Here is a 54,802-nt window from a genome sequence, read left to right as displayed (position 1 = left end):
TCAACGAGATGCGGCAGCGGGTCAAAGCATCTGTCGTCGTCTAGCTCGCTAACTAACGGTTCTCGGCGAGGCACTTCCACGGCGGAAGACGAAGCTGAAAGTGTTGTGGCAATCACGCGGAGTCTATAACATCCAGCGTGTCCAGTAAGCCGATGAAGTCGTGGGTCTGAGGTGGCACAAGAACGATGATCACCTAGATTTGTGACGGTCCACTTCTGGCGAGAGCGAAACAGTGACACGCACACGAGCAGGTGACCATCGCGATGGAAAGCACCGCTGAATTCCCGGAAGCCTTCCTCAATCGGCTGCTTAGCCGGCTTCAGTAAACCGCGAACTGGTGAAAACGGCCCATTAGTCGTGCAATCAACGTGTCGACGACGGTGAGACACTTAGTGGCCACTGGTGAGGCCTGCGTTACAAGAAAGAACGAATTCAGACCGTCGACAGCCTACAATTCCGTATCGAGGAGAATGCTGTCGGACGGCTCGTGGACGATGACTACTCGGTCACCTTCATTAGCATCGGTCGAGTGGTTTGCCGAGGCGGTATCGGCAACGGAGAACTCATCATCGGCGGCGTAGCTGGTTATGGACTCGAAGTTCTCAGCCCCATTACCCTCTACATTCACCGTGAGGTCACCCGCACGGATAGCGTCCCCACCGTTGTGTGAGATTGAGACGTTATTACTGTTGCCAACTTCCGCATCCAGCTGAGCCTGCGGTGCCTGGTTCAGGCTGTCACCGAGGCCGAGGACGAATGTTCCAATGACGGCGGCCAAGATGACCGTGATCGCGACCATCAGGATGACCCCGATGACCGGGCTCACACCACGATCGTCATCACTGAGTAATTCAGCTATACCCACCATTATTCCACCTCAACCGTTGTGTCGAGCAGAATGGATTGCGAGGGTTTGTGGATGATCGTCACCTCTACCTCACCGTTCATTGTGGGGGCACCGTTCGTACCACTTTCAAAGGTGGCACTATCTCCGACACCGAATTCATCCCCACTGAAAGTGCTATTGTCTGAAAGCGACAGGTCAGTTGTGCTATTCAGAGAAACACTCACATCGCTAACCGTCAATGCGTCACCACCATTGTGTGAAATCGTGAGATTACCGGAACTTGTTGAACTCGCATCCAACTGAGCCTGCGGCGCCTGCTGCAGGCTGTCTCCAAGTCCGAGTACGAACGTGCCGATCACTGCGGCCAGAATGACCGTGATCGCGACCATCAGGATGACGCCGATAACCGGGCTCACACCACGGTCCTCGTCGAGCATCGCTTTGATTTTCTGTTTCATGAGTATGTCCGACCGCCCACCGGTGCGAGTGTGGAAACCCGCCTAGCGAGGCTGTCTACTGTTAAACACGCGGCGGTGACTGATAAACTCTGGGCCTAAATTCCCAGATTTGGAACTCAGAGCAGGCTATGCCTCCCCGTCACTGTCCGGTAGTTATTGACTGGATGACCAGTAAGACCAACTGAACGATTGAATGGTTGACAGTTTAGTTGCCGGTCCAGCGCAGCAGCGCCAGCGTCCCCTCGTAGAGGACGATCATCGTCGCCGTCTACGGAGCGGCAGCGGCACTATCCCCTGACTCCGGATCGAGCGGGAGGTCGATGACGAGTTCGTCGAACGGGACGACCGGCCGCTTGCGCTGGCCTTCGTCCTCGAAACGGACGACCCCCAGTTGAGCGAGTCGAGTGAGTTCATCGTGGACGTTCTTCACGTCCCGCTCGACGATTCGCGCTGCCTCGTTGATACTCTCGGGCTCTGCACGCCGGACGCTCTCGATGAGGTCCAACACGCGGGGCGTGAACGTCTCCATGAGGTCATCGTAGCTGGTAAACGAGAGCGTGGGTGGGTCGTCGACCGAGCCACCCCGGTCGAGCGTCTCGATGCTGTCGGTCACGTCGTCCTCGAACGCCTCGGACGATTTGACTGTGACGACCAGCGTCGATTCCGCTCGAAGCTGTTCGCGCTCAAGTGGGTGCAGTGGCGGCGTGTTGTCGTTCATAGGTATCACCTCGTGTTGGGCTTATCTGACCTCGACCGTCGGTTTCGGAATCTCGTTCCAGAACCGATTCCAGAGTTCGACCATTCCGGGGAACTCGATTGTCTTGGGTTCTGGGTCAGGAGCCACGTGCAGTTCGTGCCCCTTCGTGTCCTCGTGGGAGTTGTCATAGCGCCGTATTGTCCCGTCGCCGAGCGTTCTGGGTGGGTCGGGATCCGTTGTGCCGTAGTGGAGTTTGTAGGCCCATCCACACGGGTACGCGTCGCGGTCGGTCCGTAGGCAGAACACCCGGACGAGGGTTCCATCCGGGTACTTCTCCCCCAGACTAACGCCGTCGAGGTCGTCGCCGATCGGCGTGGCCATCCTCGGCTATTGGTTTGTCAGCCAATGCCTTAACTCCATCCCCCAGTCCTAGCACGAACGTGCCGATTTAGTTGCCGGTCCAGCGCAGCAGCGCCAGCGTCCCCTCGTAGAGAACGATCATCGTCGCCGCGATGATGAACGGCGTCATCCCCGTCGGGTCGGGGTTGACGAGGAACGCGATGGTGAGAAAGCCACCCCAGAACAGGAGGCGCTTGTCTTCGAGCCACTCCCGGGTGACGATCCCCATCATGATCGCGAGCATGATGAACAGCGGGATCTGGAAGATCACCGCCATGTAGCTCATCAGGACGATGATCAGCGAGAACGTGCTCTCGAGCCCGTAGGCGACGGTGGCGACGTTCTCGTCGGTGTACACCGTGAAGTAGCTCATGATCGCCGGGATGATGACGAAGTGGGAGAACGCCATCCCGATCGTCCCGAGAATCAGGCTGGTCGGGATCGCGGAGATGTAGTACCGCCGCTCCCGGGGGTAGAGCCCGGGCCGCATGAACATGTACGTCTCGTAGACGAACACCGGCAGCGCCACGAGCAGCCCCGCCAGCGCGGTCACCTTGAGCTTGGTGAGCACCAGCTCCAGCGGGCCGTACACGCGCGGCCGCCGGCCTTCGATCTCCGGCGCGCCGGGGATCGCGTTGTTCCAGAGCGCGTCGATGATGTCCACCGCCGTGGGCACCTGTTCGAACAGCTGGCCCAGTCCCAAAAGCGTCAGCGCCACCGCGCCGCCGACGATGAACACCACCGACAGCCGCTTCATCATCTCCTCGATGTGGGCCGCAAGCGGCATCTCCTGGTCCGAGTCGGGACCCTCGCCGAGCAGCCCGTCGTCCGTGTCGAACCCGTCCCCGTCGTCCGGCTCGGACTCGTCGTCTACCGACGGCATCGTCGCGCCGCGCTCCTCGGGCCGCGTCGGCGTCTCGGTGATGTCGTAATCCTCGAAAACGTGTTCGGCCTCGAACTCGTCGTCGTCCTCGTCGTCTGCTTCGGCGTCGTCCGCTCCCGCGCCGTTCTCGTCCTCGCGCGTGTCGTTGTCGGGACCGAGCCCGTCGACGTTCGTGAACGCCGGCGCGTCGTCCTCTTCGTCCGGCTCGCTCACGTCGTCGTCGGCCGCGTCGTCCGTCGCGTCATCGTCCCCGTCGTGCGGTTCCGACTCGTCCGACTCCGTGTGATCGGAGTCGTCCTCCGGCTCGACGTCGGGGTCCGTTCGCTCCTCGTCGGAACCGGATGCTGACGAGTCGGACGGCTCCCGTCCCTCCTCGTCGTCCGGTTCCTCGGCCATATGGGTCGATATCCCTCACGCGGTCTTATAGGCCTTTCCGGATCGCCCGCCCGCGAGGTGGAAAGGTTGATAACGCCGAAGTGGCTCGTTCTCGCTATGTCCAGCGCGCTCGACGACGATACCCAGCGCGCCATCGCCGAGGGGCGGGAGACGGCGGGTGCGGTGCTCCGATCCGCACAGAAGGATCTCCAGAAAGTCTTCATCGTCTTCCTGATCGGGTTCTTGGGCGTGTTCATGGCGCTCCGGAGGGGCGTCTGGGAGTGGCTCAAAGGCGTCACGACCCAGCGCATGCCCGCGGAGCTCCAGTCGCAGTTCGACATCATCGCTCAGACGCCCTTCGACGTGATCCTGCTGCAGGCGAAGATTTCCCTCGTCGCAGGGATCATCGTCGCCGCCCCCGTCCTCGTCTACTTCTCCCGGGACGCCCTGCAGGAGCGGGGCCACTGGCCGGAGGTGCCCATCCCGCTGTGGAAGGCCGTCCCGATCGTCCTGCTCTCGGGGCTGCTGTTCATGGGCGGGATGGCGTACGGCTATCTCCTCTTCTTCCCGATCATGTTCAACTTCCTCGCCGGCAACGCGGTGTCGGCGGGCTTTGCCCCCTACTGGTCGATCGTTCTCTGGACCGAGTTCGTGCTGCTGCTGACGTTCTCGTTCGGGCTGGCGGCCCAGATGCCGCTTGCCATCACGGGGCTCTCCTACACCGGAATCGTCCCCTACGAGCAGTTCCGGGACAAGTGGCGCTACGCCGTCGTCGCGATCTTCGTCTTCGGCGCCGTGTTCTCGCCGCCGGACCCGTTCACCCAGATCATGTGGGCGGCCCCGCTACTCGTGCTGTACGGCTTCAGCCTCTATCTCGCGAAGTTCGCGGTGACGATGAAACGCGGCAGCGAGCGCCTCTCCGTCGGCGGCGTGCTCCGGCGCAACTGGAACGCGACCGCGGCGCTGCTGGTCGCCGGCGTCGCCGTCGCGTGGCTCTACGCGAACACCGGCGGCCGCGACGCCGCCAACGCCGCGCTCGAAGCGATCGGGAGCAGCTACCGCGCGCCCGCAGTCGACGGGCTCACGTCGCTCTCCGCGACCACGAACGTCGTGCTGGTCGGGCTCGCGATCGGCGTCGGCTTCGCCGTGATCGGCCTGCTGCTGTTCGCCTACCGCGAACTCGAAGAGACGGTCGAGCCCGATAGCGAGATGGGCGATCCGGCAGGGATCGACCTCGAGACCCTCGACGAGGACGGCGTCCGCGCGGCACCGATCCAGGCGTTCGAGTCGATGAGCGAGCCCGAAGCGCTCGAGGCCGCCCAGCACGCCATCGACGAGGGTGACCACGGGAAGGCACAGGCCATCCTCGACCGCCACGACGAGGCCCACGAGCCCGACCCCGACGCGCCCGAGCCCCCGACCCACGAGACCGACCCGCTGTTCACGCCGGTCGGCCCGATCGGCGCGATCCAGCGCGGCCGTGCGTGGGTCGACTGGGGCCAGCGCCTCCGCCAACAGGGGCAGCCCCTCACCGTGCTCGCAGTGGTGCTGTTCGGCCTCGCGTATGCCGTCCTCGGCTACCCTGGCGAGGTGAACGCGCTGCTCACGCAGGGCGGCTTCGAGTTTGCCGTCCCGGCATTGGGCTACTCGACGGTGGTTGCCGCGGGCATCGCCGCCGCGGGGGTGCTCGCGTTCGTCGCCGTCCTCGTCGGGGTCTACGTCCTGCTCGCGTGTTACTTCGCGGGCACCGACCCGACCGCGGTGAACGTCGGCCAGCTCTCGACTGCGGAGCTCGAACGCGCGCCGCCGGCGACGTTCACGGCGCTGGGCGAGCAGGAGGCGAACTTCTACGCCAACCGCGCGCTGGCGGCCGACGACGACGCCCGCGCACGCCTGATCCTCGACCGCTACGACGAAGCGACCACCGCGGCCGAGGAGGAAGCCGAGGAGGACGAGGCGGAGCCGGGAAGCGTGAGCGACCGCACCCAGCGCGCCGGCAGCACGTTCCTCGACGAGTTCGCCGAGGACACCGACGAAGACGATATCGGCGGCTACTACAAGGACATCCAGTTCATCCTCGGCTCGCTCACCTCGGGGCTGTTCTACATCGTCGGGACGTTCATGGCCGTGATGGCGGGCTCCTTTTTCTGGCTGTACACGGGCGGCATCCGCGACGTGTACGCCGACTTCCTCGCCCGCGTGCCGGGCGAGGTGCTCGAACCCGGCCAGACCGCCGCGGAGGCGTCGAAGGTGATCGCGCTCCACCCCGTCGAGGCGCTGGTGTTCGAAGTGAAGTTCTCGGCGCTGCTGGGCGTCGCCGCGGCGCTGCCGCTGATCGCCTACTTCGCGTGGCCCGCGCTGCGGGACCGCGGGTTCGTGCGCGGGCGCCGCGAGGTCATCTTCGGCTGGGCCGCGCTGCTGAGCACGGGACTGCTCGGCGGACTCGTGTTCGGCTACCTCGAAGTTGCACCGCGGGTGATCTCCTTCCTCGTCGAGGATGCACTCGCTGCGAACATGACGATCAGCTACCGGATTACCGACTTCTTCTGGCTGATCTTCTTCACCACCGCCGGGATCGGTATCCTCGCGGACGTGCCAGTGCTGATGGCGCTACTGAACACCGCGGGGATCCCCTACACCGCGATGCGAAACCGCTGGCGGGAGGTGATGATCGGGATGATGCTCGTCGCCGCGCTGCTGACGCCGGCGGACGCGCTCACGATGATCATGATCACGATCCCGCTGATGGCCGCCTACGGTATCGGCCTCGGGCTGCTGTACGTGCTCACCCTCGGCGGGCGGCGAAACCTCCGCAAACCCACGATCGGCGCCACGAGAAGCGACGATAGGTAGGGCGGGCCCGGGGCGGTGACCGACGAACGGTGCGCTTTTGCGTCCCCTCGGATACTCTCCCGGTATGACTCTGCGAACATCGGCAACACGGCGTGTCGTCGATCGACCGCGTGGACGGGAGGGGGACCGATGACGAAAGTCTCCGTCGAGATTCCCGACGAACTGCTCGAGGATCTGGACGAGCACGTCGGCGAGGGCGGGAAGTTCGTCAACCGCAGCGACGCGATCCGGGCGTCGATCCGGAAGACGCTCGACAGGCTCGACGAGATCGACCAGCGGCAGGGTCGGCTGGAGGAGGAAGAATGAGCGCCGACCGGCGCCCGCTCCCGGTCGATCGCCTGCTGCTGGTCGCGCTGTTCGTCACCGCGCTCGTCGTCGCCCAGCTCACCGCGGCGAAGCTGCTCTCCGTCCAGCTCCCGTTCTCGATCCCGGTCGCGGGCAGCGCGCTCGCGCTGCCGGGTGCAGCGCTCGCGTACGCCGTGACGTACTTCGCGTCGGACTGCTACGCCGAACTGTACGGGAAACAGGCCGCCCGCGAGCTGGTCAACGTCGCGTTCCTGATGAACTTCGTCGTGCTGGCGCTGGTCTGGAGCACGATCGTCGCCCCCGCCGCCGACCCCGAGTTCGCGAGCACGTTCGCCTCGGTGCTCGGCGCCTCGACGAACATCGTCGCCGGCAGCCTGCTGGCGTACGTCGTCAGTCAGAACTGGGACGTGCTCGTCTTCCACCGGCTGAAGGATCTCACCGACGGCGACAAGCTCTGGCTGCGCAACATCGGCTCGACTGCGAGCAGCCAGCTCATCGACACGGTGATCTTCGTCGGCGTCGCGTTCTGGGTGCTCCCGAACGCCGGGATCGGCACCGAACTGGGCCTGCCGCTGGTCAACAGCGGCCCCGTCCCGAGCGTCGCCGCGCTGATCGTCGGCCAGTACGTGCTGAAGCTCGCGATCGCGCTGATCGACACGCCCTTCGTTTACGTAGTCGTCGGCGCGGTCCGTCGCCGTGACGCGGGCGAGCGGCGACTGTTCGCGTCGTAGACTGTCGGTAGCTCTTTGTTCGGCCGTGCCGACGCCGGGGGTATGGACTGGGAGCGACTCCTGAACGGGCTGTTGACCGTCGCCGCCGTCGCCGCCGCGGCAGCCGCGCTCGGGGTCGTGTTCGTCGCCGGCCCGGTCGATCCCGCGGCGGTCGCGATGCTCGGCCTGTGTGCGGCCTTTTTCGGGGCCAGCGCGTTCGCCCGCGTCCGTGCCCACCCCGCCTACGGCGTCCTGAACGCCGGCTACGTCACCGTGCTGTTCGCGCTCTGGTATCTCGTCGTCGACGCCTCGCCCGGCCTCGACGCGGCAGTGGTCGACGCGATCGGCCTGTTTGCGGTCCTCGCCGCGGGCGGGCTAGTCGTGGAACTGTACAGCTATCGCCGTGATGTCGACTCTCGGCCGGAGTGACGACGACTGGATGGCTTTTTCTCGCCGGCGGCCCGAGTCGCGGGTGATGGACGAACAACGGGTCCAGACGGCGCTGTACGCCGCCGCGGCGGTACTGATCGTGTCCGTCGGCATCGCGTTCGTCGTCCGCCCGGGGGGCCCCGCCAGGTGGGCGTACGGGCTGGTCGTACTGGGGACGGCGTTTTTCGCCGCCAGCGCGGTCCCGCGGGTCCGGGACCACGACGCGTACAACGCCCTCGGCGCGGCGTTCGCGGCCGCAGTCTGTACGATCGCTTACGCCGGCAGCGGCACGCTGTTCGTCGGCATCCTCGCCGTGTTCAGCGCGGTCGGGACACTGGTCGAACTGTACAACTGGCGGGCGGGAACGACGTATCTCCGGCTGTAGCCGCCACGGTTTTCACCGGACCGCCCGTCGTCGCCGACGATGGACACCTCCGGTCGGTGGTGGTCGCTGTTCCACCTCGTGCTCGCCCTCCTCACCGGTGTGGGGTTCGTCTTCGGCGTCACCGGGGGTGACGACCCGCTGGTGCTCTACGCGCCGCTGGCGCTCGCGGCCGTCTTCTTCGGCGCGAGCGCCAGCCCGAGAGTTCGGTCCCACCCGGCCCATGTGCCCGTCGAGTTCGGCGTGCTCACCCTCTTGTTCGGGATGCAGGCGGTGAGCAACGACTCGCTGATCACTGCCGGGCTCGCGGCGCTGATGGCCGTCGGGACCCTCGTCGAGTTGTACAACTGGCGGACGGGCTCGACGCTGCTGCGGCTCGATTGAGCGGCCGGAACTCTCCGGCGCTCCCGCGAGCCGCCGCGGGGAGCACGTCGTGAGCCGCGGTCAGACCATCCTGCGGTGTCGCGGCGGTTCGGCCTCGCTGCCGACCGATCGCCCGCTACTCGACGCGCTCGGCGAACGCGAAGTTGGGTTTCACGTCGGTCACCGTGACCTCGATCTCCTCGCCCTCGTCGGCGCCGGCGACGAACACCGTGAACGAGTCGACCTTCGCGATGCCGTCGCCCTCCGTCCCGGTGTCGGTGATTTCGACCGTGAGCCGGTCGCCCGTCGCGACTGGCGCAGTGGTGAACCCCTTCGCGACCAGATACACCTCGCTGGAGGAGTCCCGCGAGGCGTCGGGGTCGACCCGTCGGACGTACTGGAACGACGCCTCGATGTCGGCTTCGAGGTCGTCCAGATCCTTCCCCTGGAACACCTTGGCGACGAAGTCGCCGCCGGGCTTCAGGAACTCCGTCGCGGTCTCGAAGGCGGTCCGGGCGAGGTGGACCGAGCGCGCGTGGTCGAGTTCGTACTCGCCGGTCATGTTCGGCGCCATGTCCGAGATCACCACGTCGGCCTCAGCGCCCCCGAGTTCGCGTCGGAGGTGGTCCCGCGTCTCTTCCTCGGTCATGTCGCCCGGGATCGTGCTCACCTGGTGGGTGTCGAGGTCGTCGATCCGCTGGAGGTCGACGCCGACGACTTTCCCTTGCGGGCCGACCTCCTCGGCGGCGACCTGCAGCCACCCGCCGGGGGCGGCGCCGAGGTCGACGACCGTGTCGCCGTCGTCGAACAGGTTCGCGGTCTCGTCGAGCTGCTGGAGCTTGTACGCCGAGCGGGCGCGGTACCCCTCCTGCTTGGCGCGGTTGTAGTAGTCGTCCTTTCCGGTCATCGTCGGCCACCCCGCCGAGAAACGGTGCGTGAACGCTTGTTCATACCGGTATCGACGCCGTCGACCCGGAAAGGGACATCGGATGGCGGTCGTTTCTTGTGTCGCCGACCAATTCGATCAGCGTGAACTCTTCGCTCAGAGGCAGAACATGAACGGGTACACCAGTGCGACTCGGTCGCCGTCGGCGAGCTTGGTCCCGAAGCCGTCGAGCAGTTCGTTGAACTTCCCGTTCACGAGCACGCGGGCGAACGCCCGGGTCCGCTCGCCCTCGGGGTTGCGCTCCCAGCGCCCCGGCGGCTCGCCCGGGTACTCCGCCCAGCCGCTGTGGGTCTCCTCGGCCTCGGTCTCGGCCAGCAGCATCTCCTCGCAGCCGTACGCCGCGAAGAAGGAATCGAGGAACGCCCCGAGCGTGTCGCCCTCGAACGTGAACTCGAACTCGTGGTCGCCGAGCTCCCGGCGGACGTGGCCGGTGGCTTTCACCTCGACAGTGGTCGTCGTCGCCTGTTCGGTTTCGACGGTGCTCATGTCGGAGAGTACAGTCGGCACCCGCATACGACTATAGCCGAACCTGTTCGGCCTCCCGCACTCAGTCGAGCACGGACTCCGGGAGGTACGCCGTCACCGTCCAGTTGGGGGCGTCGACCACCTGACTGATCTTGAGATCGACGGCCGCCGAGCAGAGCACGTAGGCGTCCGCCCGGGAGAGGCCGCGGCGCTCGTGGAGGTGGGCGATCATCCGCCGGACCGCCTCCTTCGTCGCGTCCATCAGGTCCGGCGCGATGCCGGTGGTGGCGTACATCGGCTCGTCCCGCCCGCTCGGGGTGAACGGGCCGGTAGTCTCGAACTCCGGCTGGGTTACGGACCGATCGGCGAGGTCGAACCGCGCGGTCACCGACATCGGTGCCTCGATGCCGGTGATGCAGACCTCGCCGTCACCCTGTGCGGCGTGGCAGTCACCCACGGAGAACAACGCGCCGGCGACCTCGACAGGGAGGTAGAGCGTCGAGCCGGCGGTGAGGTGTTTCACGTCCAGGTTACCGCCGACGTTCCGCGGGGGGATCGTGCTGGCCGGGGCCTCGACCGGGGCGACGCCGAGGTTTCCGGGAAACGGGGCGACGGGAACCGACACGGCCGGCGCGTCGTCGTCGCGGAAACGAGCGACCGGTGTGCCGTCGTCCGCCGCAGCGTCCAGATCCCACGCGCGGACGTGTGCCTCCGGGAACGACTCGGGCAGCAACCCTCCGCCGCTGTCGCCCGGCGGCACCGTGGTGACGCCCCATCCCTCGTGTTCGAACGCGAGCAGGTCGACCCGGAGCGTGTCGCCCGGCTCGGCGCCCGCGACCGCGACCGGGCCGGCGAGCGGATGGCCCTCGGCATCGACGGCGGCCACGTCCTCGGGCGTGGGCTCTCGCGGAAGCTGTCGGTCGTAAGCGTCCCGGCAGTCGAACTGGACGACCTCGCCAGGCTCGACGGTGATCGCCGGGTCGAGGTCGGGGTCCCACACGTAGTGGCGGTTGGCGGCCGTGTCGGCCAGTCGGTGGTCGGGGTCGGGCACGTCGTCGACGGCGAAGCGGCGGTCGGGCATACGGGGTATGGCGGCCGCCCCGGGATAACGGTGGCCCGAGCGCCTCCCGGACCGCCGATTGGTCAACGCTTTTCCCCCGTTCGCCCCAACGGTCGGACACATGAGCGACACCGACCTCGACTTCGTCCCGTTCGGCGAGAGCGGGCTCCAGACCAGCGAGATGCAGTTCGGGACGTGGCGGTTCGGCCGCGAGACCGAGGCGGGCAACCTCGAGATCGGCGAGGACCGGGCGAAGACGCTGCTCGACGCCTACGCCGACGCCGGGGGGCGCTACATCGACGCCGCCGACGTGTACGGCGGCGGGCAGGCCGAAGAGTGGATCGGCGACTGGCTGACCGAGCGCGACCGTGAGCGGTTCACGGTCGCCTCCAAGATCTACTGGCAGATCCGGGAGGGTGACCCCAACAGCCGCGGGACGAACCGGAAGAACCTCCGCCACCGAGTGGACGAGATCCTCGACCGGCTCGGGACGGAGTACGTCGACGTGCTCTACCTCCACCGCTGGGACGGCGAGACGCCGACCCGCGAGACGATGAAGACGCTGAACGGCCTCGTTGAGGAGGGGAAGGTCCACTACCTCGGCGCGTCGACGCTCTCGCCCAACGCGTGGCGGGTCGCGAAGGCCAACGAGATCGCCCGCGCGGAGGGCTGGGAGCCCTTTACCGTGCTCCAGCCACGCTACAACCTCGTCGACCGCGAGATCGAGGGGGACTACCTCCAGTTCGCCCGCGAGGAGGGGCTGGCGGTCTGTCCGTGGAGCCCGCTCGGACAGGGCTTTTTGACCGGGAAGTACGACCGCGAGGAGGGGCTGACCGGCGAGTCCCGCGCCGCCGAGTCGAGCCGATTCGAGAAAGCGTACCTCACGGAGACGAACTTCGACGTGCACGACGTGCTCGACGAGGTCGCCGACGAGGTGGGCGCGTCGCCGGCTCAGACCGCGCTAGCGTGGCTGATGCACCGCGACGGCGTGACCGCGCCGATCGTCGGCGCCCGGACGGTCGAGCAGTTGGAGGAGAACCTCGGCGCCGCGGCGATCGACCTGAGCGAGGAGCAGGTCGACCGACTGACCGAGGCGAAGGGCGGGCCGTACGCGAAGTTGTAGAAGTCGACGTAGTAACGGGCGCCCCTTCTCTTTGTGACTGGCGTAGTGGTTCTTGACGGGTCGAGAACACCGTGAAAGCCCCTCACCGCTCGACTCCCGGGACTCGTTGCGCTCCTCAGTCGCTCCGCTCCCTGCGGTCGCTCGTCCCTCGCGCCGGTCGCGCCCACAAGGGGCGTTCCTGCTTCGCGCCGACCGCGGTCGCGGTGCGGTGGCGGTGGACGCCTCGCCGGCGCCACGGTGGCGCCGGCGGGGGAGGGGTGGGGAATCGGTGCCGCGCCGGACCTCGTGTCCGGCGCAACAGTGCTGTTGGGTGGGACTGAAAGGGGCTGCCCGCTCGGGGAAGCACGGCGAAGTAAGCACTGGAACGACCGAAGGGAGTGAAGTCGTTCGAAAGGCGCTTCGCGCCTTTCGTGATGACGAGAGACGCCTCCGGCGTCTCTCGAACCACGCGCAGCGAGCCGCGCGACCCGAGCGGGTAGGGGCTTTCACAGTGTTGCTGTATCTCTTCCCCGTTCGATTTCGAACAGAGGCAAGCAGCTTCACGCTTCCCACAACCCAAACCCAACCACCGAATCCCGGAAACACTCCCACGGCACCGTACCCCTTATTCCTCCCCTCCACCCACCAATCAGCATGGTCGTAGACTTACGCTCCGACACCGTCACCAAACCCTCGGACGCGATGCGGGAGGCCGCCAAGAACGCCGACGTCGGCGACGACGTGTACCGCGACGATCCGAGCGTCAACGAGCTCGAGCGCCGCGCCGCCGAAATCCTCGGGAAGGAGGCCGGCCTGTTCGTCCCCAGCGGGACGATGGGCAACCAGGTCGCGATCCGAACCCACACCGACCGCGGGCAGGAGCTGCTCGCCGACGAGCACGCCCACGTCCTCAAGTGGGAACTCGGCGCGGTCGCCCAGCTGAGCAGCCTCCAGACGCGGCTGCTCGACTTCGGCGAGTCGGCCGTCCCGACGCCGGAGCAGGTGCGTGAGGGGCTCGTCGAGGAGGGGCTCCACGAGGCCGGCACGGGGCTGTTCTGTCTGGAGAACACCCACAACTACCGCGGCGGTGTCGCGATCTCGAAGGCCGAGATCGACGCCGCGGCCGAGGTCGCCCACGACCACGGCGTGCCCGTCCACTTAGACGGCGCGCGACTGTTCAACGCCGCCGAGTCGCTCGACACTGACGTCGCCGAACTGGCCGAGTCGGCCGACAGCGTGATGTTCTGCCTCTCGAAGGGGCTGGGCGCCCCCGTCGGCTCGATGCTCGTCGGCGAGGAGGAGTTCATCGACCGCGCGCGCCGGACCCGGAAGCTGTTCGGCGGCGGGATGCGGCAGGCCGGCATGATCGCCGCGCCCGGGCTGCTCGCACTGGAGAACCGCGGCCACCTCGCGGACGACCACCGGCGCGCCGAGCGCATCGCCGAGGGGCTGGGCGGGATCGACGGGATCGAGACGATCGAGCCCGACACCAACATCGTCGTCGCCGACGTGGCGGGGACGGGGCTGGACGCGGAGGCGTTCGTCGGGGAGATCGAACAGCACGGCGTGCTCGCGGTGGCGTTCGGCGAGACGACGGTGCGGTTTACCACGAACTGGGACGTGAGCGACGGCGATATCGAGGGAGCGATCGACTCGGTGCGGGCCGCGATGGCGGAACGCTGAGGCTGCCGGCCCGTTCCGACGGTCACCGGCGTTCCCAGTTTCTCGGAATCGTCGGGCCCGATTTTTGAGAGGGGGTACAACGATGAGGTAGAAGGACCATGTCCATCGCAACCCTCGAAGAAGACGTGTTCGGCGAAGCGCTAACGCCGCTCGAGCGTGTCGCTGCGGGGATTCCCGCCATACTCGCCGCGGCGGGTCACGTACTGCTGGTCGCCGTCGCCGCGCTGCTCGTGTTCGTGCTGGTGACGGCGCCCTGAGAGACGGCTCGACGCCCGTTTTTCGATCGAGTGGGACGACTCACGCGGTCTCGAACTCGAACCGTGCGCCGCCGTCCTCGCTCTCGGTGATCGACACCGACCAGCCGTGGGCCTCGGCGATGCTCTCGACGATCGGGAGGCCGAACCCCGTCCCCTCGTCGCTGGTGGTGACGCCCGTGTCGAACGGGTCGACGTCGTCGCCGATGCCGGGGCCGTCGTCGGCGACGAAAAAGCCCTCGCGGTCGGGCAGCGTGCCGACGGTGACCGTCGGCTCGGCGCCGGCGTGTTCGACCGCGTTTCGGTAGAGGTTCTCGAACAGCTCGATCAGCCGGTCGGGGTCGGCGTCCATCGTCCCGTCGGCGTCGACGGCCAGCGACGCCCCGTCGGTCGCGACGTGGTTCCACGCCTGCCGTGCGACGGCGTCGAGGTCGATCCGCTGGGTCTCGCCCACGTCCTGTCCCTCGCGGGCCAGCGTCAGCAGATCGGTGACGAGGTGATTCATCCGGTCGAGCGCGTCTTCGGCGTTGTCGAGTTTCCCGAGGTCGCCAGTCTCCCTGACGAGATCGAGATAGCCCGATGCGACGTTGAGGGGGTTGCGCAAGTCGTGGGAGACGACGCTCGCGAACTGATCGAGGCGCTCGTTCTGCCGGCGGAGCTCGGCCTCGCGCTCCCGCCGTTCGCTCACGTCGGAGTAGATGGCGTAGCCGGGCGCGTTCGCTTCGCCGACCTCGAGTGGTGTGACCTGCAGCAGGAAGTGTTTGGTGCCGTCGGCGGTGTCGCGTTCGACCTCGGTCTGGACCCGTTCGCCGTTCGCGAGCTGCTCGTTGTACGAGTCGGCCTCCGTCTCGGTCTCGGACGGGACGATGTACTCGTCGAGGGACTCGCCCTCGATCTCGTCGGCGTCGTAGCCGAACGTGCGCTCGAACGCGCCGTTGACCCGGCGAACGATCGGCTCGCCGTCGATCATCTCGTAGGAGACGGCGGCACCGGGGATGTTCTCGAACAGCGCTTCGAAGCTGTCACGTTGGCGTCGGAGGTCGGCCTCCGCGCGGACGCGCTGCAGCGCCACCGCGACGTGGGCCATCAGCAGCTCCGCGAGCTCGAGATCCTCCTCGTCGAACGCCTCGGGCTCGGTCGAGACCGCCTGAAACACACCGAGGTCGCCGACCGGCACCGAGATCGCCGACTCGAACTCCGGGCTGGTGGGCCGGGAGTCGGGGTCGCTGTGGATGTCCGTGAGCAGGAACGAGTCGCCGGTGCGGGCGGTCTTGCCCGCGATCCCCTCGGAGATGTGCATCTTCCGGCCCGCGTCCGCGGCGATGCCGCCCGACTCCGCGACGGGGACGAGCATGTCGCCCTCCCGGAGGTCGAGCTTGCTCATGTCCAGATCGAGCACGTCCTCGGCGGCGTCGATCGCGATGTCGAGCAGCTGCGCCTCCGTCTCGACGGCGCCAAGCTCCATCGCCGACGTGTGGAGCCGCTCGATCACCCGTCGGGACTCCCGGAGCGCCTCCTCCGAGCGGATGCGGTCGAGCGTCGACTCCGCGTAGCCGACCAGCAGCTCCACGAGTTCGAGATCCTCCTCGTCGAACGTGCCGGTCTCGTCGGAGATCACCTGGAACACGCCGGAACTCCCGACGGGGACGCTGATCGCGGACCTGACCGTCTCGTTGGCCGGTTCGGCGTCGGGGTTGACCTCGGCGTTATCGATGAGGAACGAGCGCTCCTCGTTGTACGTCCGGCCGACGATGCCCGCTTCGGTCGACACCCGGTCCAGCCTGTCGGTCCGGCCGCCGACCGGGTGCAGTTCACCGTCCTGTTCCATCAGGAGCACCGACTGGTCGAGTTCGAGCACGTCCGCCGCGATGTCGACCACCCGCTGGTACAGCGCCGACTCGGTCTCGGCCCCGATCAACGACGGTGCGGCCTCGTGGAGTCGGGTGATCCGAACCTGGCGGTCGCGGAGGCTCTGCTGGGCGCGTATCCGGGCGTCGACCTGTGCACCGTGGTTAGCCAGTAGCTGGGCGAACTCCAGATCGGTCTCGTCGTAGCTCCCCACCTCGGGCGAGAGGCCGCCGAACACGCCGATATCGCCGAAAGGGACCGCGATACCGGAGCGTAACTCCTCGACGCGTTGTTCGGCGACCGGGTGGTTCTCGATGTCGTCGACGATCGCCGGCTCGCCGGTCCGGCGCACCGCCGAGAGGATGCCGAACCCCGGATCGGCCGTCTCCGGAGTATCCGGGTCGGTCGAGGCCGCGAGCCGGAACCCGTCGCCGTCGTAGAGATAGAGCACCGCGATACCGAACCCGAGCACTTCGGTCCCGATCTCGACGATCCGCTGGTGGAGCTTCGACCGCTCCTCGAACCCGACGAGCTCCGCCGAACCCTCGTGGAGTCGGGCGATCCGCTCGCGGTTGGGCGTGCCGCCGACGGCCGCCGTCACACGGTCGCCGAGACCGGTCGCGGAGTCGTCGTCCGCGTCCCCTTCCTCGCTCCGCGTGGTGATCGTCTCCCCCTGACAGTCGACGATCGGGCAGCCGGCCTCGGAGGCCGCAGCCGCCAGCGACGCCGGGATCGAGTCGCCACAGGCGATCAGACAGTCCGGATGTGACTCCTCGAACGCAGCGAGCGCCGCCCCGGGCGCCTCGACGCGACCGGCGAACCCGTCCCGATCGAGCAGCGATCCCGCTGCCCCGCAGGGGTTCTCGCCGACCACGAGGATCTCGGTTCGATGTGCCACAGTGTAGACAGCTACTGTTTCTCTTGCGAGATGGTCGCATATGTGTTTCGGTGGAGCGTCTCACAGGGGCGTCTGATGCCCCCGGTAAGGTTCGGGGTACGCCGCCGGGTCAGGGGCTCCCGTCCGTCGGTGATCGAACGACTCGCCCGCACGAACCCCGGAATCCTTTTGCCCGGCGGTTGACCACATCCGGTAATGAGTGAGCTCGAGAGCGAGTACCGTCTCGACTACTTCGCCGAGAACGGGTTCGAACGGCAGACCTGTTCGTCGTGTGGCGCCCACTTCTGGAGCCGCGTCGAGCGCGACACCTGCGGGGAGCCCCCCTGTGAGGACTACGGGTTCATCGACGATCCCGGGTTCGACGAGTCGTACTCGCTGGCGGAGATGCGCGAGGCGTTCCTCTCCTTCTTCGAGGAGCACGACCACCAGCGGGTCGACCCCGCGCCAGTCGCCGCCAATCGCTGGCGCGACGACGTGCTCCTGACGCAGGCGTCGATCTACGACTTCCAACCACACGTCACCAGCGGCGAGTCGCCGCCGCCGGCGAACCCCCTCGTGGTTTCCCAGCCCTGCATCCGGATGCAGGACATCGACAACGTCGGGAAAACCGGCCGGCACACGATGGCGTTCGAGATGGGCGGCCACCACGCGTTCAACGCCGACGAGGGGACGGACTACGCCTACGAGGGCGAAGTGTACTGGAAGGACCAGTGTGTCGAGTACTGCGAGGAGTTCTTCTCGTCGATGGGCGTCCCCCGCGAGGAGATCACGTTCATCGAGGACCCGTGGGTCGGCGGCGGCAACGCCGGCCCCGCCTTCGAGGTGATCTACAAGGGGCTCGAACTGGCGACGCTCGTCTTCATGATGCTCGAACAGGACCCCGACGGCGAGTACGAGATGAAGGACGGCAACACGTACGCCGAGATGGATCGCCGGGTCGTCGACACGGGGTACGGGATCGAGCGCTGGACGTGGATGAGTCAGGGGACGCCCACGGTGTACGAGGCGATCTACCCCGAGTCCATCGAGTTCCTGAAGGACAACGCCGGGATCGAGATGACCGAGGAGGAGGCCGATCTCGTCCACCGCGCCTCCAAGCTGGCGGGCCACATGGACATCGACGAGGCCGAGGACATGGAGGCTGCCCGCGACACCATCGCCGAACGGCTGGACGTGAGCGTCGAGCGGCTCGAGGAACTGATGGAGCCGCTGGAGTCGATCTACGCGATCGCCGACCACGCGCGCTGTCTGGCCTACATGTTCGGCGACGAGATCGTCCCCTCGAACGTCGGCACGGGCTACCTCGCCCGGATGGTGCTCCGCCGGACGAAGCGACTCGTCGACGACGTGGGGATCGACGTGCCGCTGGACGAGCTGGTCGACCGAGAGGCCGAGCGGCTGGGGTACGAGAACCGCGACACGATCCGCGACATCGTCCGCACCGAGGAGCGCAAGTACGAGGAGACGCTCGAACGCGGCCGACGGAAGGTCCAGCAGCTGGCCGACGACCACGCCGCGGCCGGGACGCCGATCCCGACGGAGCAGCTGATCGAGCTGTACGACTCTCACGGGATCCAGCCGTCGATGGTGGCCGAGATCGCCCGCGAGCGCGGCGCCGAGGTGAACGAGCCCGACGACTTCTACTCGCTGGTCGCCGAGCGCCACGACGCCGAGGAGGCGCTCGAAGAGGCGGATCAGGAGGAGGACCGCGTCGGGGACCTCCCGGCGACCGACCAGCTCTACTACGAGGATCAGGACCGCATGGAGTTCGAAGCGGTCGTCCTCGACGTCCTCGACCGCGAGGAGGGGTACGACGTCGTACTCGACCAGACGATGTTCTACCCCGAGGGCGGCGGCCAGCCCGCCGACCACGGGACGCTCGTCAGCGAGGACGGCAGCGTCGAGGTGGTCGACGTCCAGCGCCGCGACGGCGTGATCCTGCACCGGACCACTGACAGCCCCGGGAAAGGCGAGTTCGTCACCGGAAAAATCGACGCCGAGCGCCGGCACCGCCTGATGCAGCACCACACCGCGACCCACATCGTCGGTGCGGCCGCGCGGCGGGTGCTCGGCGACCACGTCCGGCAGGCCGGCGCCCAGAAGGGCGTCGACAGTTCACGGCTGGACGTGAACCACTACGACCGCGTGAGCCGCGAGGAGGTCAAGCAGATCGAGCACGTCGCCAACGAGATGGTGACCGACAACACCAGCGTCCGCCAGGAGTGGCCCGAGCGCCACGAGGCCGAGGCCGAGCACGGCTTCGACCTCTACCAGGGCGGGATCCCGCCGGGAGAGAACATCCGCCTGATCCACGTCGGCGACGACGTGCAGGCCTGTGGCGGCACCCACGTCGACCGGACCGGCGACGTGGGGACGATCAAGATCCTGAACACCGAGCCCGTGCAGGACGGCGTCGAGCGGTTCGTGTTCGCCGCGGGGGCGGCCGCGATCGACGCGACACAGGCGACCGAGGACGCGCTCTACGACGCGGCCGACACGTTCGACGTGAACCCCCAAGAGGTGCCCGACGCCGCCGAGCGGTTCTTCACCGAGTGGAAGGAGCGCGGGAAGACGATCGAGGACCTCAAATCGCAGCTCGCGGAAGCCCGTGCGGGCGGCGGCGAGGACGCCGAGGAGGTCGACGTCGACGGCGCGACCGCCGTGATCCAGCGCATCGACGCCGACGCCGACGAGCTGCAGGCCACCGCGAACGCGCTGGTCGAGGACGGAAAGGTCGCGGTCGTCGGCTCCGGCGCCGACGGCTCCGCACAGATCGTCGTCGGCGTCCCCGACGGCGTCGACATCGACGCCGGGGAGGTCATCGGCGAGCTCGCCCGCAAAGTCGGCGGCGGCGGCGGCGGCCCGCCGGACTTCGCACAGGGCGGCGGCCCGGACGTGGAGGCGCTCGACGAGGCGCTGGACGAGGCGCCCGACGTGCTGCGCCAGAAGCAGACGGCGTAAGCGGCGGTTTTTCGGACGATCCCGGCACAAAGGTTTCAACCGACGGCGCGGGAGTGTGGGTATGCGGAAATCGGCCCCCGTCGTCGCGCTCGCGGCTGTGATCCTCCTCGCCGGCTGTCTCGGCGGCGTCGGCACGCCCGGAACAGACAGGTCGGCGACCCCGACGCAGACGGCGACTGAGACGCCGACAGTGACACCCGCCACGAGTACGGACGGGTCCGAGCGCGTCGTCGCGTTCGAGGAGCTGAACGACCAACAGCAGCACGCGTTCCGGGACGCGATCGACGGCGAGGCGAGCTTTGTCCCGAACACGTCGTACGTGAACGACTCCGCGGGGTACGACTTCGAGCACGTCGACTCGTTCCAGGAGCACGAGTACGTCCGATATGAGAGCGAGTTGTACGAGATCTCCACCCATTCCGGGGAGCTGTACGCCTCCTACCAGATCCGAACGTCCGTCGACACGCCCGGCGGGAACGCGACCGTCGTCGCGCTCGAAGACCTCCCGGACCGCGTTCGCGACGAAGTCCGGACCGCGATCACCGAGGGCGAGTACTACGCGCCGTACGGGAAGTGGGGCTCGCTCCCCGAGTCCCTACAGGACGTGGAGTACGTCCGGTACGAGAACGAGACCTACGAGACGGGCTACGTCGTCGGCGACGCGTGGGCGACAGTGGTGACAGTCGAGAAAATCGAGTGAGGGCGACCGACCGCGACCGTTACCGCTTCTCCAGTCGCCCGTCACACTGCGGACAGCTGTCGGGTGCCGCCCCGGCGAGCTCCGTCGTCCGCTTGTTGTAGCAGTCCGAACAGAGCAGTGTCCCACAGCGTCGGCACTCGTAGCCGTCGTAGCTCGCGAGGCCGAGCGCGTCCTTGAGCCCCCCACCCGTGGCGTCGAGCTGTACGCCACAGCGTTCGCACGTAGGCATGGCCGAACCGTCAGTATCGACGTGTTTCAACCTGTTCATCGGTTCTCCGCCGGAACGGTCAACACCGGCCCGGCCGAACCGCCGCCCGTGCCTCACGCGAACAACGACGGCGTCTCGCTGTACTACGAGAGCGACGGCAACGGCGAGGCGGTGCTGTGTTGTGGCGACGTCGGCCTCGGCGCGTGGCAGTGGGGCTGGCAGCACGCCGCCCTCGCCGGGCCGTACGAACTGATCGTGGCCGACACGCGCGGCTGCGGGCGTTCCGACGATCCGCCAGCGGACTGCACCGTCGAGACGCTGGCCGACGACGCCGTGGCGGTGCTGCGGGACCACGGCGTGCGGTCGGCCCACGTCGTCGGCGCCGGTCTCGGCGGGATGGTCGCACTCGAACTCGCCCGCACGACCGGCCGCGTCCAATCGCTCACGCTGTTCGGCACCGCGCTCTCGGGCGACAGCTACGATCCCGAGCCCATGTTCGCGCCGCCGAGCGACGAGGCGGCGCTCCGGACGTCGGTGGAGTCGGCGCTCTCTCGGGAGTTCGTCGACGAGCAGGCTGACGCGATCAGCCAGCTCGTGGAGTGGCGCGCCGCCGAGGACGCCGACCGCGAGTCTTGGGAGCGACAGGCCGCCGCCCTCGAACCCTTCGCCGTCGAGAAGCCCTACGAGATCACCGAGCCGACACTCGTGGTCCACGGCGGCGACGACCGGCTCTGCCCGCCGGCTCGGGGGCGCGAGCTCGCCGAGGAGCTGCCGAACGCGGAGCTGTTCGGGGTAGAAGGCGCCGGCCACCTCGTCGGCGTCGAGGCGTCGAAGGTCGTCAACGACCGGCTGCGGACGTTCCTGGAGTCGGCGTAGGGCGCGGTCGGCTTTAACTACCCGTCGCCCGAACGCGAACCATGGATCGACGGAGAGTGGCGGGCGGCGGCCTCCTCGTCGCCGGCCTGCTGAGCTACGGCGTCGGGCTCTACGTTCCCTACCCCGGTCGGGCGTTCTCGCTGACGGCGGTGATGGTGGGGATCGTGCTCGTGACGACAGGGGCCGGCCCGCAGGCGGAGGGAGCGCCGTGACGCTCCAAGCGGTCGTCTACACGGGCGCCGGCGTCGAGGAGTACGACGACGTGGGCGCGGCCGTCGACGCTCCGGGCGAGACGTGGATCCACGCCTCCGCGGGCGAACGGTCGGATCTGGACGCGATCAGGGACCGCTTCGACATCCACCCGCTGGCCGTCGAGGACGCCCTCGACGAGAACACCCGGCCGAAGACCGAGGAGTACGGCGACCACACGTTCGTGCTGATGAAGACGACCCGGCTGAGTCAGCGCGACAACGTGGCGTTCGGGAAGGAGATCCACACCCAGTCGGTCGGGCTGTTCGTCGGCGACGGCTGGCTGGTGACGATCGCGCCGCCCGAGCTCGAACTGGTGGCGCCGACGGCCCCCGCCTGGACCCGGGACAGCAGCCGCGTCGCCGACCGCGGCGCGGACTTCCTCGCCTACCGCGTGCTCGACGCGATCGTCGACGACTACTTCGACGTGCTCGACGAGATCGAGACCGACATCGAGGCCGTCGAGGAGCGGGTGCTCCACGACCCCGAGCCGGAGATCCTCGAGGAGCTCAACGGCGTGCGCCGGGACCTGCTGGCGTTCCGGAAGGTGGCGTGGCCCGCCCGAGAGGCCGTCTCCTCGCTCGCCCGCGGCGACGTGCCCCAGGTCGCCGAGAGCAACGAGAAGTACTTCCGGGACGTCTCCGACCACCTCGTGCAGGTGGTGGACCTGATCGAGACGTACCGGGACCTGACCGGCGGCTCGCGGGACATCTACCTCAACGCCGTCTCCCAGTCGACAAACGACGTGATGAAGACGCTGACCGTGGTCGCGGCGATCTTCATCCCGCTGACGTTCGTCGTCGGGGTCTACGGGATGAACTTCGCGGGGACGCCCTTCGCGATGCCCGAACTCGGCTGGACGTACGGCTACCCGGCGACGATGCTCGGGATGGCACTGGTGGCGATGCTGCTGCTCGGCCACTTCCGCCGGCAGGGGTGGCTCTAACAGCGACTGGTGGCGGTGGAGACATGTAGGACCGCCGAGTATCGGGACTCGTGTCCCACCCGTTCGTCGACGAGGAGACCGGCGCGATAGATCGAGAGCGCGTTCTCTCGGAGGCGATCCCCCTCGGGAAACTCGTCCTGTTGGTCGCCGCGACGGCGTTTCTCCCCTTCTCGATCGTGTTACTGTTCGGGAGCTTCTCCGTTCTCGGGACAGTGTTCACGCTCCTGGCCCAGTTCGTCCTCGCGGTCGGGACCGGGATCGTCCTGCTCTACGTCGTCGCCCGAGGGATCCAGATCGCCGAGCAGTGACTCGCTACGGCAGCCGATCGCCGGGACCGAACCCCTCTTGATTCCGCGCCGATCAGGCTTCCGTAGTGGCACTGATCGACATCTTCGTCTCGGCCATCCTGCCGATCGTCCTGATCGCGGGGGTCGGGTTCACCCTCGGCCGGGCGAGGGACGTGGAGCCCGGGCCGCTCAACACGGCGACGGTGTACGTGCTCGCGCCGGCACTGGTGCTCCACAGCCTGCTCGATACGGGGTTGGGCGGCGAGACGCTGCTCCGCCTCGCCGCGGCGGTCACCGCGTTCACGCTGGGGATGGCGGCGCTGGTGGAGCTCTCGGGCCGGCTGCTCGGCGTCGACGACGCGACGCTGTCTGCGCTGGTGCTCGTCTCGACGTTCCCCAACGCCGGCAACTACGGCATCCCCGTCAGCGACTTCGCGTTCGGCAGCGTCGGCCGGGGGGTGGCGGTGCTGTACGTCGCCGCCCAGTCGGTGTTGATGTACACCGTCGGCGTGTACGTCGCCTCCCGCGGCGGCGGGAGCGCGGGGCTGGGCGCGCTCAGGCGCGTGTTCCGCATCCCGCTGATCTACGCGGTCGCCGCGGGGCTGCTGATGCGGGCGCTGGGGCTCGTGCCCGCGGGCGGATCGACGGCGATGGAGACGCTGCGACTGGTCGGCGACGCCTCGATCCCCGTGATGCTGCTGATCCTCGGCATCCAGCTCGCGAACACCGACTTCGGCGCCGCGCCGTTCCAGATCGGCGTCGCGAGCGTGGGGAAGATGGTCGTCGCGCCCGCGGTCGCGGTCGGCGTCGCCCTGCTGGTCGGCTTCGAGGAGCCCACCGTCGCCCGGACGTTCGTGCTGGAGTCGGCGATGCCCGCGGCGGTGACGCCGCTGGTGCTGCTGATCGAGTTCGCCGACGACGTGGAGGTCGGCGGCGTCAGCGCGCCGGAGTTCGTCTCGACGGCGGTGGCGGCGACGACGCTGCTGTCGGTGCCGGTGCTGACGGTGCTGATCTCGGTGTTGCAGTCGGGCGCGCTCGTGTAGTCTTCCTCGTTGCTTCGCCGTGACGCGCTAGTCGTCGCTCTGTCGGGGGACGTTCCGTCCCGGCGAGACCGGCGTCGAGTCGACGACCGCCGACTTCCACGTCCCGCGGGAGAGCCACGCGAGGGCGGCGATCGCGCCGACGATGTCCCCGAGCGCGACGGCCGTCCAGACGCCCGTCGGCCCCCAGCCCAGCGGGAACGCGAGCAGGTACGTCGCCGGGAGGCGGACGACCCACAGCGCCAGCAGCGAGAGCGCCAGCGCGGTCGTGGTGTTGCCCGCGCCGCGGAACGTCCCCATCGCGACCTGAAACACGCCGAAGAACACGAACGCGACGCTGGCGATCCGGAGGTACGTCGCGGCGTAGTCGATCGTCGCGACGGCGCCCGCCGTCGTCGCGGGGAGGAACAGGGCGACGATCGGCTCCGGGACGGCGGCGACGAGTATCGCGACCACTGAGAGCACGGCGACGACCAGCCCCGTCCCGAGCTTGACGGCCCGGGTCGCGCGCTCGGGCTCGGCGGCGCCGAGGTTCTGGCCGACCGCGGTGTCCATCGCTTGTGAGAGCCCCATGGCGGGCAGTGTGACGACCGAGATGAGGCGGTTCCCGAGGCCGTATGCCGCGACGACCGCCGGTGGGAACGTCGCGACCATCGCGGTGGCGGCGACCATCGCGAGCGCGGTGCCGGACTGCTCCAGCGCGGTCGGGACGCCAAGCTCGACGATCTGGCGGACCGGCCCCGGCTTCGGGATCAGGTCCCGCGGCTCGATCGTGGGGCCGAGGCCGGTGCCGAACAGCACGTACAGCCCGGCGACCGTCGCGATCCCGCGGGAGGTGACGGTCGCGATCGCGGCGCCCTCGACGCCCAGCGCCGGGAACACCCACCAACCGAAGATCAGGAACGGGTCGAGCGCGACGTTAACGGCGACGGAGAGGATCATCACCACCAGCGGCGTGCGCGTGTCGCCAGTGCCGCGCATCAGCGCCGAGAACACGAAGAAGCCGAACAGGGCGGGCGAGCCGAGAAAGAACACCCGCATGTACTCGGCGGCGTGGGGGACGATCCGCTCGGCAGTCACGGGGTCGGCCGGTAGCAGCGCGAGCAGCGGCCCCGTCGCGAGGAAGCCGATCGCCCCGACGACGACCGAGACGATGCCGACGAAGCCGAGGGTCTGGCCCGCGATCCGGCCGGCCGCGCGGTCGCCGCCCGCGCCGGTGTGCTGGGCGACGAGGATCGCGCCCGCGGCGGTGAACCCGCCGCCGATCGAGATCACGAGGAAGACGAGCGGAAAGGCGAGGCTGAGCGCGCCGACGGCGTCGGCGGAGAGCCGCCCCAGCCAGATCGTGTCGACGAGGTTGTAGGCAACCTGGAGGAGCTGGATCGCCACCAGCGGCCACGCCAGCCGGACCAGCGGCCGGAGCAGCGGGCCCCGCGTGAGCGAGGAGCGTTCGACGTGGGGGGCGGAGGTCATACGTATCGAAGGTCGCCGGGGCTCTTGAAGACGCGCAACAGTGGGTAGCACGGTACATCCGCCGGTGTCGGTTTCGGGGGTCGGCGTCGAACCGCCCCCGTTTATTCCGTTGGATGGCGAACGGGCGACCATGACCATCGGCTTCATCGGCGGATCGGGCATCTACGAGGCGCTCCCGCTGCACAACACCCGCGAAGTGACGGTCCAGACGCCGTACGGCTCGCCGTCGTCGGCGGTCACCATCGGCGAGTTCGGGGAGACTGGTCGGGAGGTCGCGTTCCTCCCGCGGCACGGCCCGGACCACCAGCACTCGCCGACGAACCTCCCCTACCGCGCGAACATCTACGCGCTGAAGCAGGTCGGCGTGACCCACGTGCTCGCGACCAACGCGGTCGGCAGCCTGCGCGAGGATCTCCCGCCGCGGACGCTCGTCGTCCCGGACCAGATCTACGACCGCACCAAACACCGCGATCTCTCCTTCTTCGGCGACGGGATCGTGGTCCACCAGCCGTTCGCGCAGCCGTACTGCCCCGAGATGGTCGACCATCTCTCGAACGCGGCCGAGGCCGTCGACACCGACGCCAGCGTCGAGGAAGGCGGCACGTACGTCTGCATTGAGGGGCCGCAGTACTCCACCAAGGCCGAGTCGGAGTTCTACCGCGATCAGGGGTGGGACGTCGTCGGGATGACCGCGATCCCGGAGGCCAAACTGGCCCGCGAGGCCGAGATGTGCTACGCGACGCTCGCCGGCGTGACGGACTACGACGTCTGGAAGGAGGACCACGAAGTCACGCTGCAGGAGGTGCTGGAGAACGCTGAGGCCAACGAGGAAGCGATCAAGGCCGCGATCGAGGAGGCGATCCGGACGTTCCCGGAGGGCCACGAGTGCGACTGCCACAGTTCGCTCGAAGGGACGATCAACACGCCGACGGAGGCGATCCCGGAGGAGACCCGCGAGCGCGTGGACCTGTTCGTCGGGGAGTATCTGGACGACTGAGCCGGTTTTTCGGTTTTGGCTCGTTTTTTCTCGGGGAGATTGGTTCGACGGTGACGGCAGTATGTTTCACCGGTGAGGGGACTGGCTCGACCGTTGGTGACTGCGACAGCAACAGCAGCTCGTTCGTAGACCACTTGTGACCGCAGGGTGCCGGGCACAAGGCCCGGCACAGCACCGAATCCCCACCCCTCCCCCCGCGGCCGGCGACGGTTGCCGTCATCAGAAATCGGAGATTTCTGATTGGCTAACGGGAGCTTCGCTCCCGTGAACGGCCGCGAGGCGTCCACCGCTACCGCACCGCAGTCGCTGTCGGCGCGAAGCGCGAGCGGCTCCGTCCGCGAGCCGAGCGCGAGGGACGACTGACCGAGTGAAACGAGGGAAGGAGTCGGCTGGGGAGGTTCGTGGGCTGTGCGGGGCGGTGCGGTCGCAAGTGGCCCTGCTCACTCCGCGGTCGTGGTCGCAGTCGAAACGACGAGCGGCGGGATGCTGTCTACTCCCACCAAGACGAAGAAGAAATCCGCCGCCGAGGAAGTTCCCTAATCGTCGTCGACGTCCACGTCGGCCTTCGCGTGGCGCTCCTGTGCGCGCTCGATGAACTCCTCGGGGAGCTCGTCGATCTCGCCGGCCTGCACGCCCCAGAGGTGGGCGTACAGCCCGTCCTCCGAGATGAGCTCCTCGTGGGTGCCGCGCTCGGCGATCTGCCCGTCCTCCAGCACGAGGATCTGGTCGGCGTCCTTGATCGTCGAGAGCCGGTGGGCGATCGCGAACGTGGTGCGGTCCTCGGTCAGCTTGTCGATGGAGCGCTGGATCAACATCTCCGTCTCCGTGTCCACGTCCGAGGTCGCCTCGTCGAGGATCAGGATCTCGGGATCCTTCAGCATCGCGCGGGCGATGGAGAGCCGCTGGCGCTGCCCGCCCGAGAGCTTCACGCCGCGCTCGCCGATCTCCGTCTCGTACCCCTCGGGGAGGTTCATGATGAACTCGTGGGCCTCGGCGGCCTTTGCGGCCTCGACGACCTCCTCGTGGGAGGCGCCGAACGTGCCGTACTCGATGTTGTCCGACACCGTCCCGTAGAACATGAACGTGTCCTGCGAGACGTACCCCAGCTTCTTCCGGAGCGAGGGGATCGTCACGTCGCGGATGTCCTGATGGTCGATCTCGATCGACCCCTCGTCGACGTCGTACATCCGTAGCAGGAGCTTGAGCACCGTCGACTTCCCGGCGCCGGTGGGACCGACCAGCGCGAGGGTATCGCCGCCCTCAACCTCGAAGTTGACGTCCTCGACGATGGTCTCCTCGTCGTAGCCGAAGCTCACGTCGTCGTACTCGACGTGACCGTCCGTGACCTCGAGCGCCTCGGCGTCGGGATCCTCGACGATCCGGGAGGGCGTGTCCATCAGCCCGAACAGGCGGGCGCTGGAGGCCCGGGCCCGCTGGTACATGTTGATGATGGAGCCGAACTGCGCCATCGGCCAGATGAACCGCTGCGTGTAGAGGATAAAGGTCGTGAACACGCCGGGGCTGAGCGTCTCCTGCCCGCCGGTGATCCACAGCGGCGCCTCGCCGAGCACCCAGAGGCCGCCGACGGCGAAGGTGATGATGAAGCCGATGCCGGCGATGACCCGCAGCGCGGGGAAGAAGAGGATCCGCGTCTCGATGGCGTCCCAGTTGGCGTCGTAGTAGTCCTGGGAGACGTCGTCGACGCGCTCGGACTCGAAGCTCTCGGTGTTGAACGTCTTGATGACCTTGATGCCGCCGAGGTTGTTCTCGAGTCGGCTGTTGAGGTGGCCGACCGTCTTGCGCACGGTGGCGTACTTGGGCTGGATGATGTCGATAAACTTCCAGGTGATGAGGGCGATGATCGGCACCGGCAGCAGCGCCACCAGCGCGAGGCGGGGGTTCAGCCAGACCATGATCCCCGCGATGCCCAGCACCATCACCGAGAGCCGGAACAGCGAGTTCATCCCCTCGTTGAGGAACCGTTCGAGGCGGTTCACGTCGTTCGAGAGGATGGACATCATCTCGCCGGTCTGCTTCTCGGCGAAGAAATCCATGTTCAGCCGCTGCATCTTGTCGTACGTGTCGGTACGGACGCTGTGCTGGATCGTCTGGGCGAAGGAGTTCCAGCCGTAGTTTCGGACCCAGTGGAACGCCGACCCGCCGAAGAAGGAGACGCCCAGCAGCGTGATGGCGAACCAGAACTGCGGCATCGTCTCGGTGGGGATGACGCTCTGTGGGACCAGCGGGAGGGAGAACTGTTCGGGGCCGAAGATCGCGTCGATGGCGATCCCCAGCAGCAGCGGGGGGAGGAGATCGAGCACCCGGGCGGCGACGCTCCCGGAGAAGCCGATGCCGAAGTACCGGGCGTTGGGGAGCCCGTACTCCTCGAACAGCCGCCGCATCGGGTTATCCGTCTTCTGACGGATATCCTCGAAGGGATCGTCCTCGTCGGAGGGATGTGACATTGTTCACCGCGACGCAATGGCCCTCAAAAGGTCTTACGAATCGAAACACTCGAACGGCCGGGCGAACCGGCCGAAAACGCCGGTATCGATCGAGCGGGAGGAAGCAAAAAGTAGCTTCGGGAGGTGTGCTCCGTGAGACCGTGGCTCAAAGGGAACGGCTCTCGACGCTCGGGTCGACGCCGGCGGCGTCGAGGTCCTCGCGGATCCGCGCGCGAAGGGGATCGGGAACCGTGTCGCGGCCGACGGGGACCGCGGTCTCGCCGTCGCCTTTGACTCGCCAGTAGAGTACGCAGTCGCTGGGGGCGTAGTACTCGACGCTGTAGCGGTCGCCGTCGCCGCGGTAGTGGACGCGGGCGGCGAACTCCTCGGCGGTCCACCCCTCGCGGTCGGCCAGCGCGTCGACGGCGTCGCTCACGCGTCGGCCTCCGTGGTCGGGACGGCGGTTCGGTTCTCCTCGGGGATCACGACGCGGTCGCCGACATCGATCCCGTGCTCGGTGGTGTACTCGTAGGGAATCTCGACGACGTACTTCCCGTACCCCTCGTAGGTGGGGCTGTCCTCGCCCGCCGGGGGGAGCTCGGCGTGGTGGATCGTCGTGATCGTCCCGTTCTCGGCGACGAACACCATGTCGATGGGGAACGCCATGTCCCGCATCACGTAGCCGTGAGTCGCTTCACGGGGATGGACGAACAGCATCCCCTCGTCGGGGCCGAGGGACTCGTGGTCGCTCAGGCCGGTGTAGCGCTCGTCCCACGTGTCCGAGACGTTCACCGAGACGGTCGCGAGCGTGGTGTCGTTCTCGGCGTCGACGAACGTGACGGTGGTTCGCTCGGTGTCGTCGAGGACGACGTACGCACCGACGCCGACGACGGCGGCGAGCACGAGGAGAACTGCGAGCAGGGAGCGGTTCCGCACGGGTACGACGTGGGGTTACGGGGTGCTAAGCGTTGCGCCGAAGAGCGAAATGGTTATTCGCGCGGCTCCGGTGTGTTCGCGTGCGGGCTCGTGGTCTAGTGGTTATGACGCTTCCCTTACAAGGAAGAGGCCGGTGGTTCAAATCCGCCCGAGCCCACTTCCGACGCCGCAACTGCGAGGAGCGAAGCGACGAGCCTGCGGCGTCTGAATGGCGTCGAAGGATTTGAACCCAGAGGACGAGCGGAGCGAAGTCCTCGTGGTTCCAAATCCGCCCGAGCCCACTCCTTCTGTGCGAACGAAGTGAGCACGAAGTAGTGACAGCGAGGGGGTTTAAACCAGCGAGCGAACGGGAGCGGCCGTGGTTCCAAACCCGCCCGCGCCCGTCCCGATCGCTCACGACGGCTTCAGCTGCAGCGACGAGCAGGAGTGTCGGATCACCTGCGCTACCCGTACTGCTACAGTGAGAAACACGAGGAGACCCGTGACCAGCAGCGCGATCCCGAGAGCCGGGGCGAGCGATCGGTAGAGAACCCAGCCGGTCCCCGCGTTGGTGGCGGCCAAGAGACAGGGGTAGACGACTCGCAGATGGTTCATCCGGTGTACGTTCACAGTTGCGCGAGTACGTATTATAAGCTATCTAAGGTCAAAGAGCGGCTTGTGTCTGTGAACGCGTTTCGGTGCGCGAAGCGGTCCCCGACTCGTTCGGGCGGCGCCCAGCCCTCGATCCGCCAACGTCACCGCCCAACAGACCTATTGGTAGGGGGAATCTCCCCCGAGTGAGGCAACTCGGCCGAGTAGGAACCACCAATGAACGGGAAACACGTCGCGATCGCGGCGCTGGTCGTCGTGATCGCGCTGGGAGGGGTCGCCGCCGCGCTGGTGACCGGGTTCGGCCCGGCGCCCGGCGGCGACGAGGGGAGCGCAGGACCGTCGACGCCGTACGAGAACACGGTCGTCGTCGAGGACACCGAAGCGAGCGGCAGCGACGGCAGCGGCGACGACGGCGGTGACGGCGGCGCAGCCGCCACGGAGGCGCCGGATCCGTTCACCTTCGTGATCGAAGAGATCACCGAGTGCGGCCGGACGTGCCGGGACGTCAACGGCACGATCACCAATCAGCAGGACCACACCGCCGAAGACGTGACGATCCGGTCGGAGATCTACACCGGCGGCGACATGATCTGGAGCGGGAGCTCAGACGCCGGCGACCTCGCGTCGGGCGAGTCGTACAGCGACCAGAAACGCGTCGGTCTCAGCTACTCCGAGGCGTACAAAGTCCAGCAGAACGACGGGAAGATCGTGATCAGAACGTACGTCGAGACCGCCGACGGGACGTACGTGTTCAAGCAGACGCGCACCGTCGCCTGATCGTCGCCGGCTCGCGGTTTTTCGAAATCCTTAATGCCGGATCGGGCGTTCGTCAGACTGCGCCGCCTTAGCTCAGATTGGGAGAGCACTCGACTGAAGATCGAGCTGTCCCCCGTTCAAATCGGGGAGGCGGCATATTCTGAGTCCGCACAGCGAAGCGAGCACGTCTCACGGAGTTCAGATCCGGAAGCCGACGTTTTCCGACTAACTGGAGTTCCCACCTGCGAACTCGGAGAGGCTCGTACCGACGCGGAACGCGATCGGTTCGTCGGTCTCCGATGAGCCGAGCGCGGCGGCGAGCATCTGCTCCTCGGGATCGTCGATGGCCACCGTCTGGCTCGCGCTGGACGTCCCCGCTATCTCGGTATCTGTCAGTTCGAGAGTTACCTCGTACGCTCCTGCCTCCCCCCACACGTCGTCGTACGTCGCGGTCGAGTTGCCGTCCTCCGACTCCGAGGAAGCGAGGTCGAAAGTTGTATCGAGCGCCGTCTCGCCGGCGGGATCGGTGACGACGATCGAGCCTTCGACGCGCCGGTCGGTCTCGTTGAACACGTTGACCTGTTCGAGTAGTTGGTTCCCGACGAACTCCGCCATCGCCGAACAGCCGGCCGTCGCCGTCAGGACCGCCGTTCCGGTCGCCGCGAGAAACGCTCGTCTGGAGGGCGACCCGCCGTCGTGAGAGCTCTGGAACGTCATTGTCGAGGTGATCGAACCATCGCCGGGGGGAGGAATAAACGGGGGTCCAGTGTTTCTCGGAGAGAAACAGGGAGAGCCGCCGTCGACGCCCGCCGGTCCGAATACCGGGAGAACTTTTTGTCGAGCGCCGAACCGATAACGACGATGCCCTCCACACGCAGACGCCTGCTCGCTGCTGTCGGCACGGGCAGCGCGACGGTTCTCGCCGGCTGTGCCGGCCAACTCCCCGGAACCGGGCCGCGGCGCGTCGACGCCGTCGAGACCGGCGACGAGCGCGAACTCGTCTGGCAGTACCCCGCCGCCGACGTCGAGGATCACGACGACGGGATCGGCTACACGTCGGTGACGTTCGACGGCGAGCGGTCGTCCGAGCAGAGTCCCCCGCCGCTCGCGTTCGAGGTGAACACGACCGTCGGCGGCATCGCCGCGACCGAGACGTACACCGATTACGAGGCCGATCAGGCGCTGTTCCGGGTTGGCCCGCCGAGCGAGTACGAGGCCAGCCACCAGTACCGGATGTGGGTCCAACCGCCGCCCTGGCCCGAGCTCCGGGTACGCTACGAGAGCCGCGCCGGCCGGCGCGAACTCGTCGTCGAACTGCCCGAGATCGACTCCGGCGGCACGATCACGCTTCCGGTCGTGTTCGATCCGGTCGACGCGGTTCCGGACCTGTTCCACTGCTCGTTCACGGTCGAAGCGTCCGAGCCCGGCCCGTTTGGCGAGACCGTCCGCACCAGCGGCCGCGGAACGATCGACGTTGCGGGGGCACGGGCGTCGTGATCCCCACCGACGCGGCGCCGGCAGCGGACTGCTCGCCGACTGACTCTCCCCCTACCGAACAGTGATATCCCACGACCACACCACGACGTGTAGCACAGCCGAGAATCGACAGCTCGCGTACTCGGAGTACGGCGACCCCGACGGCATCCCGGTGCTCTTCCTCCACGGAACGCCCGGCTCGGGCCGGCTCGGCGAACTGTTCGACGGCGACGCCCGGAAACGGGGTATCCACCTCGTCGCTCCTGACCGCCCGGGGTACGGGCGCTCCGAGCCGTGGCCCGATCGCTCCGTCGCGGACGCCGGAACGTATCTCGCCGACGTCCTCGACGACGCCGGCGTCGAGTCGGCGGGCGTGATCGGGTTCTCGGGCGGCGGCGCACACGCGCTGGCACTCGCAGCGACCCGGTCCGACCGCGTCGAGAGCGTCGACCTCGTCGCCGGAACCACCCCGCCGAGCGTGGCCGCGGAGACGCCGACCCCACAGCGCGTACTCTCCGGGCTGGCGGGGGCGACGCCGCGGCTGCTCGGCGGCCTGTTCCGCGCGCAGGCGTGGCTCGCCGCGCGGCGTGACCCGTCGTTCGTGCTCGCACAGTACACCGACGACCCCGAATCGGTTCCGGAGCGTGTCGGGGAGGTAGTGAAAGAGGACTTCCTCGACGCGCTCGCCGACTCACGATCGGGCGCCGTCACCGAGTTCGAGAACACTGCGGCGGCGTGGGGAATCGCCCTCGACGACGTTCGCGCGGACGTTCGTGTCCGACACGGCGACGAGGACGCCAACGTCCCGCTCGTGAACGCCCGGGGGCTCCACGATCGGCTCCCCTCAGCTGAACTCCACGTTCTCGACGGGGCCGACCACCTCGGAACGCTGTTGGGAGCGACGCCGGACGCCCTGACCGTTCACGCGGAGGAGGCGTAGCGACGTTCACACCCCGCCGTCGCGGGCCGAGCGACGAGAGAGCGCCGCGATCCCACCGCTCTCGTGGGGGAACGCTCTTGCTGCCGGCGGCCGAGTCGGGAACGATGAGCGACTCAGACAGCGGGCGAACGCTGCGGACGGTAATGGGCCTGCTCTACGTCGTCGCGGGCGTGAGCCACTTCCTCGCGCCGCGGGCGTTCGAACGGGTGGTGCCGCCACAGTTCCCGCGGCCGAGGGCGCTGGTGCACCTCTCCGGCATCGCGGAGGTGGTCCTCGGTGCCGGCGTCCTGTTCGAGCGGAGTCGCCGCGTCTCGGCGTGGGGGATCGTCGCACTCCTGATCGCCGTGTTCCCGGCAAACGTCTACACCGTTACCGACGACGTGGCGCCCGAACTCGTGCCCGATCGGTTCGACGACGCGGTACGGGCCGCAGCAGTGCTTCGACTGCCGTTTCAGGCCGTGCTGGTGGCCTGGGCGTGGCTGTACACCCGGCCGGAGCAGGACGACTGAGCCCGGTAGCTCTTTGCCGCCGCCACGACCACCCCCGAGTATGCCCGAGTACGGCCCCTACCGCCACCTCGATGCCGTCGTCGACGACGGCCTCGCGACGCTCACGATCGACCGGCCGGCGACCCACAACGCGCTGAACACCGCCGTCATGCACGACCTCGACCGGGCGTTCGCCGAGATCGAGGGCGACCGCTCGGTCGACGCGGTGGTGATCGAGGGCGCTGGCGAGGACGCGTTCTCCGCCGGCGCCGACCTCGCGGAGTACGCCGGGCCGACCGCCGAGCACGACCCGACACAGCGCGAGCGACAGGCACGATTTCACGAGATATTTCGAGCCCCCCACGACTGTCACGCACCGGTGATCGCGAAGATCGACGGCTTCTGCGTCGGCGGCGGGTTGGTGCTCGCGCTGTACTGCGACCTCCGGATCGCGAGCGAGGACTCGACGTTCGGGCTCCCGACCGCCGCGGTCGGGCTGCTGCCCACCGGCGGCGCGACCCGACGACTGGTCGACACTGTGGGCGAGTCGACCGCGAAGGAGTTGGTGTTCACCGCCGAGCGCATCGACGCCGACCGCGCCCGGGAGGCCGGGCTCCTGACCGACGTCGTCCCGGCAGAATCGCTGGACGAGCGCGTGGCCGAACTCGTGGCGTCGATGGGCGAGGTTGGAACAGCGGCGAGAGAACGGGCGAAACGGGCGATCAACGCCGCCGTCGCGGCGCCGGACCCTGCGACCGCACGGGAGCGCGAGGCGTCGCTGTGGTGGGAACAGTTCGAGAGTGCAGAACGCCGGGAACGCGTCGCGTCGTTCCTCGACGGGTAGCTCAGTTCTCGTCGTCGGTCTCCTCGTCCGACTCGTCAGCTTCTTCCTCAGTAGGTTCCTCTTCGTCTGCCTCGTCGGTCTCCTCCTCGGCGGATTCCTCGTCGTCCGATTCGTCGGCTTCGGCAGCCTCGTCGCCGTCAACAGCGGATTCCTCGTCGTCCGCCTCCTCAGCATTCTCCTCGGCAGAGTCCTCCGCGTCCGACTCGTCCGCTTCCGCTGCCCCGTCGTCGTCAGCAGCGTCGTCCCCCGCTTCCTCGTCAGCGTCCTCTTCGGCAGCCTCCTCGTCGTCCGATTCGTCGGCTTCCGCTTCTTCGGCCTCAGCAGCAGCGTCCTCCTCGTCTGCCTCGTCCGCACCGTCCTCGGTAGCGTCCTCATCAGTCTGCTCGGCCTCGGCAGCCGCCGCTTCCTCCGCGCTGTCGGCTTCGGTGTCGCCGCCCGCTTCCGCCACGGGGCCGGCGCCGCGGACGACGCTCTCGCTCGGGGACGGGTCCTCCTCGCCGGTGTCCGTCTCGGCGTACAGCAGGTACAGCACCGGCACGATCAGCAGGACGAGGAACGCGATGCCAGCGACGTAGGTGAGTATGGGGTCGACCATGCCTCTCCTTTTCCCCGGGGGGACTGTATGTGCTACGGCTTCCGTTGGGACGCTGTAACGACACGTATCCGCGGGACCGTCGGCCATTTGTCCGTCCGCAGCCAACGGTCGATGTGAGCGTGACCACTCTCCACCGCCCCGCCCACCGCGACGCGCTGGCGGCGCTGTCGGCGGCGTTCGACCGCGGGGAGCTGGTCACCGTGTTCGGGCGCTGTACCGTGGAGTACGACGGGCGCGCGAGCTCTTCGCTCGGCCCGGGCGACCGCCTGCTGATCCTCAAGCCCGACGGGACGGCGCTGGTCCACACCGACGAGCAGCGGACGCCGGTGAACTGGCAGCCCCCGGGGTCGGAGCACCGCGCGGCTGTCCGGGACGGCCGCCTGCGCGTGCGCAGTGAGCGCGAGAACCCCGACGAGACGCTCGACGTGCGCTTCGACCGCGTCGAGCAGGTGTCGGCGCTCCCGGTCACCGGCGGCCGGACCGTCGACGTGTACGGCAGCGAGGAGGACCTCCGCCAGCGAATCCTCGAAAACCCCGAACTCGTGGAGCCGGGGTTCGAGCCCGCGGCCACCGAGCGGGAGACCGCCGCCGGCCCCGTCGACGTGTTCGGTCACGACGACGAGGGGCGGCCCGTGGTCGTCGAGCTGAAGCGCCGACGCGTCGGCCCGGACGCCGCGGGCCAACTCGGCCGCTACGTCGAGGCGCTGGCGCGAGAGGTGCCCGACGGCGTCGACGTTCGCGGGATCCTCGTCGCCCCCTCGGTGACCGACCGTGCCCGGGAGCTGCTGGCCGAGAAGGGACTCGCACACGTCGCCGTCGAGCCGCCGGCGGGGGGCTCGGCTGCGGCAGCCGGAGAGCCGTCGTCGGCAACCGAGGACGACGAGCGCTGACTCGGGGACGCATCGAAGGGTTTAATCGCCGGCTGGGCCTCAGAACAGCCAAGTAGCCATGTCTGACAAGCCCGCCTCCATGTACCGGGAGATCGACAAGCCGTCGTACACCCGGCGAGAGTACATCACCGGTATTCCCGGCTCGAAGATCGCCCAGCACAACATGGGCGACCTGCAGGCAGATCCCGACGACTACCCCGTCAAGATCTCCCTGCGCCCCGAGGAGACGCTGCAGATCCGCCACGGCTCCCTCGAGTCCGCGCGGCTCTCGGCCAACCGCCACCTGATCAAGGAGCTCGGCGAGGGCAACTACAAGATGGTGCTGCGGAAGTTCCCCCACCAGGTGCTCCGCGAGAACAAGCAGGCGACCGGCGCCGGCGCCGACCGTGTCTCCGACGGGATGCGGCAGGCGTTCGGGAAGCCGGTCGGCACCGCCGCCCGCATCAACCAGGGCGAGGACATCTTCACGGCCTACTGCGAGGTCGAGCAGGCCGAGGAAGTGAAGGAGGCGTTCCGTCGCGCCTACAACAAGATGTCGCCGCCCTGCCGCATCGTCGTCGAGCGCGGTGAGGACCTACTCGTCCGGTAACCCTTCTCGCGGCTACCCGCCGTTCTCCGTTTCCCCCAGCGGCACGGTCAGCGTCCGGTCGCTGGCGAACAGTACGAACAACGCGAACAGGGCGTACAGCGCCGGCTCGTTCGTCAGGACGCCGAAGACGCCGAGGACGCCCAGCACGCCCAGTCTGCTGACGGGGATTTTCATACGTGTATGTTTGTTGTCAGTACTCAAAAGCCGTCGGTCAGTTCCCGGAGCGTGAGAAGCCGTCGGGGGCGAGCGTAGCGCCCTTCTTCCCTCCGCTCGAAACCGCTCGCATGCCCTACCAGCGTCTCGCCCGACGGCTGGCTGACGATCCCGCCCCCGCGGTGAGCACGCTCTCCGACGGGAGCATCGACCGCTACTGTCGGCTCTCGGCGGGCGCGCTCGACCCCGTCGAGCGACGGCGGACGTTCGTCCGCGAGGTCGAGAGCGCCGGCCGGAAGGGGTTCGGGCTCGACCCCGAGTCGATCCAGCCCGGTGGCCAGTCGGTCAACGCTGCCCAGCAGGCCCACGCAGTCGGCGCCGACGCGACCTGCTACGGCCACCTCGACGACCCCGAACCGGGCCGGGACGCCTTCGCCGACCTCCCGTTCGACACCGTCTCGATGGGGCGGCCGGCGATCGTGAACGTGCTCGACTTCGACGACAGCGACCTGCTGCTCGTGGAGGCGTCGTCGGACCTCTCGGCGTGGACGCTCGACGACCTCCGAGCAGCCGCGCCGCTGTCGTCGGTGTTCGGCACGGACGCGGTCGTCTGCACGAACTGGGTGTCGACGCCGGGGATGGCCGAGGCGTTCCACGAGCTCGGCAACGAGTCGATTCCGCGCGTCCCGTTCGTGTTCGACCCCGGCGACGTGCTGGGGAGCGATCTCGGCGATCACCGCGAACTCCGAGAGGCGCTCCGTGCACTCGGGAGAAGCGTCGACGTCGTGCTCTCGGTGAACCGAACCGAGCTCCACGCGGTCGCCGCCGCGCTCCCCGACCCGCCGGCGCCGCCGGTCGACGACGAGGATCGCGTGCTCGCGATCCGCGAAGCGGTCGACGCCGCCGCGGTAGTGAAACACGGAAAGGAGGAGGCGCTTGCCGCGACGAGGGAGGGGGTCGTCCGCGTCGACAACCCCGTCGTCGAGGACCGGCGACAGATCGGCGGCGGCGACCGCTTCGCCGGCGGGCTGGCGGTCGGACTCGGCGCCGACTGGGGGTGGTCGACTGCGCTGGCCTGCGGGAACGCGTGTGCGAGCCACTACGTCGCGACCGGCGACACCGCGTCTGCGACAGTTCTCCGGGGGTGGCTCGACGAGCGCGGGATCGCTTAGTCGAGCTGTGCGGTCGCGTCGCGGAGCAGGCCGTCGAGGATCTCCGGCGTCGTCGGGTGGAACGCCCGGTCGGGGATCTCCCGGGCATCGAGTCCCATCTCCACGATCACCTGCATCGGCTTGGCCATCACGTCGGCGTGGTAGTGCAGCCCCTGGTAGCCGACGACCGTCCCGTCGCGGGCGACCACCAGTTCGGCGAGTCCGCGCGGCGCGTCTTTCGTTTTGAACACGCCGTCGTCGGCTGCCAAGCGCCGGGTGACGATCGGATCGTCGAGCGCCTCGCGGGCGGTCTCGGCGGTGTGGCCCACCCTGGCGTAGGGGTAGACGCCCGCGGCCGTGAACATGACGCGATGGGGCGTGAACTCGAACGGTTCCAGCACCTCGCCGCGGGCGTGGGCGAGCACGTTCTCGGCGGCCAGCTGCGCCTGCTCCTTCGCGATGTGGAGCAGCGGCTCCTTCCCGTTCACGTCGCCCGGGAAGAACAGCGCCTCCGCGTCGACGGCCTGCATCGTGTCCGCGACGAACCCGGGCTCGGCGTCGATCCCCGCGCTCTCCAGCCCGAGTCCGTCGACGTTCGGCCGGCGGCCGGTGAACAGGAACAGCTCCTCGGCCTCGACCACGCGCTCGCCGGTCTCGTTCTCACAGGTGAGCCGGACACCGCCGTCATCGGTCGGTTCGAGTCGTTTCTCGTCCGTGTTCGTCAGGACGTCGACGCCGAACTCCTCGCGGTAGCACTCCAGTATCTCGTCGCCGAAGGCGGGCGGCGCGTCCTCGAGCGGGCGCGCGTCGTGCTCGATCACGGTCAGGTCGACGCCCGCCTCCGCGAGGTAGGGGACCATCTCCAACCCGATGTAGCCGAAACCCATCACCACCCCGGAGTCCGGGAGGTCGGTCGCGTCGAGCACGTCCGCCGAGTCCATGTAGTCCACGTCGTCGATACCGGGGAGGTCGGGGACGTCCACCGTGCTCCCGGTACAGACCGCGACGTAGTCGGCATCGAGCGTCTGCGTCGGGGTCGTCTCGGGGCCGCCCTCGTACAGTTCCACGCGGTCGGCGCCGTCGAGGCGGGCAGTCGCGTGGACGAACTCCACGCCCGGCCGCTCGGCGAGGTCGTGGACGTGCCCGCAGCGGTGTTCGGCGAAGCCGAGGACGTGCTCGTCCTTGGTGCCGACGATCGAGTCGAGATCCATCTCGTGGGCGGGGCCGTCGAGGCGGTGGTCCGTGCGGGCCTGATAGCGGTGGGCCGCCGCCGAGAGTACCTCCTTCGAGGGCATACAACCCCGGAGGATGCAGAGCCCGCCGCCGGGCTCGCCGTCGTCGACGAGCGTGAGACGGTCGATCTCCTCGCCGACGCGGTCGACGAGCCCGTCGGCGACGGCGACGCCGGCGCTGCCGTAGGCACCGATGATGACGACGTGCATACGCCCCGCGACGGGTGTCGGGGTAAAAGAGCTACTCCCCTACTCCGTCAGCGGGAGGACGATTCCGAACAGGATCGGGCTGAGGACGAACGCCAGCAGCCCGACCCCGGCAATGATGAGGAACAGCGTCTCTTCCCACGCGGGGACCGACACGTAGTTTTCCGCGGCGTAGCCGCCGATCTCGCCCACGAACATGAGGACGAGGCCGAGCAGGACGCCGCGTTTCACGAACGACGGGTAGTCGATGGATCCGTACCTGCCCATCTCGGGTCAGCTGTGGGCGCGTCTCGACATACGTCTTTCGAGGACGTCACGTATATCTCTCCCACCGCATGCTCCGTGGCATGGCTTCCGGCATCGCGGAGATGGTGAGATCGGCACGCTGCTGGCCTACGCGGCGCTGTCGGGGGTACTGACCTACGCCAGCGTGCTCTCCGAGCAGTCGGCGGTCGAAACGTTCGTCGGCGGCGCGACACCGCTTGCGGTCTGGTTTCTGGTTCTCGGTGCGGCGGCGATCCACGACGGCGTCGTGCTGGTGGGCCGGGAGCTGTTCGCGGCGCGGCTGCTGGCGCTGGTGAGCTGGGTTACTGCGTCTCCATCTCGCGTTCGAGCTCGCGCAGACGCTCGACACGGTTCTCCGTGGTCGGGTGGGTGCGGAACAGCTTGCCGACGAACCCGGACTTGATCGGGATGACGAAGAAGGCGTTCATCTCCGCGCTCTCCCGTAAGTCCTCGTCGGGCACGCGGTCCATGCTGCCGTCGATCGTCATCAGCGCCGACGCCAGCGCCGAGGGCTTGCCCGTGATCGCCGCGCCGCCGCGGTCGGCGGCGAACTCGCGGTAGCGCGAGAGCAGCCGGATCAGCAGGAACGAGAGCACCCAGACGGCGAAGGAGGCGACGACCGCGACGAGGACGGGCGCGCCGCCCTCGCGGTCGCCGCCACCGCCGAACAGGAAGCCGAACCGGACGACCATGAACGCCAGCGTCGAGAGGAACGAGGCGATGGTCATCACCATCACGTCGCGGTTCTTGACGTGGGCGAGTTCGTGGGCCAGCACGCCCTCTAGCTCCTCGTCGTCGAGCGTCCGCAGCAGCCCCCGGGTCACGCAGACGGTCGCACTCTTCTTCGATCGCCCGGCCGCGAACGCGTTGGGGATCTCCGTGTCCGCGACGGCGACGGTCGGCTTGGGCAGGTCGGCCTGCTGGCAGAGGCGCTCGATCGTCGCGTGGAGCTCGGGATACTCCTCGCGGTCGACCTCGCGGGCGCCCATGCTCCGCAGCGCGAGCTTGTCACTGAAGAGGAACTGGCCGGCCATGAACAGCCCCATCACGACCACGATGCCGGTCATCCCGAGATCCGTCAGCGAGAGCGCAGCGATGAAGACAACGTAGAGGAGGCCGAGCAGCAGCATGGTGCCGGCCATGCGCGCCCGGAGCCCCCAGTCCGCTTTCCACTCCATACCGGTGAATGAACGTTCGGGCGCTTAAACCTCTCCTTGGCGGCCCGCGAGCCGAACCCCTATACGCCCGCCGCCGGAGTCCCACCTATGCGACTCGCACGGATCGAGACCGACGACGGCGTGGTGGCGGGCGAGTACGTCGACGGCGCGGTCGAGCGCGACGGGGAGCGCTTCGTGGTCGGCGAGGACGGGGAGCTCGCGCCGCCGTGTGACCCCTCCGCTATCTACTGCATCGGCCGGAACTACGCGGAGACGCTCGACCAGAAGGGGTACGAGCGCCCCGAGCAGCCGACGTTCTTCATCAAGCCGCCGGCGTCGGTCGTCGCCCACGAAGAACCGATCCCGTACCCGACCTTTTCGCAGGAGGTGACCTACGCGGGCGAACTCGCGGCCGTGATCGGCGAGCGCTGCCACGATCTGACGCCAGATGAGGCCGAAGGGGTGGTTCGGGGGTTCACGATCATGAACGACGTGGACGCGCTGGACCAGCCCGGGCTCACCTCCCGGAAGGCGTTCGACGGCTCCGGGCCGCTGGGGCCGTGGATCGAGACGGACGTGGACCCGCGGGGGATCGACATGTACACCGAGATCGACGGCGAGCGCCGGCAGGAAGCGAACACGGAGCTGATGCTGTGGGGGCCGTACGAGCTGCTCTCGTTCCTCTCGGAGCGGTTCACGTTCCGCCCCGGCGACGTGGTGGCGTTCGGGAGTCCCGGGAACCCGGGGACGATCGAGCCGGGAAGCGAGGTGGAGATCTGGTACGAGGGAATCGGGACGCTGCGGAACTCGGTGGAGTAGTCGGGATCGGTGGGTGAGTTGCGGTTGGTGGTTTTGAGGGGAACGGGGGTTCGGTACTCGGCTACCGAGACAGCAACTCGATCGTTGGCAACTGAAACAGCAACCGCAACAGCAACTCGATCGTTGGCACCTTGCGACCGCAGTGCGCCGGACACGAGGTCCGGCGCGGCACCGAGTCCCCACCCCTCCCCCGCGGGCCGGCGGCCGCTGCCGGCCCGCGGCGTCCACCGCCACCGCACCGCTGTGGCGGTCGGCGCGCGACGTGAGCGCGACGGCGCGAACGAGCGCGCGAGGTCCTCGCGAGTGAAACGAGCGAGGGCACGAGGGAGCTTTGCTCCCTCGGAGGACGAACGAGCGAACGGACGTGAGCGACCGAGTCGGCTGGGGAGGTCTGTGGGCTGTGCGGGGCGGTGCGGTCACAAGGTGCCAACGATCGAGCTGCTGTCGCCGTCGCTGTTCATGGTGCGCCGTCGCTATTCGCGGTGCCGACTTAACCCCTCACAGAATCGACGCACACCATCCCCAAACACACAGCGCGGTCCTTATCAGTCCGAACCGACGATTCAGCAGTAATGAGTAAGTCCGGCGAGTTCTGCCCTCGCTGCGGCGACGACGTGCCCGAGCGCCCCGAACCGCTCCCCGGGGAGCCGCGGGACCGCGACGCCGCACTCTGTGACGCCTGCTACTTCGAGCAGTTCGACCTCGTCGACGCCCCCGACCGCATCGAAGTGCTCGTCTGCTCGCGCTGTGGCGCGGTCCACCGCGGCAACCGCTGGGTCGACGTGGGGGCGAAAGACTACACCGACGTGGCCGTCGACGAGGTCGCCGAAGCCCTCGGGGTCCACCTCAAGGCCGAACAGGTCCAGTGGGGCGTCGACCCCGAACAGGTCGACCAGAACACGATCCGCATGCACTGCACGTTCTCGGGGATCGTCCGCGACACGCCCGTCGAGGAGCAGGTCGTCGTCCCCGTCAAGGTCTCCCGCGGGACCTGCGAGCGCTGTGGCCGCATCTCGGGCGGCTCCTACGCCGGCGAGGTGCAGGTCCGCGCCGAGGAGCGCGTCCCCACCAGCGACGAACGGGAGCGCGCCATGGAGATCGCCAACGAGATGGTCCGGGAACGCGAGGCCGACGGCGACCGCGAGGCGTTCGTCACCGAGGCCAAGGAGGTGAAAGACGGCGCCGACATCAAGCTCTCGACCAACAAGCTCGGCCGCGCGCTCTCGAAACGGCTCGTCGAGGAGTTCGGCGGCGAGTTCGAGGAGTACGCCACCCTCGTCACCGAGGACTCCGACGGCAACGAGGTGTACCGCGTCACGTTCTCGGTCCGCCTGCCCCGCTACCGGCCGGGCGAGATCATCGACCCCGAGGACGGCGACGGGCCGGTGCTCGTCACCTCCGTCCGCGGGAACCTCAAGGGGACCAGACTCGCCTCCGGCGAGCGCTACGAGGCCCGCTTCGACGAGGGCGCAGCCCCCGACGCGCGCCGGCTGGGCGAGCGCGAGGACGCCGTCGAGACGACCGTCGTCGCCGTCGAGGACGAGCACGCGGTGCAGGTGCTCGACCCCGAGACGTTCGAGACGGTGAGCATCCCGCGACCGAACTTCTTCGACACCGACGCCGACGAGGTGGCCGTGCTGAAGTCCCGCTCGGGACTGCACATGGTGCCCGAGGACGACACCGAGTCGACTGAAAGCGCCTGATTGCCGCCGACGCGGAACTTTAAGCCGCTGGAACGATCCTCTCCGGTATGGACTGGAAGCAGCTGCTCGCGATCACGATGGTCGTGCTGATGCTCGGCTCCTCGATGGCGTACGCGCTGGCGCTCTAAGGCCGGTACTCCACGTTCACTGCGTCGTACACCCACGAGAGGAGCGGCCGGCTCGTCCCGTCGGGGCGTTCGACCGCGACCGCGCCCCAGCGATCGTACTCGTAGCGCCGCCAGTCGCGCCCCTCGCTGTTCGTGCGGACCGTGATCGACTCCAGCCACCCGGACTCGGCGTCGACGGCGACGGTGACGTTGCCGTCGAAAGACTCGGGCGGCGCCGACGCGTTCTCCGAGGTGCCGAGCAGCCGGCTCGCCACGGTGTCGTTGTCGGTCCGAAGCCGGATCGTGCCGTTAGACTCCGAGACGGTCGTCTCAGCGGCGTCGCTCGCGAGCGTCGCCGCCAGATCACCGCGGTCGAGGCGGTCCACACCCCGCCAGAGGATCAGCGCGCGGGAGACGGTGCGGTCGGGGTTCTCGGGGAACTCGGTGAACGTCGCACTGACCTCGTCGGCGTAGGTGTCCGGCCCGGTCGCGAAGTACCCCTCGCCGGCGTCGGTCGCGTACTCGCGGTCGGTGTTCTCGACGAGGTAGCGGATGTACACACAGCCACCGGCGCGGCGCGTGACGTTCTCGCGATCACAGGGGACGATCCAGTCCATCCGATAGTCGTTGGTGCCTGTCGCGTTCAGCGCGTCCAGCGCGACCTGCTCCGGCGGCGCGTCGGTGTCGACGGTCTGTGGCTCCGGCGTCGAGTAGAACGGGTCGGCGATCCCGACGGCGCCCATGAGCAGCACGGTCAGGACGGCGGCGATCGCCATCTGCCGGAAGATACCCTCGCCGAAGCGGGCCCGGAGGGCGTCGGTGAGGCGGCTCACGAGTCACCCCGTACGCGGCTAGTGCGACTGCTCATCCGTCCCCCCATACGTCCCGACTGGTGCGACTGCTCATCCGTCCCCCCATACGTCCGACAGCGGATGGTTCTCACGCTTCTCGGCCTCGGCCTCGGTCTTGTTCGCCGGCGAGTCGCTCCCGGTCCCGGACGACGCCGACGACGATCGCGAGGACGAACTGGACGCGGTTCCAGTCGAACCGCCGGACTGCCGTCGATCACTCCGGTCCGAACTCCCGGTCGAACCCACGCTCGGGCTGGCGTCGACGCCCGCGAGCGCGGCGGCGGGGTCGGCCGCGGGAAGATCCGGCCGGGAGATGCGGTCGACCTGATCCTGGAACCAGCCGGGGATGTCCGTGCTCGCACGGTCGAACAACTCCAGCAGCGAGTCGTCGGCGAGGTAGGTGGTGCCGTAGTCCTCCGGCGAGCGTACGACGCGCCCGCAGGCCTGAATCACCGTTCTGAGGGCGGCGCGGTAGTACCACGCCCACTGCCCCTCCTCGAGGCGCTGCTCCACTCTGGAGTCGTTGGTGTTGAGGTACGGCGCCTTACAGAGCACCTGCCAGCGACAGAGGTCGTCCTCCAGATTGAGCGCCTCCTCCATCTTGACCGAGAGGAACAGTTCGGGCTCGTCGCTGGCCTTCCACGCTTCGAGTTGGGCGTCGCGGTTCTCCCGGTCGTGGACGCGCACGCGGCCGGCGACGCCGAGTTCGGCGAGTCGGTCGGCGAGTCGCTCCTGGATCGCGTAGGAGTGGCAGTGGATCAGCCCCTTCTCCCCTGCGTGTTTCGCCATCAGCCGGACGATCAGGTCGGCGATCTTCGGCAGCGTCTCGTCGCGGTGCTCGTACGTCATCTTCCCCTGTGTCACGTCGTACAGCGGGCGGTTCTCGACGGGGAACGTGTGGCCCACCTCCACCAGTGCGACTTTCTCGGGGTCGAGGCCGACGCCGCGGCAGAACGCCTCCTTGTTCAGCATCGTCGCCGACAGCAGCGCGAACTTCGAGCCGCGGTCCCAGACGGTGTGCTGGAGGTACTTCGCGGGATCGAGCGGCTTGATCGTGATCGACCCGCCGGCGCCGTCGGGCTGGTCGACCACCCACGTCGTCGGCGACTGGGCGTCGCGGTAGTCTTCGGCGAAGTAAGAAAGTTCGCTGATGAGCTCCTGCAGTCGGTCCCGGCGGGCGGCCTCCTCGGGCGTGAGCTCGGGCTTCGCGAGCAGTTGGTCCTTCTCGGCCTCGCAGCGTTCGAGCAGTTGTTCCGAGAAGCGAACCGCGCCCTCGACGGGGTCGCCCGTCGCGGCGGTTACGTCCGGCACGTCCACGTCGTCCCAGACCGGCACCCGACGGGGTGTGAGTTCGATGGCAGCGTACATCTCGGCCCACTCCGCGAGCCCGTGAGCCTCGTCGACGACGCAAACGTCGCGCATCCGGAACACGTCGCTGCCGGCGGTCTGCATGAAGTACGCCAGCGTCATCGCCGCGATCGGTTGGTTGCTCGCGATCGCACGGTCCGAGAAGTACGGGCAGCGGTGCCGGACCGTGCAGTCAAAGCCCTTCTTCCGGACGCAGGGGGCCTGATCGACCGGCGTGTCGTGCTCGCCGGGGAGGATGCAGTCGTAGTTGTTCTTGCCGCGGATCACCCGGAAGTCCTCGAGTAAGTCGTCGGCCTCCACGTCGTCGAGCTGGCTGACCTGCGGCGTGGTGTAGTAGGCGCCGGTGGGCTGGGCCGGGTCGGCCTCCTCGACGGTCCGGGCAGCGCCCATGATCGACCGGGCGAGGAGGGACTTGCCGCTGCCCGTCGGCGCGCGCACGAGCACCACGTCGTTCCCGGCCGCAAAGGCGTCGCGGATGTCCGAAAGCGCCTGCTCCTGATTGCCGCGGAAGGAGGGCGCGGGGAACGAGTCGGGGATGCGAGCGGGCTCCACTCTGTGTAGTGGTACGCGGTCGGGCGGATCAATGTAGCGAACGTGGACCGCGGCCGTGTCGAGGGGCCGGCAGCCCCGTGCCGATGGCCGGCGAGAACCGCACCCGGAACAGCGTTCAGCCGATCCCGTCGAGCCGTCGGCGGGGATCGCGGAGCCAAAAGAGACATTAGTCAGTGATACAACTGAGTAATCAATGGCGCGAACCCAGCTTCAACGGGCCCGCGACGGCGAACTGACGGCCGCGATGGAACGAGTGGCCGAGCGCGAGAACCGCGATCCCGAGTTCGTCCGCCAACAGGTCGCCGACGGGCAGGCGGTGATCCCGAACAACCACGATCACGAATCGCTCGATCCGATGATCATCGGCCGGGAGTTCGCCACGAAGGTCAACGCGAACATCGGCAACAGCGAGGAGACGAGCGGGCTGGAGGGAGAACTGGAGAAGCTCCATACGGCGGTTCACTACGGGGCGGACACGGTGATGGACCTCTCGACCGGGACGAACCTCGACGAGATCCGCGAGGCGAACGTGGAGCACTCGCCCGTCCCCGTGGGAACGGTCCCGATCTACGAGGCGGTTAAACACGTCGACGATCCGACTGAACTCACGCCAGAGCTGCTGCTCGACGTGATCGAGAAGCAGGCGGCACAGGGCGTCGACTACATGACGATCCACGCCGGCGTACTGATGGAGCACCTCCCGCTGACGGACGGCCGGAAGACGGGGATCGTCTCGCGGGGTGGGTCCATCCTCGCGCAGTGGATCGAAGAGAACGGGCTGCAGAACCCCCTGTACGTGGACTTCGAGGAGATCTGCGAGATATTTGCCGAGCACGACGTGACGTTCTCGCTCGGCGACGGGCTCCGGCCCGGGTCGCTGGCCGACGCCGGCGACGAGGCGCAGTTCGCGGAGCTCGAGACGCTGGGCGAGCTCACGCGGACCGCGTGGGACCACGGCGTGCAGGTGATGGTCGAGGGGCCGGGGCACGTCCCGATGGATCAGGTGGCCCAGAACGTCGACCGCCAACAGGAGCTCTGTGACGGCGCCCCCTTCTACGTGCTCGGGCCACTCGTCACCGACATCGCGCCGGGGTACGACCACATCACGAGCGCCATCGGCGCGACCGAGGCGGCACGGGCCGGCGCCGCGATGCTGTGTTACGTCACGCCCAAGGAGCATCTGGGCCTCCCGGAGCAGGAAGACGTTCGGGAAGGGTTGGCCGCCTACCGGATCGCCGCTCACGCGGGCGACGTAGCCAACGGCCTTCCGGGGGCCCGGGACTGGGACGACGCGCTCTCGGAAGCACGCTACGAGTTCGACTGGCGCCGGCAGTTCGATCTCGCACTGGACCCCGCTCGTGCCCGATCGTACCACGACCAGACTCTCCCTGGAGACAACTACAAGGAGGCACGGTTCTGCTCGATGTGCGGCGTCGAGTTCTGCTCGATGCGGATCGACCAGGACGCCCGCGATGCCGACGGGGAGATGACCGAGATCGACGACACGACCGATCTCGACGGCTCGCCGGCCGCGGAGGCGAACCTCCCGCCAGTCGGGAGTCACGACACGAGCGGTGTCCCCGAGGAGATCGAAATCGACGGCGTCACGTTCACCCCGGCGGCGTCACACACCGACGACTGAGTCGGAGCGGCCGTTCGGACTGGCCCGACAGCAGAACGGAGCCACTGCGAACCGACTCCTATCGCACCACGTCCGCGGCGACGCTCCCGATCCCCTCGACTTCGGCACGCACGCGATCGCCCCGCTCGATCACGCCCGCGCCGGGCGTCCCCGTCGAGATCACGTCGCCGGGTTCGAGCGTCATCACGTCGGAGTGGAACGCCACTAGCTCCCGCGGCGGAAACTCCATGTTGTCGACGACGTTCTCCGCGACCGTCTCGCCATCGACGACCGTTCGAACCGTCGTCTCCGCGAGTTCGGCCCTCGACTCGGGGACCGCGAGATGCGGCCCGAGCACGAGGAACGTGTCGAAGCTCTTCGACCGCGTCAGGAACCGAGGGTTGCGCTGGAGCACGTCCTCGGCGGTCGTGTCGATCACGGGCGCGTAGCCGGCGATCACGTCGGCGGCCTCGTCGGCGCCGACGTTCCGGCAGGTCCGGCCGATCACGACCGCCAACTCCGCCTCCGCGGTCACTCGCTCGCTGACCGACTCGGGCGGGAGTCGGATCGGCCCGCCCGGGCCGGTCGCGGCCGTCGCCGGCTTGAAGAAGCTCGCCGGCTCCTCGGGCGCGTCCTCCGAGAGGTCGCCGGCGTGTTCGACGTAGTTGAGGCCGATCCCGAACAGTTTGCCCGGCTTCCCGACGAACGCGCCGAGCGAGCGCTTCTCCCGGGGAATCCTGTCGGCGCTCGCGGTGTCAGGAGCGGGGAGCGTCCCCGCGGCCGCGGCCGGGAGCGCCTCGCGGACGCTCGCGTGCTCGGGCGTCGCGGCCGCCAGCGGGACGAAGCCGTCGTCGTCGCCCAGCAGGGGTTCGCCGTCGGCGGTCCGTGCGAGGTAGCGCATCAGCGCCACCTCCGCGTCGAGTCGGCAGCGTGTGGGTCGGTCGCCATACACGGGGCTATGCCGCGGGGGGGCATCAACGTCCCGGACCGGACAGACGGGGGGAGGGAACAGGGTTTTGTGTTCTCACCGCGAGGTGTGCGTATGAAAATGGAGGAGCCCACGAGCGAAGCCCTGGACTCCGCCATCCCGATCAGCGAGCTCGCTGCCGGAAAGAGCGTGCTCGTTCGCGGCCCCGCGATGTCCGGGAAGTACGATCTGCTCCTCCGCCTGCTCGGCTCGCTCGCGGACTGTTCGATCTTCGTCTCCACCAGCCGGCAGAACCGCGGCGCCCGCGATGATTTCGCCGCCTACGGCGACCCCGACTGCTTCGGCGTCGTCGACTGCGCCAGCCGAGTACAGGGGCAAGACGACGGCGGCGGCGAGCTCGTCCGCTACGCCTCCTCGCCGAAGAACCTCACCGAAGTCGGCGTGAAGTTCACAGATCTCGTCGATCAGTTCCAAGACGACGGCGTCGAGCACGTCGCCGTCGGCCTCTACTCGCTGTCGGAGCTGCTGATGTACAGCGACACCGAACAGGTGTACCAGTTCCTGCGCGTGCTGCTCGCCGAGTCCGGGGGGATGGGATGGCCGACCGTCGCCGTGATCGACGACGACGCCGCCGGCGAGCAGGCGGTTAACACGCTCACCCAGCCGTTCGACGCCGTGATCACCACCAGGCGTGACGACGACGGGCGGTCGTTCCAGTATCACGAGCCGGGAGGGGAGCCGGACGAGTGGGTCGCGTTCTGAGCCCGCCGATTCGCCCCACTTTTGCCGCCGCCGCGCCAACCGCGGGTAATGGCCGAGTTCGATCCCGACACGTTCGAGGAGGAGAAGTACACCGAGCATTTCGCCGAGCTCCAGCGCGCCTACAAGAACGCGTTCGAGACGATGAACGGACAGTTCGACTCGGACCTGATCCACGCGATCGACCAGCAGGTGCTCAACGAGTCCGAACCCCACTTCGTCGACGGCCGCTTCGAGGTCGAACTCCCCGAGAACCCCACGGGTCGCGTGACGGCGGTCGACGCCGACAGCGAGACACTGACCGAGACGCTCGATCGCTACACCGACGAGATCGTCGCCGAGCTCCACGAGCTGTTCGGCGTCGAACGGGCCGAGAACGAGCCCTGAGGCGGGTAGCGAACGTGTTCGGACTGTGCCGAACCAAAGGCATAAGCCGCCCGCTCGCGAAGTGAACGTATGAGCACGGAGAGCCAGTCCGGCGACGACCTTCGCGACCGCATCAGCAACTTCCTGCGGCGAAACTTCCCGCAGATACAGATGCACGGCGGTTCGTCCTCGATCACCCACCTCGACCGCGAGGAGGGCGTGGTGCACATCCAGCTCGGCGGCGCGTGTTCGGGCTGTGGTATCTCCCCGATGACGATCCAGGCGATCAAGTCCCGGATGGTCAAGGAGATCCCCGAGATCGACAAAGTCGAAGCCGACACGGGCATGGGCGGCGGCGCCGACGGCGACCTCGGCGGCACCGGCGGCGACAGTATGAGCCCCTCTTTCCCCGGCGAGGGCGACGACGACGGCGAGGACGACGAAGGGCCCCAGGCCCCGTTCTAACGCTCGCTCGTCGAGTTCCCGTGTTTTCGACCGCGTAGCGGCGCCGCCGGACTACCACGCCTTTTCAGTACGGAGCGCCAACCCTCGTCCATGAGCGAGGAGTTCGACAAGGAGGCCGAACGGGAGAAGCTCCGCGAGAAGTTCGAGAAGGACGAGGAGAAACGGGAGGAGACCCAGCGCATGAGCGAACTCCTGCTACAGGGGGCGACGATGACCAACGAGCACTGCGAGAACTGCGGCGACCCGCTGTTCCGCGACGGCGGGGAGACGTTCTGTCCGACCTGCAGCGGCGCCGGCGGACAGGAGCAGCCAGCGGACACCCAACAGGCGGCGGAACCGCAGCAGCAGCCACAGCAGCCGGTGCAGCCACAGTCACAGCAGCCGACGACTGAGCCGCCTCAGAGCGCCGAACGGGCGAACGGCGCCGAGCCGGTTCCGCAGCCCGAAACTGGCAGCGGCGCCGACGGCGGACAGCAGGCCGGACCGAGCGGCGATACGCAGCCGGCGCAAGGGCAGCGAGCAGCCCAACCGACGGCCACCGACGCCGCAGGGCCGCGAGCCGAGCTCCAGCGCGCGGTGACGACGACGGCACGGAACGCGAACGAGGCCACCGATCCCCGGACGGCGAAGGAGTGGCTCGAAGCCTCGAAGGAGGCGGCGGAGGCGCTGGCGGCGCTGGAACAGTAGGTATTCGGTGTGACACGGCGACGGCATGGGTTCCGATGCTGGGACACGGAGGTCCCAGCAGATCACGAGCCGTCACCAGAACGCTTCGCGTTCTGGTTGGCGGACGAGGATCAAAGATTCTCGTCAACGTCGCCGGTGTACTCGCTCCCGACGACCTCCCGCAGTCGGTCGGCGGTCACCTCGCCGATCCCGTCGACCTCCAGCAGGTCCGCCTTCTTCGCAGTCATCACCGCCTCGACCGTTTTGAACTGCTCGAGCAGCGCGCGCGCGGTCACGGGGCCGATGTCGGCGACGCTGCCGACGACGTACTCCTGCTGTTCGGCCAGCGTCTTCCCCGACTTCTCGCCGTGGACCGACACCGTGCGATCGCTCTCCTCCTGCTCGCGGCCGGCGACCACTTCGAGCAGGTCGGCGGTGTCGTCCTCGTCCTCGGTGCGGAGCACGCTCGCGTCGAAGTCGATCGCCAGCGAGGAGAGCGCCCCCCTGATCGCGTTGGGGTGGACGTTGCGCTCGCCGTAGAGGTCCTCGCCTTCGAGAATCACCACTGGCCGGGCGTACGCCCGCGAGAGGTCACCCACCTGCTCGAACATCGACCGGTCGCCACCGGTCAGCGTGTCGAGGAAGTCCGCGACCGACTTGCGCTCGACGGCGACCCGGTCCGAGAGCACGTAGTCGCCGACCTCCAGCGTCTCGAGGCGCGTTCGAACGCCCTCCCGGCGAGAGAGCTCCCTCGCGATCGGCGAGTCGAGCTCGCGCTGGTCGACGACGATCTCGATCTCCTCCTCCTCGGGGTCGGAGTCGGCGATCGCGACGACGCCCTCGGTGGCGTCATCCTCGGCGTCGTCGGTCGATTCACTCCCTTCGTCGCCCGCAGCGAAATCGTCGAGTCCGGGATCCAGTCGTTCTTCCCGCGAGTCGTCGTCCTCCTCGCTGCTCGCCGACGCCCCATCGAACTCCGAAAGCGCCTGCTGGGCGTCGTCGAGCTCCTCCTCGACCTCGTCGGCGACGCCTTTCAGCTTCCGGAGCTCGTCCTCCATCTCCTGCTCGCGCCGGCGAGCGATCCAGAAGAACGCCTCGTCCCGAGTGTCCTCCGCCAGCAGAACGACCACCTTCCCCTCGGCCTGTCGCCCGGTTCGACCCTTGCGCTGGATGGAGCGGATCGCGGTCGGGACCGGCTCGTAGAACAGCACGAGGTCGACCTCGGGCACGTCGAGTCCCTCCTCGGCGACGGAGGTGGAGACCAGCACCTCGAACTCGCCGTTGCGGAACTGATCGAGCCGCTCCTGCTGCTGTTTCTGGGTCATCCCGTCCGACCCCTCCTTGTCACCCTGCCCGACGAACTTCCGGGTCTCGAAGCTCTCGCCGAGAAACGACGTCAGCGCCTCGGCGGTGTCGCGGGACTCGGTGAACACGATGACGCGCTCGCCGTCGCCGATGCCGAGCGTCTGGGCGAGCAGGATCCGGGCCTGCGAGAACTTGGGGTGGAGCCCGTCGTACGTGTCGGCTTTCCGCATCGCGCGGCGCACGCGGGGGTCGCTCACCATGCGCTGGCTGGCCTTCGAGGCGCCGGAGGAGCGGGCGTCCTCGCGCTGGCGCTCGAAGTAGCGGCGGACCGACTCGACGGACTGGGTCTCGACCAGTTCGACGGCGCGGCGGAGCTTCATCACCTCCGCGTGGGTGCTCATCCCTTGGTACCCCTCGCTCTGGTCGTTGTTGATCAGCTTCTGCAGTTCGGCGCGCATCCCGTTGAGCTTCTTCTGGGAGAGGTCGGGCTGGGTGGTGTTGGTGACGCCGAGCTCCTTCAAGTCCTCCAGTCGCTCCGTGATCACCTCGTTCAGCAGTTCGCGGATCTCGAGAATCTCGTCGGGGAGCTCGACGCGTTCCCACTGGACGTCGGTGTCGTGGGTGAACTCGTCGACGTCGGCGTCCTCCTCGGTCATCACCTCCACCTCGGTCAGCCCGAGGTTCTCACAGACCTGCAGGATCTCCTCCTCGTCGCCGCCGGGGGAGGCCGACATCCCCGTCACGAGCGGGTTCTCGGCGTCGGCGTGGTAGCGCTCGGCGATGTAGACGTAGGCGTAGTCGCCGGTCGCGCGGTGGCACTCGTCGAACGTGAGGTGGGTCACGTCCGACAGCGAGATGCGGTTGCCGACGAGGTCGTTCTCGACGACCTGCGGCGTCGCGATGACGATCCGGGCGGACTGCCAGAGTTCGGCGCGGTCCTCGGGGCTCACGTCGCCGGTGAACACGACGATCTCTTCCTCGGGGATCTGGAGGGCCTCGCGGTAGAACTCGGCGTGCTGCTGGACCAGCGGCTTCGTGGGCGCCAGCATGAGAGCTTTGCCGCCCACCTCGTGCAGCCGTTCGGCGGTCACGAGCAGCGAGACGGTGGTCTTCCCGAGCCCGGTGGGGAGACAGACCAGCGTGTCGGCCGCCTTCGCGGTGCCGGCCAGTTCGAGCTGGTAGCGCCGCTGTTCGAGGAAGTCGGGTGTCAGTAGCGGGTGGTCGATCCGGCCGACGTCGTCGGTGGCCGCCATTTGGCGATACTGGGGCGCGCTCGCCGATAAGCGTTCGGCGAGCGAGGTGGAACTGAAACGGGGGCGTTCGGCGGGGTTTCAGACGATCTGCTCGCCGTCGTCGTCGTAGACGCGGATGGCGTCGACGGGGCAGGCCCGCGCGGCGAACTTCGCGTCCAGTTCGGCGTCCGCGGGCACCTCGCGGACGAACAGGTCGTCCTCGGCTTCCTCGCTGTCGACGAGAACCGCCTTCCCGGCGTCCTCGTCGCGTTCGAAGGCGTCCCACTCGGCGACACACTGGAACATCCCGATACAGGTGTCCCGGTCGTACTCGATACGCATAGTCGGTGGGTTGTACGGGTGGGTGCTAAGTGGTTGGTGTCGCCGGAAGCGTTCCCGAGGCGGGGTCGGACCTCAGCGGCGCTCGACGCGCATCGGCATCCCGTTCCGGGGGTGGGCCGTCAGCGTCGGCAGGAGTTCGAGCGGGGTATCGCCCTCGTACGCCAAACGGAAGCGGCTGGCCGTCGTCGCGACGATGGAGCGGGCCTCCAGCATCGCGAGATGCTTGCCGATACAGTGGCGCGGCCCGCCGCCGAACGGGAAGTACGCGAACCTCGGGCGCTCCGTCGCC

58 protein-coding genes and 2 tRNA genes (1 of these 60 running past the window's edge) are annotated in these 54,802 nt (G+C 68.1%); 34 read left to right on the top strand and 26 right to left on the bottom strand.

Annotated elements, in window-relative coordinates:
- Nucleotides 1-448: 448 nt before the first annotated feature.
- The 5 genes from BN1959_RS02545 to BN1959_RS02525 form a co-directional block, all read right to left on the bottom strand.
- Nucleotides 449-826, bottom strand: a complete 378-nt coding sequence (locus BN1959_RS02545) for a type IV pilin (protein ID WP_053947151.1) — start codon at nt 824-826, stop codon at nt 449-451.
- A 41-nt stretch (nt 827-867) separates the two neighbouring features.
- Nucleotides 868-1,305 carry a type IV pilin gene (locus BN1959_RS02540; protein ID WP_053947150.1) on the bottom strand — a complete coding sequence of 146 codons (438 nt, stop codon included), beginning with the start codon at nt 1,303-1,305 and terminating at the stop codon, nt 868-870.
- Between the two features lie 268 nt (nt 1,306-1,573).
- Nucleotides 1,574-2,023: an HVO_A0114 family putative DNA-binding protein gene (locus BN1959_RS02535; protein WP_053947149.1), complete on the bottom strand. Its 450-nt coding sequence runs from the start codon at nt 2,021-2,023 to the stop codon at nt 1,574-1,576.
- A 21-nt stretch (nt 2,024-2,044) separates the two neighbouring features.
- Nucleotides 2,045-2,383 (bottom strand): toxin-antitoxin system TumE family protein, encoded by a 339-nt coding sequence (locus BN1959_RS02530; RefSeq protein WP_053947148.1) that lies wholly within the window; start codon nt 2,381-2,383, stop codon nt 2,045-2,047.
- A 67-nt stretch (nt 2,384-2,450) separates the two neighbouring features.
- Nucleotides 2,451-3,680, bottom strand: a complete 1,230-nt coding sequence (locus tag BN1959_RS02525) for a twin-arginine translocase subunit TatC (RefSeq protein WP_053947147.1) — start codon at nt 3,678-3,680, stop codon at nt 2,451-2,453.
- A 96-nt stretch (nt 3,681-3,776) separates the two neighbouring features.
- Here BN1959_RS02525 and tatC point away from each other — a divergent pair, with 96 nt between their 5' ends.
- The 6 genes from tatC (at nt 3,777) to BN1959_RS02495 (ending at nt 8,723) form a co-directional block, all read left to right on the top strand.
- A complete protein-coding gene (gene tatC / locus BN1959_RS15335; protein WP_053947146.1) occupies nt 3,777-6,512 on the top strand; it encodes a twin-arginine translocase subunit TatC in 2,736 nt (911 codons plus the stop codon).
- A 129-nt stretch (nt 6,513-6,641) separates the two neighbouring features.
- Nucleotides 6,642-6,818 (top strand): ribbon-helix-helix domain-containing protein, encoded by a 177-nt coding sequence (locus BN1959_RS02515; protein ID WP_053947145.1) that lies wholly within the window; start codon nt 6,642-6,644, stop codon nt 6,816-6,818.
- The gene (locus BN1959_RS02510) at nt 6,815-7,549 is read left to right on the top strand and encodes a queuosine precursor transporter (protein ID WP_053947144.1); all 735 of its coding nucleotides are present in this window, start codon (nt 6,815-6,817) and stop codon (nt 7,547-7,549) included. The genes BN1959_RS02515 and BN1959_RS02510 overlap by 4 nt, the downstream gene beginning before the upstream one ends.
- 42 nt (nt 7,550-7,591) lie before the next feature.
- Nucleotides 7,592-7,957, top strand: coding sequence for a hypothetical protein (locus tag BN1959_RS02505; RefSeq protein WP_053947143.1), 366 nt, complete (start codon nt 7,592-7,594; stop codon nt 7,955-7,957).
- A gap of 46 nt (nt 7,958-8,003) precedes the next feature.
- Nucleotides 8,004-8,342: a hypothetical protein gene (locus BN1959_RS02500; protein ID WP_053947142.1), complete on the top strand. Its 339-nt coding sequence runs from the start codon at nt 8,004-8,006 to the stop codon at nt 8,340-8,342.
- Between the two features lie 39 nt (nt 8,343-8,381).
- On the top strand, nt 8,382-8,723 hold the full coding sequence (locus tag BN1959_RS02495; RefSeq protein ID WP_053947141.1) for a hypothetical protein: 342 nt from the start codon (nt 8,382-8,384) through the stop codon (nt 8,721-8,723).
- A 115-nt stretch (nt 8,724-8,838) separates the two neighbouring features.
- On the opposite strand, the gene BN1959_RS02490 is transcribed toward BN1959_RS02495, so the two are convergent.
- The 3 genes from BN1959_RS02490 to BN1959_RS02480 form a co-directional block, all read right to left on the bottom strand.
- A complete protein-coding gene (locus BN1959_RS02490; protein ID WP_053947140.1) occupies nt 8,839-9,609 on the bottom strand; it encodes a 23S rRNA (uridine(2552)-2'-O)-methyltransferase in 771 nt (256 codons plus the stop codon).
- Between the two features lie 135 nt (nt 9,610-9,744).
- Complete coding sequence (locus BN1959_RS02485; protein ID WP_237560297.1) at nt 9,745-10,134, bottom strand: MoaD/ThiS family protein; 390 nt, start codon at nt 10,132-10,134, stop codon at nt 9,745-9,747.
- 61 nt (nt 10,135-10,195) lie between these two features.
- Complete coding sequence (locus BN1959_RS02480; protein WP_053947138.1) at nt 10,196-11,194, bottom strand: acetamidase/formamidase family protein; 999 nt, start codon at nt 11,192-11,194, stop codon at nt 10,196-10,198.
- A gap of 100 nt (nt 11,195-11,294) precedes the next feature.
- Between BN1959_RS02480 and BN1959_RS02475 the strand changes: the two genes are divergently transcribed.
- The 3 genes from BN1959_RS02475 to BN1959_RS14620 all read left to right on the top strand — a co-directional run bounded on the left by BN1959_RS02475 (nt 11,295) and on the right by BN1959_RS14620 (nt 14,215).
- Nucleotides 11,295-12,296 (top strand): aldo/keto reductase, encoded by a 1,002-nt coding sequence (locus BN1959_RS02475; RefSeq protein WP_053947137.1) that lies wholly within the window; start codon nt 11,295-11,297, stop codon nt 12,294-12,296.
- Between the two features lie 633 nt (nt 12,297-12,929).
- On the top strand, nt 12,930-13,958 hold the full coding sequence (locus BN1959_RS02470) for a threonine aldolase family protein (protein WP_053947136.1): 1,029 nt from the start codon (nt 12,930-12,932) through the stop codon (nt 13,956-13,958).
- A 98-nt stretch (nt 13,959-14,056) separates the two neighbouring features.
- Entirely contained in the window at nt 14,057-14,215 is a 159-nt protein-coding gene (locus BN1959_RS14620) for a hypothetical protein (protein WP_154018210.1), read from the top strand.
- 40 nt (nt 14,216-14,255) lie between these two features.
- Here BN1959_RS14620 and BN1959_RS02465 read toward each other — a convergent pair whose 3' ends face one another.
- A complete protein-coding gene (locus tag BN1959_RS02465; RefSeq protein WP_053947135.1) occupies nt 14,256-16,958 on the bottom strand; it encodes a GAF domain-containing protein in 2,703 nt (900 codons plus the stop codon).
- A gap of 195 nt (nt 16,959-17,153) precedes the next feature.
- On the opposite strand from BN1959_RS02465, the gene alaS reads away from it, so the two are divergent.
- Nucleotides 17,154-19,919, top strand: coding sequence for an alanine--tRNA ligase (gene alaS / locus BN1959_RS02460; protein WP_053947134.1), 2,766 nt, complete (start codon nt 17,154-17,156; stop codon nt 19,917-19,919).
- A gap of 61 nt (nt 19,920-19,980) precedes the next feature.
- Nucleotides 19,981-20,619: a hypothetical protein gene (locus BN1959_RS02455; protein WP_053947133.1), complete on the top strand. Its 639-nt coding sequence runs from the start codon at nt 19,981-19,983 to the stop codon at nt 20,617-20,619.
- Nucleotides 20,620-20,638: 19 nt separating this feature from the next.
- Here the strand turns inward: BN1959_RS02455 and BN1959_RS02450 are convergent, their stop codons facing one another.
- Nucleotides 20,639-20,848, bottom strand: a complete 210-nt coding sequence (locus BN1959_RS02450) for a hypothetical protein (RefSeq protein WP_053947132.1) — start codon at nt 20,846-20,848, stop codon at nt 20,639-20,641.
- Between the two features lie 87 nt (nt 20,849-20,935).
- Here BN1959_RS02450 and BN1959_RS02445 point away from each other — a divergent pair, with 87 nt between their 5' ends.
- The 5 genes from BN1959_RS02445 (at nt 20,936) to BN1959_RS02430 (ending at nt 24,228) form a co-directional block, all read left to right on the top strand.
- Nucleotides 20,936-21,703, top strand: coding sequence for an alpha/beta fold hydrolase (locus BN1959_RS02445; RefSeq protein WP_053947131.1), 768 nt, complete (start codon nt 20,936-20,938; stop codon nt 21,701-21,703).
- 41 nt (nt 21,704-21,744) lie between these two features.
- Complete coding sequence (locus BN1959_RS14965; RefSeq protein ID WP_202594633.1) at nt 21,745-21,915, top strand: hypothetical protein; 171 nt, start codon at nt 21,745-21,747, stop codon at nt 21,913-21,915.
- Complete coding sequence (gene corA / locus BN1959_RS02440; protein ID WP_053947130.1) at nt 21,912-22,898, top strand: magnesium/cobalt transporter CorA; 987 nt, start codon at nt 21,912-21,914, stop codon at nt 22,896-22,898. Before BN1959_RS14965 ends, corA begins: the two co-directional genes overlap by 4 nt.
- Nucleotides 22,899-22,948: 50 nt before the next feature.
- Nucleotides 22,949-23,206: a hypothetical protein gene (locus BN1959_RS02435; RefSeq protein WP_053947129.1), complete on the top strand. Its 258-nt coding sequence runs from the start codon at nt 22,949-22,951 to the stop codon at nt 23,204-23,206.
- A 65-nt stretch (nt 23,207-23,271) separates the two neighbouring features.
- Entirely contained in the window at nt 23,272-24,228 is a 957-nt protein-coding gene (locus tag BN1959_RS02430; protein ID WP_053947128.1) for an AEC family transporter, read from the top strand.
- 27 nt (nt 24,229-24,255) lie between these two features.
- Here BN1959_RS02430 and BN1959_RS02425 read toward each other — a convergent pair whose 3' ends face one another.
- Nucleotides 24,256-25,698, bottom strand: a complete 1,443-nt coding sequence (locus BN1959_RS02425) for an MATE family efflux transporter (protein WP_053947127.1) — start codon at nt 25,696-25,698, stop codon at nt 24,256-24,258.
- A 130-nt stretch (nt 25,699-25,828) separates the two neighbouring features.
- Between BN1959_RS02425 and mtnP the strand changes: the two genes are divergently transcribed.
- Nucleotides 25,829-26,695 carry an S-methyl-5'-thioadenosine phosphorylase gene (gene mtnP, locus BN1959_RS02420; RefSeq protein ID WP_053947126.1) on the top strand — a complete coding sequence of 289 codons (867 nt, stop codon included), beginning with the start codon at nt 25,829-25,831 and terminating at the stop codon, nt 26,693-26,695.
- 536 nt (nt 26,696-27,231) lie between these two features.
- On the opposite strand, the gene BN1959_RS02415 is transcribed toward mtnP, so the two are convergent.
- The 3 genes from BN1959_RS02415 to BN1959_RS02405 all read right to left on the bottom strand — a co-directional run bounded on the left by BN1959_RS02415 (nt 27,232) and on the right by BN1959_RS02405 (nt 30,075).
- On the bottom strand, nt 27,232-29,160 hold the full coding sequence (locus tag BN1959_RS02415) for an ABC transporter ATP-binding protein (protein ID WP_053947125.1): 1,929 nt from the start codon (nt 29,158-29,160) through the stop codon (nt 27,232-27,234).
- A gap of 145 nt (nt 29,161-29,305) precedes the next feature.
- Entirely contained in the window at nt 29,306-29,575 is a 270-nt protein-coding gene (locus BN1959_RS02410) for a DUF7538 family protein (protein ID WP_053947124.1), read from the bottom strand.
- Nucleotides 29,572-30,075 (bottom strand): DUF192 domain-containing protein, encoded by a 504-nt coding sequence (locus BN1959_RS02405; protein ID WP_053947123.1) that lies wholly within the window; start codon nt 30,073-30,075, stop codon nt 29,572-29,574. Before BN1959_RS02405 ends, BN1959_RS02410 begins: the two co-directional genes overlap by 4 nt.
- 84 nt (nt 30,076-30,159) lie before the next feature.
- Here BN1959_RS02405 and BN1959_RS02400 point away from each other — a divergent pair.
- From BN1959_RS02400 to BN1959_RS02385, 3 genes are all read left to right on the top strand, one after another.
- Nucleotides 30,160-30,232, top strand: a tRNA-Val gene (locus BN1959_RS02400).
- Nucleotides 30,233-30,882: 650 nt separating this feature from the next.
- Nucleotides 30,883-31,443: a hypothetical protein gene (locus BN1959_RS02390; RefSeq protein WP_053947121.1), complete on the top strand. Its 561-nt coding sequence runs from the start codon at nt 30,883-30,885 to the stop codon at nt 31,441-31,443.
- A 61-nt stretch (nt 31,444-31,504) separates the two neighbouring features.
- Nucleotides 31,505-31,578: transfer RNA gene (locus BN1959_RS02385), tRNA-Phe, on the top strand.
- 69 nt (nt 31,579-31,647) lie between these two features.
- Here BN1959_RS02385 and BN1959_RS02380 read toward each other — a convergent pair.
- A complete protein-coding gene (locus BN1959_RS02380; protein ID WP_053947120.1) occupies nt 31,648-32,139 on the bottom strand; it encodes a hypothetical protein in 492 nt (163 codons plus the stop codon).
- Between the two features lie 144 nt (nt 32,140-32,283).
- On the opposite strand from BN1959_RS02380, the gene BN1959_RS15195 reads away from it, so the two are divergent.
- The 4 genes from BN1959_RS15195 (at nt 32,284) to BN1959_RS02360 (ending at nt 35,170) form a co-directional block, all read left to right on the top strand.
- On the top strand, nt 32,284-32,919 hold the full coding sequence (locus BN1959_RS15195) for a hypothetical protein (RefSeq protein WP_053947119.1): 636 nt from the start codon (nt 32,284-32,286) through the stop codon (nt 32,917-32,919).
- 61 nt (nt 32,920-32,980) lie between these two features.
- A complete protein-coding gene (locus tag BN1959_RS02370; protein WP_053947118.1) occupies nt 32,981-33,838 on the top strand; it encodes an alpha/beta fold hydrolase in 858 nt (285 codons plus the stop codon).
- Nucleotides 33,839-33,942: 104 nt separating this feature from the next.
- On the top strand, nt 33,943-34,347 hold the full coding sequence (locus tag BN1959_RS02365; protein WP_053947117.1) for a DoxX family protein: 405 nt from the start codon (nt 33,943-33,945) through the stop codon (nt 34,345-34,347).
- A gap of 40 nt (nt 34,348-34,387) precedes the next feature.
- A complete protein-coding gene (locus tag BN1959_RS02360; protein ID WP_053947116.1) occupies nt 34,388-35,170 on the top strand; it encodes an enoyl-CoA hydratase/isomerase family protein in 783 nt (260 codons plus the stop codon).
- A gap of 1 nt (nt 35,171) precedes the next feature.
- Here the strand turns inward: BN1959_RS02360 and BN1959_RS02355 are convergent, their stop codons facing one another.
- Entirely contained in the window at nt 35,172-35,765 is a 594-nt protein-coding gene (locus tag BN1959_RS02355; RefSeq protein WP_053947115.1) for a hypothetical protein, read from the bottom strand.
- Nucleotides 35,766-35,878: 113 nt separating this feature from the next.
- Between BN1959_RS02355 and nucS the strand changes: the two genes are divergently transcribed.
- Nucleotides 35,879-36,655 (top strand): endonuclease NucS, encoded by a 777-nt coding sequence (gene nucS / locus BN1959_RS02350; protein ID WP_053947114.1) that lies wholly within the window; start codon nt 35,879-35,881, stop codon nt 36,653-36,655.
- 58 nt (nt 36,656-36,713) lie between these two features.
- Nucleotides 36,714-37,244 carry a 50S ribosomal protein L16 gene (locus tag BN1959_RS02345; protein ID WP_053947113.1) on the top strand — a complete coding sequence of 177 codons (531 nt, stop codon included), beginning with the start codon at nt 36,714-36,716 and terminating at the stop codon, nt 37,242-37,244.
- Between the two features lie 12 nt (nt 37,245-37,256).
- On the opposite strand, the gene BN1959_RS14610 is transcribed toward BN1959_RS02345, so the two are convergent.
- Nucleotides 37,257-37,418: a hypothetical protein gene (locus tag BN1959_RS14610; RefSeq protein WP_154018209.1), complete on the bottom strand. Its 162-nt coding sequence runs from the start codon at nt 37,416-37,418 to the stop codon at nt 37,257-37,259.
- A gap of 110 nt (nt 37,419-37,528) precedes the next feature.
- Here BN1959_RS14610 and BN1959_RS02340 point away from each other — a divergent pair, with 110 nt between their 5' ends.
- Entirely contained in the window at nt 37,529-38,569 is a 1,041-nt protein-coding gene (locus BN1959_RS02340; RefSeq protein ID WP_053947112.1) for a PfkB family carbohydrate kinase, read from the top strand.
- Here BN1959_RS02340 and BN1959_RS02335 read toward each other — a convergent pair.
- From BN1959_RS02335 to htpX, 3 genes are all read right to left on the bottom strand, one after another.
- A complete protein-coding gene (locus BN1959_RS02335) occupies nt 38,566-39,990 on the bottom strand; it encodes a dihydrolipoyl dehydrogenase family protein (RefSeq protein ID WP_053947111.1) in 1,425 nt (474 codons plus the stop codon). The two genes, BN1959_RS02340 and BN1959_RS02335, sit on opposite strands and share 4 nt — an antisense overlap.
- A gap of 39 nt (nt 39,991-40,029) precedes the next feature.
- Nucleotides 40,030-40,254 carry a DUF7860 family protein gene (locus BN1959_RS02330; protein WP_053947110.1) on the bottom strand — a complete coding sequence of 75 codons (225 nt, stop codon included), beginning with the start codon at nt 40,252-40,254 and terminating at the stop codon, nt 40,030-40,032.
- Between the two features lie 320 nt (nt 40,255-40,574).
- Nucleotides 40,575-41,450, bottom strand: coding sequence for a zinc metalloprotease HtpX (gene htpX, locus BN1959_RS02325; protein ID WP_053947109.1), 876 nt, complete (start codon nt 41,448-41,450; stop codon nt 40,575-40,577).
- Between the two features lie 87 nt (nt 41,451-41,537).
- Here htpX and BN1959_RS02320 point away from each other — a divergent pair, with 87 nt between their 5' ends.
- On the top strand, nt 41,538-42,248 hold the full coding sequence (locus tag BN1959_RS02320) for a fumarylacetoacetate hydrolase family protein (protein WP_053947108.1): 711 nt from the start codon (nt 41,538-41,540) through the stop codon (nt 42,246-42,248).
- 572 nt (nt 42,249-42,820) lie between these two features.
- Nucleotides 42,821-43,951: a 60S ribosomal export protein NMD3 gene (locus tag BN1959_RS02315; RefSeq protein WP_053947107.1), complete on the top strand. Its 1,131-nt coding sequence runs from the start codon at nt 42,821-42,823 to the stop codon at nt 43,949-43,951.
- 124 nt (nt 43,952-44,075) lie between these two features.
- Here the strand turns inward: BN1959_RS02315 and BN1959_RS02310 are convergent, their stop codons facing one another.
- Nucleotides 44,076-44,891 carry a hypothetical protein gene (locus BN1959_RS02310; protein ID WP_053947106.1) on the bottom strand — a complete coding sequence of 272 codons (816 nt, stop codon included), beginning with the start codon at nt 44,889-44,891 and terminating at the stop codon, nt 44,076-44,078.
- 69 nt (nt 44,892-44,960) lie between these two features.
- Entirely contained in the window at nt 44,961-46,829 is a 1,869-nt protein-coding gene (locus BN1959_RS02305; RefSeq protein WP_053947105.1) for an ATP-dependent DNA helicase, read from the bottom strand.
- A gap of 193 nt (nt 46,830-47,022) precedes the next feature.
- Here BN1959_RS02305 and thiC point away from each other — a divergent pair, with 193 nt between their 5' ends.
- The gene (thiC, locus tag BN1959_RS02300; protein ID WP_079978583.1) at nt 47,023-48,471 is read left to right on the top strand and encodes a phosphomethylpyrimidine synthase ThiC; all 1,449 of its coding nucleotides are present in this window, start codon (nt 47,023-47,025) and stop codon (nt 48,469-48,471) included.
- 58 nt (nt 48,472-48,529) lie between these two features.
- Here the strand turns inward: thiC and BN1959_RS02295 are convergent, their stop codons facing one another.
- Complete coding sequence (locus BN1959_RS02295; protein WP_053949301.1) at nt 48,530-49,351, bottom strand: fumarylacetoacetate hydrolase family protein; 822 nt, start codon at nt 49,349-49,351, stop codon at nt 48,530-48,532.
- Nucleotides 49,352-49,492: 141 nt separating this feature from the next.
- Here BN1959_RS02295 and BN1959_RS02290 point away from each other — a divergent pair, with 141 nt between their 5' ends.
- The 4 genes from BN1959_RS02290 to BN1959_RS02275 all read left to right on the top strand — a co-directional run bounded on the left by BN1959_RS02290 (nt 49,493) and on the right by BN1959_RS02275 (nt 51,655).
- Complete coding sequence (locus BN1959_RS02290; RefSeq protein ID WP_053947104.1) at nt 49,493-50,140, top strand: DUF7504 family protein; 648 nt, start codon at nt 49,493-49,495, stop codon at nt 50,138-50,140.
- Between the two features lie 48 nt (nt 50,141-50,188).
- A complete protein-coding gene (locus tag BN1959_RS02285; RefSeq protein WP_053947103.1) occupies nt 50,189-50,524 on the top strand; it encodes a DUF5783 family protein in 336 nt (111 codons plus the stop codon).
- A 69-nt stretch (nt 50,525-50,593) separates the two neighbouring features.
- Nucleotides 50,594-50,968 carry an iron-sulfur cluster biogenesis protein NfuA gene (locus BN1959_RS02280; RefSeq protein WP_053947102.1) on the top strand — a complete coding sequence of 125 codons (375 nt, stop codon included), beginning with the start codon at nt 50,594-50,596 and terminating at the stop codon, nt 50,966-50,968.
- A gap of 90 nt (nt 50,969-51,058) precedes the next feature.
- Entirely contained in the window at nt 51,059-51,655 is a 597-nt protein-coding gene (locus tag BN1959_RS02275) for an Sjogren's syndrome/scleroderma autoantigen 1 family protein (RefSeq protein WP_053947101.1), read from the top strand.
- A 110-nt stretch (nt 51,656-51,765) separates the two neighbouring features.
- On the opposite strand, the gene BN1959_RS02270 is transcribed toward BN1959_RS02275, so the two are convergent.
- From BN1959_RS02270 to BN1959_RS02260, 3 genes are all read right to left on the bottom strand, one after another.
- Complete coding sequence (locus BN1959_RS02270; protein WP_053947100.1) at nt 51,766-54,192, bottom strand: DEAD/DEAH box helicase; 2,427 nt, start codon at nt 54,190-54,192, stop codon at nt 51,766-51,768.
- A 78-nt stretch (nt 54,193-54,270) separates the two neighbouring features.
- On the bottom strand, nt 54,271-54,513 hold the full coding sequence (locus tag BN1959_RS02265) for a ferredoxin (RefSeq protein WP_053947099.1): 243 nt from the start codon (nt 54,511-54,513) through the stop codon (nt 54,271-54,273).
- Nucleotides 54,514-54,585: 72 nt separating this feature from the next.
- Nucleotides 54,586-54,802, bottom strand: partial view of a cytochrome P450 gene (locus BN1959_RS02260; protein ID WP_053947098.1) — the 3' end only. 1,127 nt of this gene lie beyond the right edge of the window; the window shows 217 of its 1,344 coding nt (coding positions 1,128-1,344); the start codon falls outside the window, past its right edge — the gene reads right to left on this strand; its stop codon occupies nt 54,586-54,588.

It is taken from the genome of Halolamina sediminis, assembly GCF_001282785.1.
In the GTDB taxonomy this organism is placed as follows: Archaea; Halobacteriota; Halobacteria; order Halobacteriales; family Haloferacaceae; genus Halolamina; species Halolamina sediminis.
This window is presented reverse-complemented; position numbering and strand designations above follow the sequence as displayed.

Excerpts from the sequence above, each read along its gene's own strand:
- thiC (WP_079978583.1), top strand. The coding sequence starts at position 47,023 with ATGGCGCGAACCCAGCTTCAACGGGCCCGCGACGGCGAACTGACGGCC.
- BN1959_RS02515 (WP_053947145.1), top strand. The coding sequence starts at position 6,642 with ATGACGAAAGTCTCCGTCGAGATTCCCGACGAACTGCTCGAGGATCTG.
- BN1959_RS02365 (WP_053947117.1), top strand. The coding sequence starts at position 33,943 with ATGAGCGACTCAGACAGCGGGCGAACGCTGCGGACGGTAATGGGCCTG.
- BN1959_RS02455 (WP_053947133.1), top strand. The coding sequence starts at position 19,981 with ATGCGGAAATCGGCCCCCGTCGTCGCGCTCGCGGCTGTGATCCTCCTC.
- BN1959_RS02295 (WP_053949301.1), bottom strand. The coding sequence starts at position 49,351 with ATGCGCTACCTCGCACGGACCGCCGACGGCGAACCCCTGCTGGGCGAC.
- BN1959_RS02390 (WP_053947121.1), top strand. The coding sequence starts at position 30,883 with ATGAACGGGAAACACGTCGCGATCGCGGCGCTGGTCGTCGTGATCGCG.
- BN1959_RS02490 (WP_053947140.1), bottom strand. The coding sequence starts at position 9,609 with ATGACCGGAAAGGACGACTACTACAACCGCGCCAAGCAGGAGGGGTAC.
- BN1959_RS02290 (WP_053947104.1), top strand. The coding sequence starts at position 49,493 with ATGAAAATGGAGGAGCCCACGAGCGAAGCCCTGGACTCCGCCATCCCG.
- BN1959_RS02485 (WP_237560297.1), bottom strand. The coding sequence starts at position 10,134 with ATGAGCACCGTCGAAACCGAACAGGCGACGACGACCACTGTCGAGGTG.
- BN1959_RS02475 (WP_053947137.1), top strand. The coding sequence starts at position 11,295 with ATGAGCGACACCGACCTCGACTTCGTCCCGTTCGGCGAGAGCGGGCTC.
- BN1959_RS02345 (WP_053947113.1), top strand. The coding sequence starts at position 36,714 with ATGTCTGACAAGCCCGCCTCCATGTACCGGGAGATCGACAAGCCGTCG.
- BN1959_RS02530 (WP_053947148.1), bottom strand. The coding sequence starts at position 2,383 with ATGGCCACGCCGATCGGCGACGACCTCGACGGCGTTAGTCTGGGGGAG.
- BN1959_RS02270 (WP_053947100.1), bottom strand. The coding sequence starts at position 54,192 with ATGGCGGCCACCGACGACGTCGGCCGGATCGACCACCCGCTACTGACA.
- BN1959_RS02355 (WP_053947115.1), bottom strand. The coding sequence starts at position 35,765 with ATGGTCGACCCCATACTCACCTACGTCGCTGGCATCGCGTTCCTCGTC.
- htpX (WP_053947109.1), bottom strand. The coding sequence starts at position 41,450 with ATGGAGTGGAAAGCGGACTGGGGGCTCCGGGCGCGCATGGCCGGCACC.
- BN1959_RS02265 (WP_053947099.1), bottom strand. The coding sequence starts at position 54,513 with ATGCGTATCGAGTACGACCGGGACACCTGTATCGGGATGTTCCAGTGT.
- BN1959_RS14610 (WP_154018209.1), bottom strand. The coding sequence starts at position 37,418 with ATGAAAATCCCCGTCAGCAGACTGGGCGTGCTGGGCGTCCTCGGCGTC.
- BN1959_RS02480 (WP_053947138.1), bottom strand. The coding sequence starts at position 11,194 with ATGCCCGACCGCCGCTTCGCCGTCGACGACGTGCCCGACCCCGACCAC.
- BN1959_RS02540 (WP_053947150.1), bottom strand. The coding sequence starts at position 1,305 with ATGAAACAGAAAATCAAAGCGATGCTCGACGAGGACCGTGGTGTGAGC.
- BN1959_RS02330 (WP_053947110.1), bottom strand. The coding sequence starts at position 40,254 with ATGGGCAGGTACGGATCCATCGACTACCCGTCGTTCGTGAAACGCGGC.
- alaS (WP_053947134.1), top strand. The coding sequence starts at position 17,154 with ATGAGTGAGCTCGAGAGCGAGTACCGTCTCGACTACTTCGCCGAGAAC.
- BN1959_RS02450 (WP_053947132.1), bottom strand. The coding sequence starts at position 20,848 with ATGCCTACGTGCGAACGCTGTGGCGTACAGCTCGACGCCACGGGTGGG.
- BN1959_RS15195 (WP_053947119.1), top strand. The coding sequence starts at position 32,284 with ATGCCCTCCACACGCAGACGCCTGCTCGCTGCTGTCGGCACGGGCAGC.
- BN1959_RS02525 (WP_053947147.1), bottom strand. The coding sequence starts at position 3,680 with ATGGCCGAGGAACCGGACGACGAGGAGGGACGGGAGCCGTCCGACTCG.
- BN1959_RS02510 (WP_053947144.1), top strand. The coding sequence starts at position 6,815 with ATGAGCGCCGACCGGCGCCCGCTCCCGGTCGATCGCCTGCTGCTGGTC.
- BN1959_RS02285 (WP_053947103.1), top strand. The coding sequence starts at position 50,189 with ATGGCCGAGTTCGATCCCGACACGTTCGAGGAGGAGAAGTACACCGAG.
- BN1959_RS02495 (WP_053947141.1), top strand. The coding sequence starts at position 8,382 with ATGGACACCTCCGGTCGGTGGTGGTCGCTGTTCCACCTCGTGCTCGCC.
- BN1959_RS02280 (WP_053947102.1), top strand. The coding sequence starts at position 50,594 with ATGAGCACGGAGAGCCAGTCCGGCGACGACCTTCGCGACCGCATCAGC.
- BN1959_RS02500 (WP_053947142.1), top strand. The coding sequence starts at position 8,004 with ATGGACGAACAACGGGTCCAGACGGCGCTGTACGCCGCCGCGGCGGTA.
- BN1959_RS02535 (WP_053947149.1), bottom strand. The coding sequence starts at position 2,023 with ATGAACGACAACACGCCGCCACTGCACCCACTTGAGCGCGAACAGCTT.
- BN1959_RS02275 (WP_053947101.1), top strand. The coding sequence starts at position 51,059 with ATGAGCGAGGAGTTCGACAAGGAGGCCGAACGGGAGAAGCTCCGCGAG.
- BN1959_RS02335 (WP_053947111.1), bottom strand. The coding sequence starts at position 39,990 with ATGCACGTCGTCATCATCGGTGCCTACGGCAGCGCCGGCGTCGCCGTC.
- BN1959_RS02505 (WP_053947143.1), top strand. The coding sequence starts at position 7,592 with ATGGACTGGGAGCGACTCCTGAACGGGCTGTTGACCGTCGCCGCCGTC.
- BN1959_RS14965 (WP_202594633.1), top strand. The coding sequence starts at position 21,745 with ATGGATCGACGGAGAGTGGCGGGCGGCGGCCTCCTCGTCGCCGGCCTG.
- BN1959_RS02315 (WP_053947107.1), top strand. The coding sequence starts at position 42,821 with ATGAGTAAGTCCGGCGAGTTCTGCCCTCGCTGCGGCGACGACGTGCCC.
- mtnP (WP_053947126.1), top strand. The coding sequence starts at position 25,829 with ATGACCATCGGCTTCATCGGCGGATCGGGCATCTACGAGGCGCTCCCG.
- BN1959_RS02340 (WP_053947112.1), top strand. The coding sequence starts at position 37,529 with ATGCCCTACCAGCGTCTCGCCCGACGGCTGGCTGACGATCCCGCCCCC.
- tatC (WP_053947146.1), top strand. The coding sequence starts at position 3,777 with ATGTCCAGCGCGCTCGACGACGATACCCAGCGCGCCATCGCCGAGGGG.
- BN1959_RS02470 (WP_053947136.1), top strand. The coding sequence starts at position 12,930 with ATGGTCGTAGACTTACGCTCCGACACCGTCACCAAACCCTCGGACGCG.
- BN1959_RS14620 (WP_154018210.1), top strand. The coding sequence starts at position 14,057 with ATGTCCATCGCAACCCTCGAAGAAGACGTGTTCGGCGAAGCGCTAACG.
- BN1959_RS02415 (WP_053947125.1), bottom strand. The coding sequence starts at position 29,160 with ATGTCACATCCCTCCGACGAGGACGATCCCTTCGAGGATATCCGTCAG.
- BN1959_RS02320 (WP_053947108.1), top strand. The coding sequence starts at position 41,538 with ATGCGACTCGCACGGATCGAGACCGACGACGGCGTGGTGGCGGGCGAG.
- BN1959_RS02425 (WP_053947127.1), bottom strand. The coding sequence starts at position 25,698 with ATGACCTCCGCCCCCCACGTCGAACGCTCCTCGCTCACGCGGGGCCCG.
- BN1959_RS02380 (WP_053947120.1), bottom strand. The coding sequence starts at position 32,139 with ATGACGTTCCAGAGCTCTCACGACGGCGGGTCGCCCTCCAGACGAGCG.
- BN1959_RS02360 (WP_053947116.1), top strand. The coding sequence starts at position 34,388 with ATGCCCGAGTACGGCCCCTACCGCCACCTCGATGCCGTCGTCGACGAC.